Raw genomic sequence first — 57671 nt, 5'->3', positions numbered from 1 at the left:
CGCCCGGGACAACTTCCCATAAGCGCGAACACTCAGAACCTCGTCCTCCACATCCCATTCCGCGGCGCTGAACCCGTCCACCAGCACCACCTGCGGGGCGAAGTTCTTCCGAGGCCGAACCTGCTCGTAGAACTCCTTCGTCAACACCCGGCTCCGATCGGCGTGCGACAACGCCACGTTGTCGAAGTCGTAAAGGAATCGCGGTGGCGCGGGTACCTCCTCCGACGGGCGCGGGGCTTCGGGCAGGTCGAAGAGCTCCCGGCCGGACTCGTCCTGGAACACCACGAGATCCGGGCGCAGGCGGGAGAAGACCTCGCCGAGCCGCGTCAGCCCGCACCACTTCTGGGCGTCCATGACCGACGCCGGACCGAACGCGGCCAGGTACCGCAGAACCATCTCGTCCAGGGACAGAGATCCCGAAGCGGACAGCACCGAGTGCGCGATGGGACCGCTGCGTCCCCACAGGCCGCGCGGAGGGACCTGCATGAGGGGCAGCAGGTTGCGGACGCCGTACGCGAGCGAAGCGGGGGAGCTGTCGGGGAAGTGCGTCTCCAGCTCTGCGCCGAGTTGCTTGGCGGTCAGGGCTTTCTCCGCGAGCAACCGCCTTCCCATGTCAGCGAGGCGCGCAAGGTCCACTCCCTTCAAGGGCTTGCTGTGCATGGTGTTGTTCTGGAGGTCGCGGTCGAGGATGGGCTGGACCAGGGGTCGCAGCCCGGCCGCGTCGGAGGGGGAGACGAGGTGGATGGTGCCGCGCATCAGCACCACCCGGACGAGATCGCCGTTCTCCAGCAGCGTGGAGGCCTGTGACGGCTCGAAGCCGGACAGTCGCGAGGCCAGGCCGAGGTACCACGTGTGCGGGGTCTGGGCCTGCATGCCGACGAGGTGTGACACCGCGTCGAGCACCGAGATGTCCTTGCGCTCCAACAGCATCTGCCGCGCGAGGGTCGCGCGGTTGAGCGCGCGGCGGCTGAGCACGGGGGTCATGCGAGCTTCCCGAAGAACGAGCGGATGTCCTCGACGAGCAGGTCGGGAGCGTCCTGGGTGGCCCAGTGGCCGCCGCGGTCGTACTCGTTCCACGACACGATGTTGGCGTGGTCGCGCTCGGCGAAGCGGCGCAGCGGGGTGAAGTCGTGGGCGAAGCTGGCCAGGCCGGTCGGCGCGGTCGTCGGCGACGTGGGGTGCTCGGCGTGGTGGTCCTCGTAGTAGAACCGCGCCGACGAAGCCGAGGTGTTGGTCAGCCAGTACAGGGTGGCGTTGGTGAGCAGGTGGTCGTCGCTGGTGGCCGCGAGCAGCTGCGAACTCCACGCGAGCTGGCCGACGGGGGAGTCGGCGAGGGCGTGCGCGAGGTTCTGCGGCGCGGTCTGCTGGAGCTTGGCGTAACCGGACATGTTGTCATTGAACTGCGCGAGGAACTGGATGTACTGCAACTCCTGCTCCGACAGGCCGTCGAGGTCGCCGGAGGGGAACGAGAACAGCTGCGTCACGTGCACGCCGATCACGTGCGACGGGTCGATCCGGCCCAGCTCGGGGGCGACGAAGGACCCGGCGTCGTTGCCGTGCGCTCCGTAGCGCGAGTAGCCGAGGCGCCGCATCAGCTCGGCCCACGCCCGCGCGGTGCGGTGCCGGTTCCACCCGCGCTCCCGCGTCGGCCCGGAGAAGCCGAAGCCGGGCAGTGACGGGATCACCAGGTGGAAGTCCGCGCTGAGCGGCTCGATCACGTCGAGGTACTCGAACACGGAGTTCGGCCAGCCGTGGGTGAGGATCAGCGGGGTGGCGTCCGGTCGCGCCGAGCGCACGTGCAGGAAGTGGATGTTCTGGCCGTCGATCTCGGTGGTGAACTGCGGGTGCGCGTTCAGGGCGCTCTCCCACTTCCGCCACGAGTAACCGTCGCGCCAGTAGTCCACGAGGCGCCGCACGTGCTCGCCGGGAACTCCGTACTCCCAGCCGGGTGCGACGGGGCCGCGCTGGATCCCGTCGGTGATCTCCTCGCGGGGCAGTTCCTCCGCCCACCGGACGCGGGCGAGCCGGTCGGCCAGGTCGTCGAGGGCGGTCTGCGGGACGTCGGAGCGGAAGGGCTTGATCTCGGTCATGGGGAGGACTCTAGGAACCCATTAGGAACAGTCGATTCCTAATGGTCTGCCAGACTGGAAAAATGTTGGAAACCTCGGCACGACTGCTCCGGCTGCTCTCCCTGTTGCAGACGCCGCGCGAGTGGACGGGCACGGAGCTGGCCGACCGCCTGGAGGTCAGCACGAGGACCGTGCGCAACGACGTCGAACGGCTGCGCGCGCTGGGCTACCCGGTCAACGCGAACCGGGGTTCGGCGGGCGGTTACCGGCTCGGCGCGGGCGCGGAGCTGCCGCCGCTGCTGCTCGACGACGAGGAAGCCGTCGCGGTCACCATCGGCCTGCACACGGCCGCCGGCGGAACGATCGCGGGCATCGAGGAGACGGCGCTGCGAGCCCTCGCCAAGGTCGAGCGCGTGCTGCCGTCCAGGCTGCGCCGCCGCGTGAGCGCGTTGCAGGACTACACCGTGGCCGTGCCGAGGGACGAGCCCGGACCGCGCGTGGACTCCGAGGTCCTGGTGACCCTGACCGCCGCGTGCCGCGACCGTGAACGCCTGCGTTTCCGCTACCGGAGCCACGGCGGCGAACCCAGCGCCCGCCTGGTCGAGCCGTACCAGCTCGTGAACTGGGGGCGCCGGTGGTACCTCGTCGCGTGGGACGCCGAGCGCGAGGACTGGCGCACGTTCCGGGTCGACCGGCTCACCGAACCCTTCGCGACCGGTGCCCGTTTCACACCACGCGAACTGCCGGAGGACGTCGTCGATCGCGTGCGACGCGGGGTCTCCAGCGCGGCGTGGCGCTACACGGCCAAGGTCATCGTGCACGCCTCGGCGGAGGTCGTCGCGGCCCGCATCCACTCGGCGGTCGGCACGGTGCGCGCGCTCGACGCGGACACCTGCGAGCTGCACACCGGCTCGGAGACGCTGAACGGCCTCGCCGTGCACCTCGGGCTGCTCGATCTGGGGTTCACCGTGACCGAGCCGCCGGAACTGGTGGACCTGGTGCGACGGCTCTCCGACCGCTACGGGCGAGCCGTCGGGCCGTGAGCCCTGGTTGATTCCCCAGTGATTGGGTTCGACGTCACCGATGCCCCGTAGGGTGCGATCGTGGGTTTGTGGTAGACCATGCGTCAAACGACGGCCGTGCGGCATCACCCGGTTCTTTTTTGTAGGGACCCAACAACGCAGCGGCTCCGGCATGCGCCATGCGGGACATAGGTGTACCCGGCGGTAATCAAGCAGGGTGTAGCTCAGGTGCAGGCGGCGCTCCGGACCCCGGACGTCGCCTTCTGCTTGCTCGTACTTGGGAGGCTCAGCCGGTGTTCAGACGTGTCGCCATCGTCAACCGTGGAGAGGCCGCGATGCGGCTCATCCACGCGGTCCGGGATCTTTCGGCCGAGACCGGAACGCCCATCGAGACGGTGGCGCTCTACACCGACGCCGACCGCAACGCGACGTTCGTGCGCGAGGCCGACGTCACCTACTCGCTCGGCCCCGCCTCCGCGCGCCCGTACCTGGACCTCGCGGTCCTGGAGCGCGCGCTGCTGGCCACCGAGGCCGACGCCGCGTGGGTCGGCTGGGGCTTCGTGGCCGAGGACCCCGCCTTCGCCGAGCTGTGCGACCGCATCGGCGTCACCTTCGTCGGCCCGAGCGCGGACGCCATGCGCAAGCTCGGTGACAAGATCGGCGCGAAGCTGATCGCCGAGGAGGTCGGCGTCCCGGTCGCTCCGTGGAGCCGTGGCGAGGTCGCGACCCTCGAGGACGCGCTGCGCGCGGGCGAGGAGATCGGCTACCCGCTGATGCTCAAGGCCACCGCGGGTGGCGGCGGGCGCGGCATCCGCATGGTCGCCTCGGGCGAGGACCTCGCGGAGGCCTACGAGCGCACGAGCCAGGAAGCCCTGCGCGCCTTCGGTTCCGGCATCGTCTTCCTGGAGCGCCTGGTCACCGGCGCGCGGCACGTCGAGGTCCAGGTGATCGCCGACGGCCAGGGCACCGCGTGGGCGCTGGGCGTGCGCGACTGCTCGGTGCAGCGCCGCAACCAGAAGATCATCGAGGAGTCCGCCTCCCCGGTGCTCGGCCCCGAGCAGACCGCCGAGCTGAAGGCCTCCGCCGAGCGCCTCGCCGTCAAGGTCGGCTACCGCGGCGCGTGCACCGTGGAGTTCCTGTACCACCCCGGCGAGAAGCTCTTCGCCTTCCTGGAGGTCAACACCCGCCTCCAGGTCGAGCACCCGATCACCGAGATCACCACCGGCACCGACCTGGTCAAGCTCCAGCTGCACGTCGCGGGCGGCGGCAAGCTCGAAGGCGCACAGCCGCAGGAGCTGGGCCACGCCGTGGAGGCCCGGCTCAACGCCGAGGACCCGGACCGCGACTTCGCGCCCGCGCCCGGCCGCATCGCGCGCCTGGTGCTGCCCGCCGGTCCCGGCATCCGCGTGGACACCGGCGTCAGCGAGGGCGACACCATCCCCGCCGACTTCGACTCGATGATCGCCAAGATCATCGCCTACGGCCGCGACCGCGACGAGGCGCTGGGCAGGCTGCGCCGCGCCATGGCCGAGACCGTCGTGATCATCGAGGGCGGCGCGACCAACAAGAGCTTCGTGCTCGACCTGCTCGACCAGCCCGAGGTGATCGACGCCAGCGCCGACACCGGCTGGATCGACCGCGTCCGCGCGCAGGGCCGCCTGGTCACCCACCGGCACTCCGCGGTGGCGCTGGCCGCCGCCGCGATCGAGGCCTACCAGGACGAGGAGGAGGTCAGCCGCAACCGGCTGCTCTCCACCGCGCACGGTGGCCGCCCGCAGGTGCAGCACGAGAGCGGGCGCCCGCTGGACCTCAAGCTGCGCGGCGTCGGCTACCGGGTGAGCGTGGCCCGCGTCGGCCAGAACCGCTTCCGCGTCGGCATCTCCGGCGGCGGCGACGTGCACCCGGCGGACATCGAGATCAACCGCTTCGACGCGCACAGCGGCCAGATCGTGGTCAACGGCCGCCGTTTCCGGCTGATCTCCGCCACGCACGGGCCGATCCACCTCGTCGAGGTCGACGGTGTGACGCACCGGATCAGCCGCGACGAGGGCGGCGTCGTCCGCTCGCCCGCGCCCGCGCTGGTCGTGGCGACCCCGCTCGCCGTCGGTGACGAGGTCGACGCGGACGCGCCGATCCTCGTGCTGGAGAGCATGAAGATGGAGACGGTGCTGCGCGCGCCGTTCCGCGCCAGGGTCCGCGAGTGCCCCGTGTCCGTCGGCAGCCAGGTCGAGACCGGCGCGCCGCTGATGCGCCTGGAGCCGCTGACCGACGGCGATGAGGAAGAGGAGACCGGCGGCGCCGCCGAAACGGTCGAGATCGACCTGCCGGTGCAGGCGGAGATCCCGGTCGCCGAGCGGGTCGAGCGCGGTCTTCAGGACCTGCGCAGCCTGCTGCTGGGCTTCGACGTGGACCCGCAGGACCGCAAGCGCGTCCTCGCCGACTACGTCGCCGCGCGCTCGGAGCTGGACGGTCGTCCGCTACCGGGTGAGCTGGAGCTGTTCACCGTCTTCGCCGACCTGGTGGAGCTGAGCCGCAACAAGCCCACCGGCGAGCTGGTCGAGCCGGGCAGCCCCGTGCACAGCCCGCGCGAGTACCTGCACAGCTACCTCCAGAGCCTGGACGTCGAGCGCGCCGGGCTGCCCGAGGGCTTCCAGGACAAGCTCAAGCGCGTGCTGGCCCACTACGGTGTCGCCGAGCTGGACCGCACGCCGGAGCTGGAGTCCGCGGTCTTCCGGATCTTCCTCGCGCACCAGCGCATGTCGACCGATGTCGCCATCGTTTCCGAGCTGCTTCGCCAGTGGCTGGCGGGTTCTCCGCCCGCCGAGGCGCTGCGCGAGCGCGTCGGCCTGACCCTGGAGCACCTCGTCCAGGCGACTCAGGTGCGCTTCCCGGCGGTCTCCGACCTGGCCCGTGGCGTGGTGTTCCGCTGGTTCGCCCAGCCGCTGCTGCGCCGCACCCGCGCCAAGGTCTACGCCGCCGTGCGCGACGACCTGCGCTACCTCGACCGCAACCCCGGCGCCGCCGACCGCGCCGAGCGCATCCAGGCGATGGTCGCGAGCGCGGAACCGTTGGTGCGCCTCATCGGTCAGCGCATCGGCCGCGCGGGCTGCGACCACGCACCGCTGCTCGAAGTGGTGACGCGTCGCTACTACGGCAACCGTGGCCTGTCCGAGGTGACCGCGCTCGACAAGGCGGGCTGCCGCTTCGTCACCGCCTCGCACACGACCTCCGAGCGCGTGACTCGCGTCGTCACCACCGCCGTGGACATCGCGGCGCTGCCCGAGGCGATCGGCGCGGTCGGGTCGTTCGCGGCCGAAGCGGCGGAGGGCGGCCTCGTCGCCGACCTCTACCTCACGTGGGAGGACCAGCCCGACACCGACGCGATGGCGGTGCGGCTCGGTGAACTCCTTGCGGCGCAGTCGCTTCCCGTCGGTGTCCGCCGGATCACCGCGACCGTCGCGGGCACCAGCGGCGCGGTCATGCACCACCACTTCACCTTCGGGCGCGACGGCGTCGAGGACCGGCTGATCCGCGGGCTGCACCCGCAGATCGCCCAGCGCCTCCAGCTCCAGCGGCTGCGCGAGTTCGACCTCACCCGCCTGCCCTCGGCGGATGAGGAGATCTACCTCTTCAAGGCGGTCGCCAAGAGCAACCCGGCCGACGAGCGGCTGTTCGCGCTCGGCCAGGTCCGCGACCTGACGCCGCTGCGCGAGGCCGACGGCCGCCTGGTCGCGCTGCCCGCCGTGGAGGACGCGATCAACGCGGGCCTCGACGCGATCCGCAACATCCAGGCGCAGCGCCCGCAGAACAAGCGCTTCGACACCAACCGGATCATGATGTACGTGTGGCCGGCCACCGAGCTGACCACCGACGAGCTGGACACGGTCGTCAAGCGCATCCTGCCGACCACCGCCGGTGCCGGGCTGGAAGAACTCCAGTTCATCGCGCGCAGGCGCAACTCCACCGGTGAGCTGACCGAGCTCGCCGCGCGGGTCACCATCGATCCGGGCAACGGCGCCACGCTGCACGTCGAGAAGCCCTCGACCGAGCCCGTGCTGCCGCTGGACGACTACCGGCAGAAGGTGCTGCGCGCGGCCCGTCGCGGCAACGCCTACCCCTACGAGCTGACCGACATGCTCGGCAGCTTCGTCGAGCACGACCTCAACAACGAGAGCGTGCTCGTGCCGGTGGATCGCCCGCGCGGCAAGAACACCGCGGCGATCGTGGCGGGTGTCGTCACCACGGTCACCGAGCGGCACCCCGAGGGCGTGACCCGGGTGATCCTGCTCGGCGACCCGACCAAGGCGCTCGGCGCGCTGTCGGAGCCGGAGTGCGCGCGGATCATCGCCGCGCTCGACCTCGCCGAGAAGATGCAGGTACCGCTGGAGTGGTTCGCGCTCTCCGCTGGTGCGCGCATCTCGATGTCCTCGGGCACCGAGAACATGGACTGGGTCGCGGCCGCGCTCAAGCGGATCGTCACCTTCACCCAGGACGGCGGCGAGATCAACATCGTGGTCGCGGGCATCACCGTCGGCGCCCAGCCGTACTGGAACGCCGAAGCCACGATGCTCATGCACACCAAGGGAATCCTGGTGATGACGCCGGACTCGGCCATGGTGCTGACCGGCAAGCAGTCGCTGGACTTCTCCGGTGGCGTCTCCGCCGAGGACAACTTCGGCATCGGCGGCTACGACCGGGTGATGGGGCCCAACGGGCAGGCGCAGTACTGGGCGCCGAACCTCGCGGGCGCGCGCGACGTGCTGATGTCGCACTACGACCACACCTACGTCGTGCCGGGCGAGTCGGCTCCGCGCAAGGCCGAGACCAACGACCCGGTCACCCGCGACGTCTCCGACTTCCCGCACGCGGTGGTCGGCAGCGAGTTCGCGACCGTCGGGCAGATCTTCTCCGCCGAGCACAACCCCGACCGCAAGAAGCCGTTCGACATCCGCACGGTGATGCGCGCGCTCTCCGACCAGGACCACCCGGTGCTGGAGCGCTGGGCGGGCATGGCCGACGCCGACACCTCCGCCGTGCAGGACGTGCACATCGGCGGCTGGCCGGTGTGCCTGATCGGCATCGAGTCGCGGGCCGTTCCGCGCCGCGGCTTCCCTCCCACCGACGGCCCCGACACCTACACCGCGGGCACGCTCTTCCCGCAGTCGTCGAAGAAGACCGCTCGCGCGATCAACTCCGCCTCCGGCAACCGGCCGCTGGTGGTGCTGGCGAACCTGTCCGGCTTCGACGGCTCGCCGGAGTCCATGCGCAAGCTCCAGCTGGAGTACGGCGCCGAGATCGGCCGCGCGATCGTCAACTTCGACGGTCCGATCGTGTTCTGCGTGATCTCGCGCTACCACGGCGGTGCGTTCGTCGTGTTCTCCAAGGCGCTCAACCCGAACATGACCGTGCTGGCGCTGGAGGGCTCCTTCGCCTCCGTGCTCGGCGGCGCCCCGGCCGCGGCCGTGGTGTTCTCCGGTGACGTCAACAACCGCACCGCGACCGACCCGCGCGTCACGTCGTTGCAGGAGCGTGTGTCGGCGGCCAGCGGTGCCGAGCGCGCGGCGCTGACGGCTCAGCTGGCGGAGGTCCAGTCGTCGGTGCGCGCGGAGAAGCTCGGCGAGGTGGCCTCGGAGTTCGACAAGGTGCACAGCATCCAGCGCGCGGTCGAGGTCGGCTCCGTCGACGCGATCATCAGCGCGGCCGAGCTGCGGCCCCGGATCATCGAGGCGATCGAGCACGGCATGAAGATCTGATCGTTTGTTGTTAGCGCAGGACCGGTTGTGCCCTTTGGTGCAGCCGGTTCTGTGCTTTTATGGGGTTGTGCTTACATTTCGTGAGATCACTGATGAGAACCGGGACGCGGTGTGCGACGTGCGGGTGCGCCCCGGGCAGGAGAAGTTCGTCGACTCGGTGGAGAAGTCGCTGCGGGACGCTTTCTCGACTCCGGAGGCTGCGCCCTGGTATCGGGCGGTTTATCGCGGGGACGTCCCGGTGGGGTTCGTGATGTTGAGTTGGAACGTGGTGCCGCGGCCGGGGATTCTGGGGCCGTACTTTTTGTGGCGGTTGTTGGTGGGAGAGGAGTATCAGGGGCGCGGGTTTGGGAGGGAGATCGTGCGGATGGTGGTGGAGATGGTGCGGGCTGATGGCGGTCGGGAGTTGCTGACCAGTTATCAGCCTGGGGTTGGGTCGCCTTGGCCGTTTTATCGGGGGCTGGGGTTTGTGGAGACGGGGGAGGTGGAGGAGGGGGAGGTTGTTGTACGGCTTTTTTTGTAGCTCTTTGGTTGCGCGGTGCTGCTGGGTTTTCTGGTTGGGTTGGGTGCGTGGGGGTCGGCTGGGCTTCCAGCTGGTGCCGGTTCCAGCGTGGGGGTCGGCTGGGCTTCCAGCGGGGGTACGGCTGGGCTTCCAGCTTGCGCCGGTTCCAGCGTGGGGGTCGGCTTGACCTGGGGGCCCCTTGCGCGTGCCGTCATGGGCCGGGCGGGCACGGTGAAGGATCACCGGCCCACGCGGGCAAGCGTATGGCACGCGCACCCCAGGTAAAGCCGACCCAGCTTGTTTCGCGGCTCGCTTTAGTCTGGGGTTGCGTTTTCGGGCGGTGGGGCGCCTGGGAATTCATCCATTAGAGCCATGATCCACTATTTAATCGGCGTAAAATAGAAGGTATGGACGAAGCTGACGTAAAAGTAGCCTACGCAGGTATCGCTCAAGCCATCGCGACATTCTCCGGTGTGCTGGTCGACTACCTCGCGGGACTCGATTCTCGTGACCGTGAGTTCGCGGAGAACTTCATCGCCCCGGTCCTCAAGGTGTCGCCCGTCAAAGGCACCCGGCTGATCGACCGAGCCACCGAACTCCTCGAGCATCGGGTGGTCTTCAAGGCAATGGCCGAAGGCCGAATCGACGAAGGCAAGTCACTCATGATCCTCGACCTCCTCCGCACACTGACCGTCGCCCAAGCGTTGATCGTGGAGAAGGTCCTGGTGGCTCATGCGGAGACCAACACCTACTCCGCCACTCGTCAGTACGGGGTGCGCTACATCCACCGCATCGACCCCGAGGCTGCCGAACGCCGTCACAAGGCCAAGCACAAAGCCCGCCTCGTCGAGAAGTTCAACCTCGACGACGGCATGTCCTCACTCCGGTTGACCATGACCGCCCACGACGCTGCCCTGTCCTATGACCGCATCGACCGGATCGCGAAGGCTCTGCCGAAGGATCGCCGGACCTTGGACCAGAAGCGCTCCGACGTGGCGAAGGATCTGTTGCACGGCAGGGAAACCGCCGCCCCGCAGGGCCAAACCATGGTGTACCTGACCATGCCTGTCACCTCAGCCCTCGGCCTGACCGAGGACCCGGGGATGCTCAACGGCTACGGCCCACTCCCCGCACCCCTCGCCCGCGACATCGCAGCAGGCGGCATCTGGAAGCGCATCCTCACCGACCCGAAGACTGGCATGGCCGAGGAAATCAGCAACATCTACCGCCCCACCGACAAACAACGCGAACTCATCGCCGCGAGATACCCGACCTGCACCGCCATCGGATGCAGACAACCCGCACACCGCTGCGACCTCGACCACTGCTGCCCCTACAACGGCACCAACACCACCATCAAGAACCTGCGACCCAAATGCAGGCATCACCACCGCATGAAAACCCACACCAACTGGACCTGCGAAAACCGCGACGACGGCACCCACGCATGGACCACACCCCGAGGCCACACCTACGAGACCGCGCCCGAGCCCATCGCCGAACCCGCACCCTTCTAAATCCATGCTGACGGTAAACATCCTCTGATACCGTCAGGGTGTGGAGTACCCCATCCTGGGCACAGAGCCGCTGCCGGTCGAGTTCGCCAACACGCTCTACGGCGACTTCGACTGCCTCGGCACGCCAGCACTGGCGGCGGGGTGGTTCGCCGAGATGGGGCTGGGAGTGGCCGATGCGGGGCGCGCGCGGGAACTGCGGGACGCCGTTCGTCAGGCGCTCAGCCACGAAGCCGATGCGGGAGCGGTTGACGTGCTCAACGCGTTCGCGGCGGAAGCGCCGAGCGTGTTGCGGTTGGAAGGTGACCGGAAAGCGCGCTGGGTCAGCACGACAGATTCGGTGCTGGGGCGGATCGCCACGTGTGCGATCGAACTGCTCGTCGACGGCGTTGTGCCACGGCGGTGCGGGGCGCCGGACTGCGGGTTGATGTTCGTGGCGCAGCACGCTCGTCGGCGGTTCTGCCACCCCACGTGCAGTGGACGTGTGCGCCAGGCGCGCTACTACCGACGACAGCTGGAGGAGCAGGCATGATCACTTGGCGCAGGGTCGCGGTCGACGACTTTTCGTTGGTGGCGCAATGGCTTTCGACTCCACACGTGCATCGGTGGTGGCACCACGAATTTACCGCCGAGGCCGTGGAGCGGGACTTTGGGGCGTCGGCGCGCGGTGAAGAGCCCGGTGAGGACTGGTTGGTCTTCGTGGACGGGGAGCCCGTGGGGTTGATGCAGCGCTCCCGGATCGCGGACTACGACGAGGACCTCGAAGAATTGTCGGCGGCAGTGGACGTTCCTGACGACGCGGTCACCCTCGACTACTTCATCGGCGACAGGGGACAGGTGGGGCGCGGGCTCGGCTCGCGGATGATCCAGTGGGCCGTGGAGCGCACGTGGGAGGACCACCCGAAGGCGACCGCGATCATCATTCCGGTGGTGGCAGCCAACATCGCCTCGTGGCGCGCGTTGGAGAAGGCGGGCGCGACGCGGATCGCCGAAGCCGACATGGAGCCCGACAACCCCGTCGATGAGCCACTGCACTACGTCTACCGCTTCGACCGGCTCGCCGTGACTGCTTGACGAGAAACCGCGTGCGGGGCCGAAAGCGGGCCGCTACGGTCGGGTCGTGGATGACGGCTACTTCGGTGAGAGCGTGGCGGCGAACTACGACGAGTCGTCGGCGGTGATGTTCGAGCCGGGCACGGTGGAGCCGGCGGTCGACTTCCTGGCCGGGCTCGCGGGCGCGGGACGCGCGCTGGAGCTGGGCATCGGGACCGGACGCATCGCGCTTCCGTTGGCACAGCGCGGAATCGACGTTCACGGCATCGAGCTGTCGCGGGCGATGGTCGAGCGGCTGCGCGCCAAGCCCGGCGGCGACGCGCTCGGCGTGACGGTCGGCGACTTCTCCACGACGAGGGTGGACGGCACCTTCTCGCTCGCCTACCTGGTCTTCAACACGATCATGAACCTGACGACGCAGGACGCGCAGGTCGAGTGCTTCCGCACGGTGGCTGAGCACCTCGAACCGGGCGGGTGCTTCGTGATCGAGGTCGGCGTTCCCGAGTTGCGCAAGCTCCCGCCGGGGCAGAACGTCCTGCCGTTCCACGTCAGCCCGACGCGGTGGGCCTACGACGTGTACGAGTTCGCCACGCAGGCGATGAGCTCGAACTACGTCCAGCAGGGCAAGGAGTTCCGCTCCGTCCCGTTCCGCTACGTGTGGCCCGCCGAGCTGGACCTGATGGCGCGGCTGGCCGGGCTGCGGCTGCGCGAGCGCTGGGCGGACTGGACGCGCGAGCCCTTCACCGACGACAGCGAGGCGCACGTGTCGGTCTGGGAGAAGCTCTAACGCGACGCCAGCACGGCGACGCCGGGCCCGGACAGCTCCGCGAGGGCCGAGGAACGCCCGGCGATGGCCATCAGCAGGGCCTCCCCGGGGCCGCGCACCTCCGGGCCGCAGCCGTGCGAGAACGCCACGTCGGTGGCGATCACACTGAGGCCGCGGGTGCGCTTGGGTGCCCCGATCGGGGGAGCCCGGAACGCGAAGCGGAGCGCGGCGCTCAGCCGATCGTGCGGGATCTCGCGGGGCAGGCCCAGCGGCCGTCGGATGTCCTGCTGGTGGATCAACCCGTCCAGCAGCGGGATCATGCCGCCGAACACCGTGGTCAGGCCGCGCGGCCGGGCGTGGGCGCGGAACAGGGCGAGGAGGTCGGCGTTGGCGTTCTCGGCGACGCACAACGCGTTGGCCCTGTTCAGGCTGAAGCGGCTGCGCGCGAGCAGGGAGAGCGTCCCGCGCCACGAGAGGGCGTCGTAGCTGATCACGTGGGCGGCGAGCTGGCGGACTGTCCAGTCCGCGCACAGTGTTGGCATGTCCCACTGCTCCGGAGCGAGTCCTGCCAGGAGGTCGGTGAAGTCGGCGCGCTCCTGAGCGGCCAGTGCCATCGTGCTCATCCCGGCATTCTCCCCCGTTCCGGCAGCAGCATCACGATCACATGAGTGCGTGACGGGGAACGGGGGTTCGGGCCGACTTCTGCGCGGTTCGCCAGTCTTCAAGACCCACAAACCCCCACCTCAACGGACTCCAACGACCGCAAACCCTCCGCCGCCTCGAAGTAGGAGTCGGTTGACGATGATCGAAACGGGGGTTCGGTGGTCTTGAAGACACCCCAACTCCGGGGCCACCGGCTCAAGAGCGGTAGACGCGAAAGCCGCTACGGGAAGGCGGCGCGGCGGGCGGCTCGGCGGAGGACGGCGAGCACGGCGGGGCCGGCGAGCAGGATGGCGACGAGGTTGGTGAGCGCGCGGCCGGTGTCCCAACCGAAGGTCGACGTGACGAGGGTGAACACGAAGAAGCGGTGCAGGTTCTCCAGCAGCGGGGCGCCGGGGACGAACGACAGGTCGGTCTGGATGCCCGTGGTGAACGGCCAGAACCACATGTTCATCACGAAACCGAAGCTGTACGCGGCAAGGACACCGTAAGCGGCGAGCATCGCGATCTCCGCCTTTCCCTTGACGCGGCGGGGAAGCAGGCCCGCGCCGAGGCCGATCCACGACGAAGCGACCATCTGGAACGGCAGCCACGGGCCGACTCCGGCGGTGAGCAGCGCGGAGGCGAACAGCGAGGTCGAGCCGAGCACGAAACCGAAGCCCGGCCCGAAAACCCGGCCGGCGAGCACGAGCAGGAAGAACACGGTCTCGATGCCCGCGGTGCCCGCGCCGAGCGGGCGGAGCGCGGCGTTGATCGCGGAGAGCACGCCGAGCATGGCCAGGGTCTTGGCGTCGATGCCGCCGGAGGACAGCTCGGCGAGCACGATCGCGATCAGCACGGGCAGGATGACCACGAAGATCAGCGGGGCGTCGGAGGTGTGTGCGATGGCCTCGGGGGCCGGGGTGGTGAACAGCGGCCACAGGAACATCACCAGCCCGGCGGCGGAGGCGATGGCGAGCACGACGGCGGCCCGAGGGGCGATGCGCAACGGGTTCCCTTTCACCGCAACGCCTCCGCGACCGCGTCGACGGTGAGGTAGGGCAGCGGCGAGAGGATCTTGGCGACCTGCGGGGCGAACGCGGGCGACGCGACCACGACGTCGGCGGTGGGGCCGTCGGCGACCACCTCGCCTTCGGCCAGGACGACCACGCGGTCGGAGACGGCGGCGACGAACTCGACGTCGTGGGTGGAGATCACGATCGCTCGGCCCTGAGCCGCCAGTCCGCGCACGAGCGCGCCGAACCGCCGTTTCGCTTGGTAGTCAAGGCCTCTGGTCGGTTCGTCGAGCAGCACGATGCCGGGGGCGGCGACGAGCTGCACGGCGAGCACGAGCGCGAGCCGCTGGCCCTCGGACAGGTCGCGTGGGTGCTTGTCGTCGGCGATCCCGGGCGCCAAACTGTCCAGAAGCGCCCGGCACGCGCCCGGCGAAGCCTCGGACTCGGCGTCGGCCTGCGCGCACTCGGCGGCCACGGTTTCCAGGTACAGCAGGTCGGAAGGTGTTTGCGGGACAAGGCCGACGAGCTTGCGCGCCTTACCGGGAGCGAGCGCCTTCGGGTCTTGGTCGCCGACGCGGACCGTCCCCGCCTGGCGCGGCCCCGAGCCCTGGAGCGCCCACAGCAACGAGGACTTCCCGGAACCGTTGCGCCCCATCAACGCCAGCACTTCGCCGGAATGGAGATCGATGTCGACCTCGCGCACCGCGATGACAGCTCCATAGCGCACGACCACCTTGCGCGCGCTCAGCGAGCAATCACCGCATTTCGTTGCTACAGAAGGACTCTCGGGTAGTCGAGAGCGAAGCGGCGCAGCCTGCCGACGCGCGTCGCGGACGGACAGCGGCAGCGGGTCCCACCCGGCGAGGCGGCCCAGCTCCACGACGGGCGGAGCGACCGGGCATGAGCGGAGGACCTCGGCCGGAGCGCCGCTGAGCACACTTCCGTCGCCGGGGAGGAAGAGCAGGCGGTCGGCGTACTGCACAACGCGTTCCATGCGGTGCTCGGCGACCACGACGGTCACGCCGAGGTCGTGCACGAGGCGGGTGATCGCGGCGAGCACGTCTTCGGCGGCGGTCGGGTCGAGCGCGGAGGTCGGTTCGTCGAGCACGAGCACCTCGGGGTGCGCGGTCAGCACGGAGCCGATCGCGACGCGTTGTTGCTGACCTCCAGAAAGAGTTCTCAGCGGACGGTTGCGGAGTTCGGCGATGCCAAGCAGGTCAAGGGTTTCCTCGACGCGCTTGCGCATCACCTCGCCGCGCACGCCGAGCTGCTCCATCGTGTAAGCCAGCTCTTCCTCGACGGTGTCGGTGACGAATCCGGCGAGCGGGTCCTGGCCGACCACGCCGACGACATCGGCGAACTCGCGCGGGCGGTGGGCGCGGGTGTCCATGCCCGCGACGCTGACCCGGCCGCTGAGCGTGCCGCCGGTGAAGTGCGGGACGAGCCCGTTGATCGCGCCGAGCAGGGTGGACTTGCCCGCCCCGGTCAGCCCGACCACCAGGCACAGCTCTCCCTCCGGCACTTCGACGTCCACATTGGACAGTGTCGGTGCCGTCGCGCCCGCGTAGCTGATCGTCACGTCGGTGAAGGTGATCACGTGGTCTCCGGGTGCGGTGGGGCGAGGACTGCCGGTGCGGCGCCGAGCAGCACGCCGAGCGCGGGCAGCGCGGCGAACTCCGGCCACGTCAACGGGTTCAGCGACGGGTAGAGGTTGGCCGCGTCGACCTGGCTGGTGATGAACAGAACGGCGGCGGTACCGATTCCGCACGCGGCCACGAGCAGCTCCGGCGCTCGCCAGCTGTCGGGCCGGTACACGGTGCGCGGCACACGACGGCCGCCGAGCACGAATCCGGCGATCGCCAGCGCGAGCCCGCCCGCGAGCACGGGCCCGCCGAGGTAGCGCGGAGCCGTGCCGTCCAACAGCCCGTACACGCCGACGCAGATCCCGGCCAACCCGCCGATGACGAGGAAGCCGGTGAGCAGCCGAGGGCCGCGCTGCCGCGTTCCCGTTCTGCCGTAACCGCGCGAATCCATCGCCGCCGCCAGCGCGAGCGAGCGGTCCAGCGCATCGGTGAGCACGGGGATCACGATGGCGCGCAAGGCTTTCATGCCCTTCTGCGCGCCGCCGCGCAACCGTCGGGCTCGCCGCACGCGCAGCACGCTCTCGATGAGCTGCGGGGCGACGGACAGCGCGACGACGACCGCCGCGCCGATCTCGTAGAGCGCGGACGGCACGGCCTTGAGCATGCGCTTGGGGTTGGCCAGCGCGTTCGCCGCCCCGAGGCAGACCACCATCGTCGCCAGCCGAAGCCCGTCGTAGAAGCCACCCAGCAGCTGCTCGGCGGCGACGGGCCCGAACAGCCGGATGCCCGCGGCCCACTCCGGCAACGGGATCTGCGGCAGGGTGAACAGGACGATCTCGCCCTGCCCGCCACCGAAGATGATCCGGAACACCACCCGCGAGAAGACGATCACCGCGCCGAGCAGCACGTACATCCGGAACGCCAGCGCCCACGGCGCGTCGCCCCTGCGGTGCGCGACCACGAACCCGGCCACCGCAAGGATCAGCGCCAGCAGCAACGGGTTCGTGGTCCGGCTCGCCGCCGTGGCCAGCCCGAGCGCCCACAACCACCAGGCACCCGGGTGCAGCGTTCTCGGCACCATGCTCAGCTGGAGTCACCGGCCCTGCGACGCCGAGCCGTGGCGATGATCGCGCCGACGACGACCGCGAGCACCGCGCCGATGCCGACGATCGTGCCCGTCGCGGAGTTCGACTCCGAAGCCGAATTCGTCGGTGTGACGCCGGTCCACGCCGGAGTTTCCGAGGTCGTCGCCGCAGGCGGTGGAGCGACCGTCGATGGCACTTCGGTCGTCGTGGTAGGCGCGATGCTCGACGACGTGACCTCAGGGGCAGGTGGCGGAGCACCCGGACCAGGTTGTGGCTGGGGTTGCGGTTGAGGTTGCGGACGAGGCGGGGGAGGAGGCGGTGGTGGGGCTGGAGGCGGAGACGGTGGTGCCGCGACCGGCCGCTGCGGCTTGACCCGTGGTTGCGGGTTCGTGGTCGCGGTGCGGTTCTTGGAGAACGACCAGCCCTCGTAGCTGCCGAGCGGCGGTTTCCGGTTCATGACACCGAAATCGCTGTACTTCCACGCGCCGCCGTTGGGGGCGTGCCAGTACGACCAGTACGCCGTCGCCGGAGGCGTGTCGATGCACGGCTCGGCCGACGGAGCGGGCTTTCCCTCGATGCGGCAGATGAAGCCCTCGCCCCACCGGTTGGTCCCGGTGATCGAGATGCCCGCGTTGCGCAGCGCCGCGTGCCCGGTGGCCTGCTCGCCCTGCGCGCAGCGGACGATCGTCGAGCCGCCGAGATCTTGAAAGTCGATCACAACTGTCACGCCGTTGCCGTCCGGGCAGTGACCTGGAGTTCCCTTGCCCTGAGCGGAGATCGGCGGAGTCGCGGCGGCCAGCAGGAATCCGGCGACCGCCGCGACGGCTGCCCAACGCCTCACGCCGACCGCCTGCGCGCGACCACCGTCACCAGCAGTCCGGCGGTGACCAGCACGAGCCCGGCCAGCAACGGCAGCGCGGGCTCCGCACCGGTCTGCGCGAGCGGCGTCGCCGGCTGGTCCACGACCGGCGGCGGCGTGGAGGTGGTGGTTTCGGAGGCGGTCGTCGTCTCGGGCGCTGAGGTCGTCGTCGACTCGGAAGCGGACGTGGTGGAAACCGTTGTCGTGGAAGGGTTCACGGTCGTCGCAGGAGGAGCCGCGGTGCGGGTCGGCTTCAGCGCGCCGAGCTTACCGAGCGGCACCTGGGCCAGGCCGAGCAACGCCTGCGCGCTGGCCCGCCGCCACTGGTCGCGCGCCATCTCCGGGATGCCGTTGGCGATCGCTTCCGCGAACGCGGCGTCGTTGTAGGCGATCGCGCCCGCGAAAGCCTTGGCAGCGCCACCGTTCGCGGCGGTGAGCTGGCGCTGTGCCACGTAGTCGGCGGCTTTGCGCGCGGGCTCGGTCCGCCCGGCGGCGGCGAGTGCCTGTGCCGCAAGGCCGGTGCTGTTGGTGTTGGACGCCTCGGTCGGGCCGGAGCCGCCGAAGGAGCCGTCGGCGCGCTGGGTGCGCTGCAACCAGTCGGCCCCCTTGTTCGCCGAAGCCGTTGCGGCAGGGGTGTTCGCGGCCAACAGCGCCTGGATCGCCATCGCCGTGGAGTCCGGGTCGAGCACCGCGTTGGGGAACTCGTCGCAGCTGATCGACGGGGTTCCGCCGAGCGTGGTGGAGAGCCGGAACCCGCCCACCGCGCACTGCTGCTTGATCAGGAAGTCCACCACCTCGCTCGGCACACCGCCGCTGCGTGCGAGGCCGATCACTGCGAGCGACTGGCCGAAGGTGTTGGTGTCACTGGTGATTCCCTTGTCCTGGATCTGCCCGTGGTTGGGCCCTGGACCGGCGATCAGCTCCAACATCTCCTGGCGCAGGTTGATCCCGCCGAAGGACGTCGGGTCGGTGTCGGCCGCGACCGCCGCGGCGAGCAGCTTGCCGGTCTCGTCGGCCAGCCGCACTCCCGGCTGCCCCCACAGGTCGTAGCTGTTGTAGCCGCGCACGTTGTGCGCCACCTTGTCCGCGACCTGGTTCAGCGCCGCACCATCGGTCCTCGTCGCCGAGAGCACGAAGAGCGCGTCGATCGTGAGGCCCCAGTCAGGCCCGTTGAAGCCCGGCAGCGCTCCGTCGCGCAGCTCGCCGACCAGCCAACGCGCGCCCTCTGCTGTGCCAGGGGTCGCCTGAACCGGCTTGGGGAAGCGCGTCGCTGGCTGGGCGGTGAAGCGGGGCTTCGGTGCGGGACGAACCGGCGCGACGCGCGGCGGCGGGTTGTCGGAGGCGCTGCGGTCCTTGGAGAACGACCAGCCCTCATAGCTGCCCAACGGTGGTTTCCGGTTCGTGGCACCTTGTTGGCTGTAGGTCCACGTTCCGCCGTTCGGCGCGTGCCAGTACCCCCAATAGGCCGAAGCGGGCGGCGTGTTCACGCACGGCTCGGTGTCCGGGCCGGGTTTTCCGTTGAGGCGGCAGATGAAAGCCTTGCCCCAGCGCGTGGTCCCGGTGACCTCGAACCCGGCGTTCTCCAGCGCGGTCAATCCGCTGGCCTGCTCTCCCGGCGCGCAGCGGACGAGGGTGTCCCCGCCGAGCTCCTGGAAGTCCACGACGACGGTCACGCCGTTGCCGTCGGGACAGTGCCCCTCGGTGCCTTTCGGCTGCGCGGAGGCGGCGGGCAGGGTGAACCCGCAGATGAGAAGACAACACGTCAGCAGCGCCAGCGCACGGCGCGATAACCCAGACATCCCCAGTGTGCCCTTCCGGAGCGGTTCGCGAAGCTCCGGGCACGGCGCAGGGGCCCACCCGGCTCCGCTCTGCATTCCTCGACAGGTGAAGCCGCTCGTGCTCCGCCAGGCATTCCGGCTCGTGGTGACGGGGGTCACCACCTACGGTTGCGGGACAGCGCCGGGATTCGACCGGCTTCCCCTGGGCAGAGCACGTATGAAGTTGTCCAACGAACTGACGGTACGCGGCGGTACCCGCTCACCACAATCGGACGTCCGGAGGGCGTCTGTACGCGCGCAGGACGCCTCGGCAGCCGTAGAGGTTGACGTGCCACGGACTGTGCCCGAGCAGCGTCCAGTTCTCCTCCAGCTCGGCGAAGAAGTCCGCTCCGCCGCAGACCTCCGGGTTCAGCTCGCCGAGGTAGACGACCGTGTCGCCGGTGTAGGAGCGGAGGGAGTCAACCGCCAGGCCGCCGGACGGGGGCCAGGAGAGCAGCAGGGCGCGCTCGGGGTGCTCGGCCGGATCGGCGGGGTGGTGGGCGACGGGGTGGAACGGCTCGACCTCGTCCAGCCAGGTGTCGGTGGACGCGATGTCGGTGGCCAGCACGTCCACGCCGAGCTGCGAGAGTTGCCAAGCCCAGTATCCGAGCCCGGCCCCCACGTCGAGCACCGGCCGCCCCGCGAGCTGGGCCAGCAGCCAGGTGAGGTCGCCGGGACTCGGCAGCGCCCACGCGAAGCGGCGTTGCAGCACCCACCAACCGAATGGGCCGTGCGGCGGCGGAAGGGCTTCCACGAGCATGCCGGAACCGGGAACGGGTAGGCGACGTTCGTGCAGGGGGAGCGTGAGCGCGAGGTCCCAATACGGGTTGACCGTGTGTTGTGGCGTGGCTTCAAGCGTGCGGATTGGCTTGCCGGACAGGGAGGTTGCGCCCGGACGGCTCCAGTGCTCGCGCGCGGTGTCGAGCAGTTCGCTCGCGTGCGCCGGGATCACCGCCACGGCTGCTCCTCGGCGAAACGCAGGAGATCTGTGGTCTTGAGGCGGTGCTCAGCCTGAAGCGCGTCGTCGACTGGGAGCAGTTCCGCCAACGCTCGGTGAGTTCGGTAGCCGTACCAACGGTTCTTCAGCGAGACGGTCACGTCCCGCGCATCGGACTCCGACAGTTTCCCTTCCGCCACAAGTGAATCCAGGAAGGTGCGGATGTGCACCATCGGCTCGGACATGGGTTGGTACGGCGGCTCGGCGGAGTGCAGCAAAGCGACTTCGTCATCGGAGAACGATGGGTCGCTCACGAACCGTTGGTAGACGGCGCCGTAGCCGCGCATGCCCAGCGGCTCCATTTCGGCGGCTCGGATCGCGCCCATTGACGACAATCCCCATACGCGCCAACCGGATTCCAGTGCTGTGCGCAGCTCCACATGCCCGACCGCCGGGTAGCTGTGGAACGTCCCGTCGACAATGATCAGCGTGCCTGGTTCTTCCGCCGCGACCAGGGCTTCGACATCGCCGCGGCGCACGGGCGGGCGGACTTCGACCTCGGCGGGGAACACCGAGGGGAGCCCGAACGCGGTCGGCCCGACGAAGGCGTACGTGGTCATGCGCGAGCCGCCAGCCGTGGGCCGACGCGGTGCAGGCCATGGGTCAGCGACTCCAAGCCGGGCACGATGACGCGCACCACGGCCAGCGGCCCTGCGGTCAGGACGACCCGATAAGCCTGACGTCGCAACGATTTCATGAGTAGGTCCAAAGCGGACTCAATGCTGGTCACGAGGTGCGTCGGGATCTCCGAGTACCGTACGGCGTCCTTCGCGTCGGTGACCCGCGCACGCAGTGCCGCGACATCACCGTCGCGCGGGGCGTAGCGGCCTCCCGCGAGCAGGTCGTCACGTCCGCCGTGGATACCGGTCAGCCGGGACTGCGCCGCCTCGCACAGCCCGCGCACCGCTGCGATGTCGCGAACCAGGTGCAGCCCGGCCCCGTGCGCGATAGCGATCGGCATGTCGTCCTCGGGCTCCAGGATGAAACCCGCCACGTACGGCAGCCCGAACTCGTTCGGCGTGTACCGCAACACCGCTCGCAGACCCGCCGCTTCGACCTTGGCGATCAGCTCGGCCACCTCCGGCGGCGGGCTGTCCAGCTCCACGAGTCGCGAGCGGTCCGCGATGTGGTTGAACGCGTTGACATCGCGTTCGATGACCTCGGCGAGCCCGTGCACCGTCGCTTCTTCGACGGTGTTGCCCGAGCTGAGACCGTTGGTGCTGGTGCCGAAGATCCGCTGCCCGGGGTTCTCCTGGTACGGCGAGAACACCAGCTCCGCGGGCAGCGCGATCTCCGTGCCGTCGACGATGTCCTCCGCCATGACGCACACGAGCCGTCCGTGCGGGTCGACCTCCTTGCCCAGCAACGGACACAGGTCCACGAAGTCGAACTCAGCGCCCGGTTGGCTCGCGACCTCGTGCGGTGTCGAGTCGAAGACTTCGACCGTGCGCGCGCCGTACTCCGCCCGCGCGAACTCGATCGCTTCCATGAGCGCGCCGACCCTGGCTTCCTCGGGTCGCACGCCCTTGCCCGCGTTCACGCACAACGAACCGGGCGTCGCCGACGGCCTGATGCTCGCGAAGACCGGGATGCCGATGCTGTCCAGCCACGTCGTGTCCGTGACCCTCGTGATCCCCAGCTCCGCCGCGACCACCTCGGCCCGCGCCGCCGTCTCCGCCAACGGCGCCGAGCGCAGGCTCGACGTCAAGCGGTGCATCGATCCCCCAGCGCGGGTGCGGCGCTACTCCGCGTCCATCCCCATGTGCAGCACGAAACCGGCGCGGGTCACGCCCTCTTCTTCGAGCATCGCCCAGAACTTGTCGCTCGTGTCCTGGTCCAACGTGAAATCCTGCTCCGCCATCTGACCGTCCCCCATCGTCACCTCGGTCTGTCCCCGTGACCGTATGCACACCGGACACTTTCCCGCAAGGCAACTAACCCGCTGCTAAATCCGGCAGCTCGTGACGTTTGCGGGCAACCCGAACGCCGCCTTCGCCTCGGGCGCGGGGTCCGGGGTGTCGCGGCCGATCGAGCGGCGCACCTCCGCGTACCCGGCGTCGCTGAACATGCGGCGCAGCATCTCGTCGTTCCCCGCGCCGTCGATGGGAACCTCCACGTCCAGCACCTGGGTTCCCCTGAGCGTGACCACGACCGCGCCACTGCTGCCCGCGTTGCTCGCGAGGCACCCGTCACCCCGCGCGTAGTTCATGCAGCTCGCGAGCACACCGACGCGCACCGTGTCGCCGTCGCGCCGCGTCTCCACCACACGCTCCGCGCAGAACCAACGCCCGCCGCTCTTGGTCGGCCACGTCAGCTTCTTGTTGCTCAGCAAGGCCTCGTGCACCGCCGGGCTCACCGCGCGAACCAGCTGCTCGTCGAGTTCGAGCTTCGGCTTCTGCAACACCAGCACTGTGCCCACGAACAGCACGATCCCCGCGCTCACGGCCAGCGCGACGCGTTTCCGAGTAGTCACAGGTCGCGGATGACTCGGGCGGGGTTGCCCGCGACGAAGGTGCGCGCCGGGACATCGCGCAGCACCACGGAGCCTGCGCCGACGACGGCGTCGGCTCCGATGGTGACACCGGGGCAGACGATCACGCCGCCACCGAGCCACGCGTTGTCGCCGATGGTGATGGGCAACGGTTTCTCCCAGCCCTCGCGGCGCTTGTCGTGGTCCTCCAACGGGTGCAGCGCGGTCAGCAGCTGGGCGCGCGGCCCGATCCGCACGTCGTCGCCGATGGTGATGCGGGCGTCGTCCATGAAGATGGCGTCGTTGTTGACGAAGCTGTTCGCGCCGATGGTTGTGAGGTGGCCGTAGCTGCACAGGAACCGCGTCAGCACGCGGGTTCCGGGGCCGATGCCGCCGAGCAGCTCGGTGAGGATGCCGAAGCGCTCGGCGTCCTCGTCGGCGGTGGTGGCGTTGAAGCGGTCCAGCAGCCGACCGCAGCGGAGCCGGTCCTCGGCGAGGTCGGGCTCGTCGAGGTACCACTCGTTGCGCAGCATGCGTTCCTTGTTGTCGCCCACGCCGTCCGATCATGCCAGCGCCGACGCCAGGACGGTGGCACGGTTTTGGTGGTACTTGAACGCACCAAACGACCCGTTCAGCGCGCTCAATGCACCAAACGACCCGTTCAGCGCGCTCAACGCACCAAACGGGTCGTTCAGGGCTCCCCACCACACGCACCCCAACGACTCGTCCAACCACGTGAACCCACCTCAATGACTCATTCATGTGGTTGAGCGTGCTGAATGAGTCATTGAGGTACTTGAACGCCCTCAATGACTCATTCAGGTACTTCAGCGTCCCCAATGACTCATTCAGGTACCTGCGACGGACCAAACGCGGCATTGGCGTGGGCGGCACGTGGACGCGGGCCTGCCGCACCACGGGACGAGCTGGTTCGACCACGCGCCCGCGATGGCTGAGGCACGCGCTCAGCCGAGATCGGTGATCTTGCGCTCCAGCACTGCGCGCTCGCGTGCGTTGCCGCACAAGGCGATGGCGCGCTCCAGTTCGGAGCGCGCCTCGTCAGTGCGGCCGAGCCGCGCGAGCAGTTCGCCGCGCACGCTGGGCAACAGGTGGGAGTTGGCCAGCGCCTTGGCCGCGACCAGCTCGTCCACGATCGCCAGCGCGGCGGCAGGGCCTTCGGCCATGGCGACCGCGGCGGCGCGGTTGAGGTCGACGACGGGGGACGGCCCGAGCTGGCCGAGCGCCTCGTACAGCACGACGATGCGCCCCCAGTTGGTCTCCTCGACCGAGTCGGAGATCGCGTGGCACTCGGCGATCGCGGCCTGGAGCCCGTAGGCGCCGATGCCGCGACCGATCTGCGACGCGCGGGCGAGCGCGGCTCGTCCGCGCAGGATCGCCGCGCGGTCCCACCGACGCCGGTTCTGGTGTTCCAGCAGCACGAGTTCGCCGTCCGGGCCGGTGCGGGCGGGGAAGCGCGCCGCGGTCAGTTCGAGCAGCGCGAGCAGGCCGAGCACCTCGGGCTCGTCGGGCATGAGCTGGGCGAGCACCCGCGCCAGCCGCTGCGCCTCCCCCGCGAGGTCGAAGCGGATCAGGTCATCGCCCGAACTCGCCGAGGACCCCTCGGTGAAGATCAGGTAGACCACGCTGAGCACCGAGCCCAGCCGCTGGGCGCGCTCGGCGACCGGGGGCACCTCGAACGGCACCCCGGCCTCGCCGAGCGACTTCTTCGCGCGGGTGATCCTCGCCTGCACGGTCGCGGTCGGCACCAGGAAGGCCTTCGCGATCTCGTCGCTGGTCAGACCGCCGACGACGCGCAGCGTCAGCGCCACCCGGGCCTCGCGCGGCAGCACGGGGTGGCACGAGACGAACATCAGCGCGAGCACGTCGTCGTCGATCTGGTCCGGGTCCCACAGCACGTGGTCGGACTCGGCCTCGATCGTGCCGCCGGAGTACGCGCCGCCCTCGCCGAGGTCCTTGGCGAAGGAGGCGTAGCGCTCGTCCAGCGCGGAACGCCGCCGGAAGGCGTCGATCGCGCGACGCCTCCCGACGGCGAGCAGCCACCCGGCGGGGCTGCGCGGCACACCCTCGCGCGGCCACGTCACCAGCGCTTCGGCGAGCGCCTCCTGGGCGAGGTCCTCGGCCAGCGCGAAATCGCCGGTGTAGCGCGCGAGCGCACCGACGATCCGCGCCGACTCGATCCGCCAGACGGCGGCGACGGCGTCCCGGCCCGTTGCCTCAGCCATCGCTGCCCGCTCGGGTCACAGCTGACCGGTCGCCTCGCGCCACTCCCGCTCCTTCTTGATCCACTCGTTGTCCTGCGGCATCTCGTCGATCGAGGTGACCCTGCGGATCTCGGCCTTGCTGCCCTTGCCCGCCAGCGGAGCGCGCCGCGCCCAGGCGACGGCCTCCTCCTGCGAGGCCACGTTCAGGATCCAGAAACCGCCGAACAGCTCCTTGGTCTCACCGTAGGGACCGTCGGTGACCACGGGAACCTCGGAGGAGTAGTCCACGACGACGCCGGGCTGCGTCGGGTCCAGCCCCTCGGCCGCGACCAGCACACCCGCCCTGATCAGCTCGTCGTTGAACCGCCCCATCGACTCGATGATCTCGTCGAAGTCGACGTTCTCGAAGTTCTCGAAGGTCTCGTCGGTGGCCCGCATGATCAGCATGTACTTCACGGTGCGTCTCCCTGGCTCGTCGTCCGGGTCGCTCTCGGACCCGCTCGCACCTAGGTCGAACGGGCGCGGCAGCGGATCGACAAACTCGTCGAACTTTTTTCCGAGAAGGTCGCGGGCAGCCTAAAACACGTGCTCAGGCCTGCGCAGCGACCACGAACACCTCCCCCTCGGACGGTTTGAGCCCTGAACGGCCCGTTCAGGTACTTCAACGCACCAAACGACCCGTTCAGCGCGCTCAACGCACTGAACGGGTCGTTCAGGGAGTTCAGCGCACCAAACGGGGCGTTGGTGCGGGCAGACCTCGGCGCGGTCTCGCGGCGACGGGGCGAAGCAGCGCCTCCCGGCAAGCTGTCGTGCGTCGTTCACTCTCGCTGGCGTGCTAGCCGCTGTCCGGCGAGATCCAGCCACCTTCGTGACGCCGCTCCGGCCGCCGTGAGGAACACGACCTGCTGGTCCACGTCAGGCACGGTCAGCACGTCGGAGTGCAGCTCCAGCGCTCCGGCCTCGGGGTGCAGGACAGTGCGGTCGCAGTGGCCGGGGGAGTGCACCGGATCAGCCGCCCACAGCTCCCGGAACTCCGCGCTCGCCCTGGTCAGCTCGGTGACGACGCCGGAGATCCGCACGTCGCCGGGGTAGCGGCTCGACGCGGCGCGCAGCCGGGCGACGGCCACGCGGGACAGGCCCTCCGACACCTCCATCGGGTGGCCGAGCCCCAGGAACCAGCGACGCGCGATGTTCGGCTCACCGGCGAGGTCGCCGAGCAGAGCGTTGGCGAGCGCGTTCCACGCGATCACGTCGTAGCCCGCGTCTGTGACCACGGCCGCCGAGTCCGGCAAGCGGTTCAGGAACGCGGCGACGGACGGCGTGACCTGGCGCTTCGGGCTCGCAGGCAGGCCAGGGGCGGCGCCGAGCCGGAACAGGTGAGCGCGTTCGGCCGCGCTCAGCCGGAGCGCGTCGGCGAGGGCGGACAGGACGCGCGGCGACGGGTGCGGCCCGCGTGCCTGTTCGAGGCGGGAGTAGTAGTCGACGGACACGTGCGCGAGCTCCGCGACCTCCTCGCGGCGCAGGCCGGGAGTCCGCCGTGGCGCCGTGGGCAGGCCGAAGTCCCTGGGCCGCAGACCTTCCCGGCGAGCGCGCATGAACCTGGCCAGGTCCTGTTTCCCCATAGCTCCTCCTCGCGGTCCTGCCAGGGATCGATTGTCCCTGGAAGTGGGGTCAGCAGGCAGGCACGGTCGCCTCATGAACAAGCGCACAGCACTGGTCACCGGCGCCAACAGGGGCATCGGCAAGGAGATCGCCCGGCAGCTGGCCGACGCGGGCCTCATCGTGCACGTCGGCTCGCGCGACCCGGTGGACGGACAGCGCGCGGTCGACGAACTCGGCGAGAACGCCCGGCTGCTCGTTCTCGACGTCACCAACGTCGCCGACGCCGACTCCGAAGCAGCCGAGCGGATCGGCGCGCTGGACGTGCTGATCAACAACGCCGGGATCATGACCGACACCGCGCCACCGACCGAGTCGGACGTGGAGAGCTTCCGCAGGACCTACGAGGCCAACGTGTTCGGCGTGGTCGCGGTGACCAACGCCTTCCTGCCCGCGCTCCGCCGCTCCGCGAGCCCGCGCATCGTCAACATCTCCAGTGGACTCGCGTCCCTGGCGTGGAGCACCGCACGATTTCCCGCCGACGGGGCGTCCGCCGCGTACCGGACGTCCAAGGCCGCGGTGAACGCGCTGACAGTCCTGTACGCGCAAGCCCTTGCCGGAGAGGGTTTCAAGGTGAACGCCCTGGGACCGGGACCTCGCGCCACGGCGATGAACTCCTTCGTCGGCGGTGACCCGGCGGAGGCCGCGGCGGGGGCGGTCCGCCTCGCGCTGCTGCCGGAGGACGGGCCGACCGGCTCCCTCGTGGCGTGGGACGGCTCCCCGATACCCTGGTAGCGCAGTCCTCAGTGGACACACCTGAGTGAGTGAATGCGGGCGGGGGCTGCGGGGGCGCGTTGATCAAGCGTGAGATCCTTTCGCCTCGTCGTGCCCTGGTTCCCGTGGGCGCCCTTGCGCGGCACCCGCCACCGCAGCGAAGGAGCGCCAGTCCGCGATGACCGCGCGAATCACCGGTACGACCGACGGTCAGCTCTGCCAGCGGCCCACCTCCGAAGCCGTCCCCGTCCCGTCCTCGACCGCGCCGTGGTCGGCGATCATGGACAACGCCTGCCAGAAGGCGGCCGAGGCGCACGCGGAGTGCCAGCGGAGGTTGGCCGACAGCCACGAGGCCTTCCTGCGAATGGCCGACGAGGCGGTCGAGGCCGCTTCGTCCGGAGCGCTGGGCCCGCGACTGCACGTGTACTCCGGCGCCGACCGCGCGGAGGTGCTGGAGGCCCTCGACGCGCGGCAGGAGTCCGACACCGGTCCGGCGCGCCTCGTCCTTGTGGCAGAAGGAGAACACGCCGCGCCGTGGGACGGGGCGCGGCGCTGGTTGATCGACGGCGGCGAGCTGCCCTCCGGCGCGTGCTACCGGGACGAGCCGGTGGGCGGAGAGATCGGTTTCGTCTACACCAACGGTTCCGCGTCCTACGGCGGCATGGGCCACGAGCTGGCGCGCGCGGTGCCGTCACTGGCGGCCGAACCGCTCGGCGAGGGCGCCGGAGTGCTCGCCCGGATCTGGTCGGCGGCCTGGCTCTCGACCGTCCACACCAGACTGAGCAGGGGGCTTCTCGGCCTTCAACCCTCGGCCGCGATCGGCTACTCCTCGGGGGAGACCGCGGCCCTTCTCGCGCTCGGCGCGTGGCCGGACATCGAGGAACTGTGCCGCGACACCTGGGAAAGCGGCCTGTTCACCACGGAGGCCCGCGCTGAGGAGGCGAGCTACCTGGTGAACGCCTCGGCGGAGCTGCTGATGGCGGAGCTGGCCGACGAGGCGGCCGTGCACCTGTTGGCGGTCAACGCCCCTGACGTCTGTCTCATCGGTGGTGAGGCCCGAGCGTGTGCCGAAGTCGTTGCCCGGCTCGGTGTTGAGGCCGTGCCGAGCGACCACGACTTCGCCGCGCACGCGCCCGAGACCCGCGACCGCTGGCACGAGCTGCACCTGCGCCGGACCGCCGAGGTGCCCGGAGTGCGCTTCTACAGCGGCGCAAGCAGGCGTTCCTACCCGCTCACCGCAGAGACCGCCGCGAACGCGGTGACGGCTCAGGCCACCGGCATGATCGACTTGGCCGGAACGGTCGAACAGGCTTGGTACGACGGCGTTCGCGTCTTCGTCGAGCACGGTCCGCGCGGCCTGTGCACGGAGTGGATCAAGCGCGCGCTCGGCGACCGCGACCACGTGGCAGTCGCCTTCGACGCCGAGTCCGGCAGCCTGCGGCAGCTGTGCCTCGCCGTCGCTGAGCTGATCGCCGCCGGAGTGCCGGTCAGCACCGCGCAGCTGTTCGAGGAGCTGCGCAGCTCCGCTCCGCTGGTCGACGCGCCGGCGCTGCGAGGTGTGGTGGCGCGCCAGGTGCAGCGCGCGACGGAGCTGCACGAGGAGGCGATGGCCCAGCTTCGCCAGTCACAGCAGCAGTTCCTGCGCATGCGGGGCGAGATCGTCACCGATCTGGCGAGCCTCGCGCCGAAGCGGAGCCCGGCGCTGCCGGAGGCGGAGGGCTTTGTGGTGCGCACCGAGGTCCACCAGGACAGCTGGTACCTCGACGCCGCAGGGCGGGTGCCCGCCGGGCTGGTGATCGAGGCGGCGGGGGCCGACGAGGTGCTGGCCGACTGGCTCGGCGCGGACCTGCTGGACCGGGACCAACGCGCGTACCGGCTGCTGGGCTGCGACCTGACCTTCCACGGCAGCCTGCCCGCAGTGGGGGAGGAGCCGCGCTACGAGATCCACATCGATCGGCACATCGAGCACGACGGCGTGTGGTTGTTCTCCTTCCGCTACGACTGCCACGTCGGCGACGAGCTGCGGCTGAGCGTCCGGGACGGCCAGGCGGGCTTCTTCACCGAGGCCGAGCTGGCGGAGACCGACGGCGTGCAGTGGGACGCCGCCGACGTGGCGCCCATGGCCGACCTGCCGCTCGACGCGCCGATCCTCCCTTGTGCGCCAAGGAGTTTCTCCGCCGCCGAGGTCCTGGCGTTCGCCGAGGGACGGCCGGCGGACTGCTTCGGTTGGCAGCAGACGAAGTCGCACGTCAGGACGCCTCGGATCGAGGACGGCCGCATGCTGTTGCTGCGAGAGGTGGCCGAGTTCGACCCCAAGGGCGGGCCGTGGGGACGCGGCTACCTGCGCGCCGAGGCTCCGATCGCGCCCGACGACTGGTACTTCGACGACGACCCGTCCATGCCCGGAACCCTGATGTTCCAAGGGTGTGTGCAGGCGATGGCGTTCTACCTGGCCGCCATGGGCTGCACGGTGGCCAAGGACGGCTGGCGCTTCGAGCTGGCCGAAGGCGTTCCCTGCACGGCGCGCTGTCGCGGCCAGGCGACACCGGACAGCGAGCGCATCGGTTACGAGGTGTTCGTCCAGGGCTTCGACGCGGGAACGTCGACGCTGCACGCCGACGTGCTCGCGACCGTCGACGGTGTGAAAGCCTTCCACTGCCAGGGGGTCGCGTTGCGGCTCGTGCCGGACTGGCCGCTCTCGCAGTTCCTCGGCGAGCACGTCGTGCAGGAGAACGGAAAGCCGATCCCGGTGGCCGAGGTCGAGGGTTTCCGGTTCGACCACGCGTCGCTGCTCGCGTGCGCGTGGGGCAGGCCGAGCGAGGCGTTCGGTCCGTCCTATGTGGACTCGGGCGCGTCGTGGATCGCGCGCCTGCCCGGTCCGCCGTACCACTTCATGTCGCGCATCGTCGCGGTGAAGGGGGCGCAGAACGCGTTGGTGGACGGAGAGTTCGAGCCCGGCAGCGGCGTGATCGCCGAGTACGACGTGCCGGACGAGGCGTGGTACTTCGAGCAGAACGGCACCGAGGTGATGCCGTTCGCCGTGCTCGCGGAGATCGCTATGCAACCCTGCGCCTGGCTGGCGTCCTACCTGGGCGGCGCGCTGCCCGCCGGGACGGAGTTGGTGTGGCGCAACCTCGACAGCACGGGCACCGCAACCGGAGAGATCACGCCCGACACGCGGACCGTGCGGACGCACGCCGAGATCACGTCGGTGTCGCGCAGTGGAGACGTGATCATCGAGTCGTTCTCCGTGCGCTGCCTGGCCGACGGTGTGCCGATCTTCGAACTGTCCACTGTGTTCGGTTGCTTCCCCGCCTCGGTTTTCGAGGACCAGCAAGGACTTCCAGTGTCACGCGAGTGGCTCGACGCCTCGTGCGACCACTCGGTGGAGGTGCTGGCGCGCGGGCCGATGCTGTCGATGCTCGACCGCGTCACCGGGTACTGGCCGGAGGCGGGCGCGGAAGGGCTCGGCAGGCTCTGTGCGGAGAAGGACGTCGATGCGGGCGACTGGTTCTTCAAGGCGCACACCTTCCAGGACCCCGTGCTACCCGGCTCGCTCGCCGTGGAAGCGGTGTGCCAGCTGCTCCAGGTCTTCATGGTCGAGCGCGGGCTGACGCAGGGTGTCGCGCACCCGCGCTTCGAGGCGGTCGCGGTGGGCACGGAGACCACGTGGAAGCACCGTGGGCAGGTGACTCCGGCGACCCGGCTCGTCCGCGTCGAGGCGGAGCTCCTGGAGGTCGTCGACGACGAACGCGGGCGCCAGGTGATCGCGCAGGCGTGGCTGTGGAGCGACGAAACCTGTGTTTTCCAAGCGGAACGCATCGGTGTGCGCGTCGTTCCCGGAGACGGACCGCCCGCCGTGGTGGAGTCGGTGCTCGACCCGGCCGTCGACACGTGGATGGGCGACTACCGTCCAACGTGGACGGTCCCGACGCTGCCCATCATGTCCATTGTGGACGTGCTGGCGCAGGCTGCCGTGGACTACAGCGGACTCCGCGTCACGGAGGTGCGCGACGTCCGTCTGCGGCGGTGGCTGCTGACCGCCGAGAAGCTGCGTTCGCGGACCGAGGTCGCCGAGACCGTTGACGGCCTCGTGGTGCGGCTGCTGATCTGGCAGGAATCTTCGGCGGAGTTCGAGGAGGTCGCGACGGCGGTCGTGGTCGTGGGCTCACCGTGCGGCGAGGCCCCGCCCCGCTTCGCCGATCTGCACGACACGGTGCCGCAACTGGAACCCTACGAGTCGGCGGTTCTGTTCCACGGCCCCGCTTTCCAGTACCTGAAGTCCTGGAAGATCGGCGCCACAGGGGCTTCGGCCGTGCTCGACGCCAGGCGCGGGAGTGTTCCGCGCGGCTGCCTGCACCAAGGCTTGCTCGACGCGGCGGTGCAGGCGGTCCCGCACCACGACATGGCCAAGTGGGCGCCGCGCATCGGCTCCGGCCAGGTCGGTTTCGCGTGCCGCGTGGACTCCCTTCGGCTCTTCGCGGACCTGCCGGACTTCGGCGAGATCGAGGTGGAGGCGCGCTTCGCGGGCTTCGAGGACGAGGACGGCTTGGTGCTCGCCACCGACGTCCAGCTCTGCTTCGCGGACCGCGTGCTCGCCGCCTTCCGGTTGAACACGGTGCTCTTCCCGTTGGGGCGCATGGCATCGGTGCCGCTGGCCGAGCGCAGGGACTTCCTCGGGAAGGCGCGCGAGGCCAACGGGATCACGTTGTCCACCGTCGCCGGAGGGATCACCAAGCTCAGCGTCACTGACATCGCCGAGGCCGACTGGCTGCCCGGAACCGTCGGCAAGGCGTGGGACCTGCCCGGCTCCGGCCCCGCGACGGAGCAGGCCGAAGTGGTCGCGGTCAAGGACCACATCGCCAGGGCGGTCGGCGCCCATCCGTCCACTGTGGACGTGAGCGCCGACCTGCGGAGCGCCTCGGTCGGCTCGCGCCTGATCTACGTCCACGTGACGAGGGCGCGGGACAAGGTGCTCGTGCGAACGGTGAACGCGCCGTGACCGCTGCTCAGCCGCGCATGCTCGCGAACATCCCGGGCTCGTAGGCCCCTGCGGGATTGCGCACCATGATGTTCAGCCGGTTGGCCGCGTTGATCAGCGCGATGAGTGCGAGCAGCGCGGCCAGCTGGTCGTCGTCGTAGTGCTCGCGGGCCCGCGCCCAGGTCTCGTCCGACACGCCCTCGTGCGCGTCGGCGAGCCGGGTGCCCTCCTCCGTGAGCGCCAGCGCCGCTCGCTCGGCCTCGGTGAACACCGTCGCCTCGCGCCACGCCGCGACCAGGTGCAGCCGCACCGCGCTCTCCCCGGCGGCCGCGGCCTCCTTGGTGTGCATGTCGATGCAGAACGCGCAGCCGTTGATCTGGCTGGCGCGCAACGACACCAGCTCCTGCGTGGCCTTCGGCAGCGGCGAGTGCTCGATCACCGTGCTGGCGTTGGCGAAGCGCTTGCCGAACTTGACGGCGAGCTCGTTGGCGAACAGGTTGAACCTGGCGTCCATGGCGTCGTCCTCACTCGTGGTGTTGTGTGCTTGATGAACACCAGATGCCGGTGCCCCGGGTTCTGTGACAGGTCGTCGTTGTGACGCACGTCATGTCACAGCCCGGTGGGTTCTGGCGTCTAGTGGGCGACACCGACCGAGGAGGCCACCCGTGAACCCTGCGACCGAGGCGTTCGTCGCCCACCGCAACCTGCTGTTCACCGTCGCCTACGAGATGCTCGGCTCCGCCGCCGACGCCGAGGACGTGCTCCAGGAGACGTGGCTGCGGTGGTCCGGCGTCGACCTCGGCACCGTCGAGAACCAGCGCGCTTACTTGGTCCGCATCACCACTCGCCAGGCGCTCTCGCGGCTCCGCGCGCTCGGCAGGCGCAAGGAGTCCTACGTCGGGTCGTGGCTGCCCGAGCCGCTGCTCACCACCCCCGACGTCGCCGAGGACGTCGAGCTGGCCGACAGCGTTTCCATGGCGATGCTCCTCGTGCTGGAGACGCTCGCGCCCACGGAGCGCGCCGTGTTCGTTCTGCGCGAGGTCTTCGACTTCGGCTACGACGAGATCGCCGAGGCCGTCGGCAAGACCCCCGCCGCCGTCCGCCAGATCGCCCACCGCGCCCGCGCGCACGTCGCGGCTCGCCGCCCGCGTGGGGCCGCCTCTCTTGTCGAGCGGCGCGGTGTGCTCGACGCATTCCAGCGCGCCGTGGAGACCGGTGACGTCCAGGGCCTGCTTGACGTTCTCGCGCCCGATGTCGTGCTCTTGGGTGATGGTGGCGGCGTGAAGCAGGCCGTGCCGCGCCCCATCGTCGGCGCGGACAAGGTGGCTCGGTTGCTCGTGGGCGGGCTCGGTCGGTTGGTTGAGACCGTGGCTCTGGAAGCTGTTCAGGTGAACGGGCACCCTGGTTTGCTCATCCGCCTCGACGGCGAGACCGACACCGTTGTTGCTGTGCGCGTCGAAGATGGTCGTATTGCCGGGCTTTACGCCGTGCGGAATCCGTCGAAGCTGATGTACGTCGGGCAGGAGACGACTTTGCGCCGGTGAGCTGCCGCGCGTCGGTCAGCGCCGTCGTCGGTTCCAGCGTGGGGGTCGGCTGGGCTTCCGGGTCGGGGACGGCTGGGGTTCCAGCTGGGGTACGGCTGGGCTTCCAGCTGGGGGAAGGCTGGAGCTTTTAGCTCTTTCCAGCGGGGTACGGCTGCGCTTCCAGGTCGGGGACGGCTGGACTTCCAGGTGGCACCGGGTGTCAGTAGCGGTGGGGTGCGTGTGGGGCGTGGTGGTTCCAGCGCGGGGGTCGGCTTGACCTGGGGCCCCTTGCGCGTGCCGTAGTGGGCCGGACGGGCACGGGATGAATCCCGGCCACGCTGACAAGCGTATGGCACGCGCACCCCAGGTAAAGCCGACCCAGTTTCGCCGACGGCTGACAGTTCCGTTTCTCCTTAGCCTGCAACGGATTTGACGCTGTTGGAGGAGTTGCTAAAATTCGAGGTAGCCAACGGGAGAGGGGGTGAATCATGTTGGATATAACAGCAGTGAAGTCTCTTTTGGTAGATCATCTCGAAGCACACGACGTCTACACGTTGTCGGAGAAGGAGCATCTCGCGTTCCTGGTCGACTTGGAGACGCTCACCAATCTGGTGACCGCAGCGAAGGTTGATGCTGCTGAGTATGCGGAGGATCGTGGTCTGCACACCGCGCAAGGGTGCCGGAACCTCGCGACACTGTTGCGGTCACACTTGAAGATTTCTCCGGCGGAAGCGAAGCGACGCTCGCTGCTCGTAGAAGACCTGCCCGGCGTCCCTTCCACGAAGGACGCCCTGTACGCGGGAGAAATCAGCGGCGATCACGCCGCCGTCATCACCGATGTCATCAAAAACATCCCCGCCGATGCTGCCGACGAAGCCGAAGACATCCTCCTCACCTACGCACCCGAGCTGACCGCGCGCGAGTTGATGCAAGCAGGCAAACGAGTCCGCTCCCACTTCGATCAAGAAGGCGCCTTCGCGGACGAGCAGAAGGCCGTGGAAGCGCGGTCGTTTCGGATGGGCAAGGACCAACACGGATCACTGTTCTTCAACGGATGCCTGCCCCCGATCGAGGGCGCGATCTTCGAAGAAGCCCTGCACGCGGTGTCGAAACCCCGCCCCAGCAACGGGGAAGAAGATCCTCGGACGGTGGAACAACGCTATGCCGACGGGTTGTGTGAGTTGGTCGCGGTTGCGATGGCAACCCATGATCTTCCGGCCAGTGGTGGTGTTCGACCGCAGATGGTTGTGACCATGCGCTTGGACTATCTGGAGGAGAAGCTTCGGTCGGGGTACACCGACTGGGACGGTGAAGCCACCGCCTCGCTGATTCGACAGCTCGCTTGCGACGCCGAACTCATCCCGGTGGTGTTGAACGGAGAGAGCATCCCCCTCGACTACGGGCGCTCCGCCCGCACCGCACCACCACCCCTACGACGGGCGTTGGCGGTGCGCGACAAGGGATGCGCCTTCCCCGGATGTGATCGGCCACCCGCGTGGACGGAAGCCCACCACGTATTGCACTGGGTAGAGCATCGCGGGCCGACCGACCTCAACAACATGACGTTGTTGTGCTCGCACCACCATCACGTGATCCACCAAGAAGACTGGAAGATCGTCTTCGCGAAGGACGGACGGCCGGACTTTATTCCGCCGACCTGGGTGGATGCGGAGCAGAAACCGATGCGCAACATCAGAGTCGACCCACGACTGACGGCGTAACGCAAGTGCGGAAAGGGGATAGGAGGTGTGTTTGGCATGCGTGAAGACAGGTGGACGGGTGGCAGCGTGCTCGATCACCTTCGCCGCGCGCGAATCAGGGCGAAGTGGCGCGCTGTCCAGGATCGCGTCCACAGTGCTGCGGCGCGGAGTGGGGCTGGAACGCAAGGGGCACAATGGAACGGAGGCTTTACCTGGGGTGCGCGTGCCATACGCTTCCCCGCGAGGGCCGGAATCCCTTCCGTGCCCGTGAGAGGCCCAAGGGCACGCGCGAGGGGCCCCAGGTCAAGCCGAACTCGCGCTGGAACCCAGCTCGGTGATCAGCCCTTGCACGGCCTCAGCCTTCTTCCCGGGTGGCAACAACTCCAACGCCTGCGACCACGCCTGGCGCGCGGACGTTCGATCACCCAGCTCCAGGTGCGCGGTTCCCAGACACCGCAGCGAACCGGCGGCGAGGTGGTCGTAGCCGAGCCGTCGCCACGTGTCGTGCGCCTTGCCGTAGTACTCGACGGCGGAGGACAACGCGCCCGTTCCCTGGGCGATCAGGCCGAGGTCGTCCAAAGTGGACGCTTCGGCGATGGGGTTGTCCAGCTCGCGGTTGCGGGCCAGCGCGCGTTCGCAGAAGGGGCGAGCCTCGTCGTAGCGGCCGAGCTGGGCCATGTGGTAGCCGACGGCGTTCAGGGCCTCGGCCTCGCGGGTCTCGTAGCCGGACGCCCTGTACAGCGCCAGAGCCTCGCTGGCGTGGTGCAGCGCCCGCGCGTGATCGCCGACCTCGTCGGAGGCGACGGCGAGGCTGCGGTGGGTGTGCGCCTTCTCGTTGAGGTCATCGCCCTTCTCGACGATGGCGAGCGCGGCGTGCAGGTGCTCGAAAGCCTCGGGCAGGTGCAGCCGGGCGCAGGCGTCGCCCAGAATCCGGCTGGAACGGGCGATCAACTCGGAATCACCCAGCGCCCGCGTCGCGGCGAGGGCGAGCAGCCAGGTCTCGCGCTGGGCGTCCATCCGGTTGCGCACGTAGTGGTAGGTCTTGAGCACCCACGCGAGCTGCCACACCCTGTCGTGCCAGCCCTCCTGGGCGGCGCGGCGCTGCGCGTCGAGCAGGCAGTGGTGCTCGGCGTCGAACCAGGCGAGGGCGTCGTCGAGAGCGAGCGGGTGGCAGCCGGGCGCGGGCGGAGGCAGCTCGATCGACGGGATGTGCGGGGCCAACGCCGTGTCGCCGGGCAGAGCGGTGTGCAGGTAGAAGTCGACCAGTCGACGCAGCATCTCGGCGCGTTCGGGAGCCGGGATCGTGTGCTCGGCCCACTCCGCGCCGTGCAGGCGGACGAGGTCGTGCATCCGGTAGCGGTCGTCGGCGGAGCGGGTGAGCAGGCTCGCGGTTTCGAGCTCAGCGAGAGCGCGACGCGGCGGGACGGGGCTCAGCGACGAGACGGCGGCCGCGCTGATGTCGCTGCCCGGAGCGAGGGAGAGCAAGCCCGCCAACCTGATCGCGTCGGGGCTCAGCGCGCGGTAGGACCACGACAGTACGGCGCGCGGGCTGGTCTCGGCAGCGTCGGTGTCGAGCGCGTCGAGGCGGGAGGCGTCGTCGCGCAACTCCTCGGCGATCCGGGCCAGCGGCGCGGTCGGGCTGACGCTCGCGCGTGCCGCGACGACGACGAGAGCCAGCGGGAGCCCGGCGCAGTGCTCGACGATCTCGGTGACGGCGACGGGCTCCTGGGCGAGGCGGGCTTCGCCGACGCGATGGGCGAGCAGTGCCCTCGCCTCGCCGTCGCGGAGCACGTCCAGCCGCACCGGCACCGCCCCGTGCGAGGCGACCAAGCCGGTGAGCGGGCGCCTGCTGGTGACGATGACCGAGCAGGTCGTTCCACTCGGCAGCAGCGGAACGACCTGCTCGGTGTCGGCGGCGTTGTCCAACACCACCAACATCTTCCGGCCCGCGAGGACGCTGCGGTAGAGCGCCGAGCGCTCGTCCTCGCTCGCCGGGACCGAGGCGTGGTCGACGCCCAGCGCGGTGAGAAAAGCGCGCTGCGCCTCGGCCGGAGGCATCGGCTCGGCCTTCGGACCGAAGCCGCGCAGGTTCACGTACAGCTGGCCGTCGGGGAAGAGGTCGGTGTGCTGATGACCCCACCACAACACCAGCGCGGTCTTCCCCGTGCCACCGAAAGCCGACACCACCACGGGCGCCTCGCTCGCGGCCGCCGTGAGCCGCGCCAGTTCCCGCGCCCGCCCGGTGAAACCCCGCGGGGCGGCGGGGAGCTGGCGCGGTGTCGGGAGCTCCGCCACCGGCGCCGCGGTCGTACCGCTCGCCGCGGCCACCAGCTCCTCCTGTTCGGCCTGGGAGAGATCGAGCGCCCGCGCGAGCATCCGCACCGAAGCGAGCTGAGGATTGCCGCGTTTGCCCGTTTCGATGCCGCGAATGGTGCTGACCGAGATGCCCGACCTCTCGGCGAGCGCTTCCTGGGTCAGGCCCGCGCGTTTGCGCAGCCGTCGCACGGCGGCGGCCAGCTGTTCACTCACGAGCCCCTTCCTACCAGCCGCACCGCCTCCGCGCGTGCGGTTCCGGGATCACGCGTGAACGCCGCCCCAGTACACGATCGCGGCGTCGCGGTCGCACCAGACGGTGGACCAGGAGCCCTCCTCGACCCGGTTCCCGTAGTGGTTGTACCGGTAGCCGTTGTCGTGGCGCTTGCACGTGATCTCGGCCTTGAAGTACCGGCCGCCGAGGCCGACGCACCGCACTCGCATCCCGACGTTGGGCGCGGAAGCGCCGGTCAGGCGCCATTCGTCGCAGCTGCCCTGCTGAGCTGCTCCGGCGGCGGGAGCGGACATCGCCATGCTCCCGGCCACGGCGGCGAGGACCACGGCCGTGGTCGCCAACTTCGTCTTCATCGCGAATCCCATCTCTGTGAAGCAGTCCACAATGGACTTCACACAGGGTGCTCGGGCGCGGGCCGTCGCCACCAGAGCACGCACCGCTCACATGTGACCGGTGACCTCGGCGAGCAGGCGCCGGGCCGGGAGGACCATCCCGGCGAGCGCGTGCGCGGAGTCGCCGAGCCGCTCGGTCAGCTCCGCGAGCTGGTCCTCGCACCGTTCCCTCGCTCGCTCCCACTGCTCGCCGTCAGGCTCGGCGCGCAGCCCGACCAGATCGGCGACACCCTCCAGAAGGCCCGCCAAGCGTTCGCGCGAACACGGGTCCGGGTAGTCGAACGGGCTGTCGCTGTCAGTCGCCGTGCACACCACCTCGCAGATCTCGTGCACGTGCCGCCAGCTGGAGCGCAGAGTGGTGAGCAGCTCCTGCTCGCGCTGCGAAGGACCATGTCGCGCGAGGCTGCCGTGCCGGGTGTTGAACCTGCCGCTCTTCTGGCTGTAGCGCACGGCGCGCTCTGCCCGGCGTGCCAGCTCCTCGTACTCACTCGCCCGAGACGGCCAGTCCTGCGCCTCGCCCGAAGGCTCCTGCCTGCGCAGCTCCTGCGCCATCGAATCCAGGAACTCCAAGAACCTCGTCGTGACCTCCTTCACCGCGTGGCGCGCCGGCCGCGCGTAGAAGGGCGGGAACACCAGCGCGTTGACAGCGGTGCCGACGATCAGCCCGAGCACGGTCTCGACGAGCCGGTCCGCGAGCAGCAGATGGTTGCTCCCGGTACCCCACGCCAGGATCAGCAGTGCGGTGAGCGCCACCCACTGCCCGCTCTCGCCGTAGACCCGCCACCGCCCGACGAGCAGACCGACCACGACCGCGACACCGATTCCCAAGGTGCGCCAAGGCAACAGCAGTTCCACCAAGGCGGCCAGCAGCACGGCGGAGGTCGTCGACGCGATCTGGTGCAGCGACGTGCGAAAGGTCCCGACGACGGTGTACTCCACGGCGAACAGCGCCGCGTACGGAGCCAGGAAAGCTTGGGGCAGGTGGAGAAGAGTGGTCGCGATCAACCACGCGAGCATCGCCGCGAACCCGGCCTTGAGCGCCTGCACCACCGCCAGCCGCTCGACATCGGGTGTCCGCCAGGCCCTGCCCAGCCACCGGACCGCCTTCGGGGTCACGTGCCGGAGGACACGACTTCGCGGGAGGACATGGCGAAGCGGAGACCGAAGGGGTCGAGCGTCCCGGGAAGCGGCTTGACCAGCTCGCGGGAATCCAGCATGAAGTCGTGCGTGGCGAAGAGACTTGCGAGCACCTTCGCCGTCACGTGCAGGACCAGGTTGCGCCCGGGGCACACCGCGGGGCCGCCGCTGAAGGGCACCAACGCGGGGTCGGCGCGCCCGCCGAGCCAGATCTCCGGCTCGAAGTCGTTGGCGTACGGCAGGACCGTGTCGTCGCGGTGGAAGAACGGCGCCAGGATCAGCACTGTGCCGCCTTCACCGTCGCGCAGCAGCAGGGGAGTGGTCGGCCACAGCCGTAGCGCCTCCAGCACGCTCGCCCGCAGGTGCTCGTGATCGCGCGGCTTGTCCGGGTGGGAGGCCAGCAGCGCGAGGGCTTGGAACGTCGCCATCCCGGCCGCGTCGAAGGCGAAGAGCCAGTGCGCCACCTGGGATTCCGGTGCGACGTGCGCGGAGTCGGGCTGCGCGGCGATCCGTTCAGCGAGGCTGCCGCCACCGCCGCGCGCTAGATGCTCGCGCAAGTCGCTCAGGAAGATCTCGCGGTGGTGCTTGTCGCTCGGCGTGAGGTATGCCCAGTTCCCCTTGGCGCGCAAAGACTTCAGGCGTTCGATGAGCCTCTCGTCGTCCGCCGCCGCGTCGCCGAGCACGATGCGCCGGACGATGCGCCACCACGTCCGGCTGAACGTGTCCCAGTCCAGCTGCTCACCGGTCAGCCGCAGCAGCGCCTCGATCTCGGTGGAGATCTTCGCGGCGAAGACCGGACCCAGTTCGTGCACGGAGCTATGCGTGTCCAGCACGGCCTCGGTGAACCGCCTGCGGTCCTGGCGCTCCTCCGGATCGGAGATCAGCAGGCCGTCGGGCTGGAAGTGGCCCAGCGCATGACGTTTCTCGACATTGGCAGGGGAGAACGGTTCCGGGGAGCCGTCGAGCACGCGGCGCACGTCGGCTCGGGACAGCACGACGTGGACTGAACGTCCGGGTACGCGTAGGCGGAGCGGGCCATTACCGTGCTTGTCCCGCAGACGTTGGAGCAGGCGGACAAGCCGGAGATCGGCGTCCGCCCGCTCCGCCATCCGCACGATCCGTGGTCGGCGCAGGATCGCCCCGCGCGCCACGATCGGCAGCAACGCGGTTGCCGCTACGGCAAGGGTCTCCAGCACGGAAGCACGGGCGTGCGAACTCGTCATGAGCTGGTGTTACCCGCTGGTCCGCGCTTGAACCGGAGCCCGTCCCGCGATCAGGCCGAGCGCGACCATGCCCACGCCCAAGCCCAGGTGCAGCCAGTTGTCGGCGGTGTTGAACGGCACGAAGTTCGCAGAGCTGTCGTGGTCGATCAGCAGTCCGTAGACCCACAGCAGCAGGTAGACGACACCGCCACCGACCAGGAACGCGCGGGCGCCGGAGGCCGTCCTCGCCAACGCCAGACCCGCCACCCCGAAGAGCAGGTGGACGATGTTGTGCAGGATCGACACCTGGAACACACCGAGCAGCATCGCGTCGGAGTGGTGGCCGGAGAACTGGAGGGACTCGTAGTTCGTCGTCGCCCCTGGAACGAAGCCCAGCACGCCGACCAACAGGAACACCACCCCGACGACCAGGGCGAGCAGCTGCACCGGGGAACGCGTGCGGGTGGTGGCGGAATGGGACGTGGTCATATCGCCTCCAGGTGGATGAGCAGTCCTCCCCGGCTACCCCCGCGGATCGCGGCTACACGGCCACCGCGTACCGGATGACCACGACATCGGAGCCCTCGTGGGTCTTGGTACCGAGCAGTCGGAGCCGCGCCGAGAAGCCGCTGTCGAAGGCAGGTGTGCCGCCGCCGACCACACCGGGACCCAGTACCAGGTGGAACTCGTCGACGAGCCCGGCGGCGAACAGGTCGTTCCACAGCGTGCGGCTGCCGAAGACGATGATGTTCTTCCCGGTGCCGCGCTTGAGCTCCGCGACCTCCTCGCGCGCCTTCTCCCTGGGCACCAGCGTCGTCGTGTCCCGGTAGGCGCCGGTCTGCTCCTCGGTGAGCGAGTCGGAGACCACGACCTTCTCGATCTCCGCGTTGATCCGGGAGATCGCCCGCTCCACCTCGGGCGCGCCCTCGTCGGCGGCGACCGGCGGCCAGAAGTCGCGGAACAGCCGGAAGGTGTTCGCGCCCGCCAGCAGGGTGCTCGCGGCCTGGAGGGACTCCAGGTTGTGCGCGTCGAAGCCGGGGTCCAGCGGCATGGTCATGAAGTCGCCGCCCGGCCCCTCGTGACAGCCGTCGACGGAGACCAGGTTGGTGACGATGAGCTTGCGCATGGTGACTCTCCTGAGGTGCGTGTGGACCTGTCACCCTTAGAGAGACGCCGTCGCGCGCGGATTCATCGGTCCGCGCGAAAAATCTCCGGCAGACCCGAACGCACGCCCGGCTCCAGGAAGCTGTTGATCTCTGCGACCCGGCCCCCGCGCAGTGTCAGCGCGGTGATCGCACCCAATCGGAACTCGGTGTCGCCCGGCTGCTTGAGGTAGCAGGCGAACCCCGGCCGGGCGTTCACCGTCACCGGCGACAGGCGCCACGGTGTCGCGAAGACCCGTTCGCGCAGGAACCTCGCCACGTTCTCCCGGCCGTCGAACCACGCGGGCAGCGGCGGCATGGTGAACTTCGCGTCCTCGGTGAGGAGGTCGAGCAGCGCGGGCGTGTCGGCGCGTTCCCACGCGGCGACGAGGGCGTCGACCAGCTCGCGGCGCCCCTGCTCGGTGAGCCCCTCCGGCTGCGGCGAGCCGACCCGCGCCTGGACGCTCGCGCGAGCCCGTTGCAGCGCGCTGTTCACCGAGGCGGGCGTGGTGTCCAGGATCTCGGCCACCTCGGCGGCGGAGAACTCCAGCACCTCGCGCAGGATCAGCACGGCGCGCTGCGTTCCGGGCAGGTACTGGAGCGCGGCGACGAAGGCCAGCTCCACGGACTCTCGGCGGAGGTAGTGCTCGGCGGGGCCGGACTCCTCGACCCACGGCTCCACCCACACCGGCCCCGGCACCGGCTCGCCCAGGTCGTGCACGTCCGTCCTGGCCGGGCCGAAGTCGACCGACAGCACGCGGCGCGGCCTGCGCTCGGCCAGCCGCAGGCAGGCGTTGGTGCAGATCCGGTAGAGCCACGAGCGCAGGGAACTCCGGCCCTCGAAGGACGCGAGCCCACGCCACGCGCCGAGCAGCGCCTCCTGCACGGCGTCCTCGGCGTCCTGCACCGAGCCGAGCATCCGGTAGCAGTGCGCGTACAGCTCGCGCCGGTGCTCCGCGACCAGCGTGTCGAATTCCACGCGGCGAGGGTACCGGTCACGAAGGAGGCCGTTTATCGCATCGAGGCTCGAATTTCATGTGGGGATTAACGGTCTTGGTGTCCTGGGGAATTCTGGAAATACTCCTCCGTGCTGCCGTGTTCTGCGCCGGAGAATGGATGATCTCAGTGGACAATGCCCTTTCCTGCTGTGCGGACCGGCGTCTTGGCGGTCCGTTCACCCTGGGGAGGCAGCTGCTGCGGACGTTGCTCGACAGCGATGGGCCATGGCGGCACCCGAAGGAAAATCTCGTTCTCTCTTTCGTCGACCCGAATCCATCGATTCCTGACGAGGCCGCTCCGCTGGCGCTGAGGACGCCGAGCGTGAATCGGATTCAGCATTTCCCGCAACGCCACCTGTGGTATCTCTGCCACGCCGTCGCCGAGGTCGTGGAACACCACCTGCCGGAAGAGACGCTGATCGAGGTCTGCCACCTGGCGGAAGCGGACGAGACCGATCGCCTGCTCGTCCAGGCGCTGGTCGAGCGGGCGCGGTTCCGGCTCCGCCCGCCTCCCGTGCGCGTGGTGCGCGGGAACCACGTGGAACCGGGTACCGAGGCCCCGCTCGACGAAGCAGCTCTGCTCGACGCGGTGCGGCTGGGCTACTACGAGACCGCCGAGCTGTGCGGGCGCGTGCTGGTCGACGAGGCCGACTGGCCGGAGGACTACGACGCGGACTTCCACGCCCTTCTGCACGCCCATACCGTCACCCTGATCGCCGTCGGCCGCCCGATCGAGTCGGTGTGGTACTCCCGGATCGCCGCCCGGCGGTGGGGCGGACCCGCGCTCCGCGCGAGCGCGCACCACGGGCAGGCCATGTTCCACAGCCACTTCGGCGGTCCGGCCGATCTGGACCTCGACCGCGCGGCACGGTCGTGGGGGAAGGCCATGACCGCTGCCGCCTCGATCGCCGAGCCTGAGCTGCGCGCCCGGCGAACCGCCTTCTACGAGAACTCGCTCGCGTTGGCCCACAGGAAGAACGGCGATCTCGCGACGGCGCTGAGCAGGATCGACGCGGGGCTGGCGGTGCTCGATCGCGGCGGCCAGGAGGCCCTCCAGCACTGGATGGTTCTTCGCGGCAACCGCGCGGCAGTGCTCACACTGCTCGGACGCGCCGACGAGGCGCTCGCCGACCTGGACCACGCGGTCGCCTGCGATCCGGCCAACGCGCAGCCGTTGGTGGACCGGGCGACGGCGTTTCGGGCGGTGGGCCGGACCGAGGAAGCGTTGCGGGACCTGACCCACGCCATCGACCACTGCGTCTGCGGCCCGGAGGCGTACGTGAACCGGGCGTCGCTGCTGCTGGCGGCGGGGGAGTTGGACGCGGCGCTGGAGGACCTGAGGTTGGCGCGCCTGCTCGATGACTCCTGCGACGCGACGCTCGTCCAGTTCGCGGAGGTGCTGATCGACGCCGAGCTGTTCGCGGAGGCGGCTGATCTGCTGCACGAGTGGACGGGACATGATCCTTCGGCGACTGTCTGGGCGTTGCGGGCTCGGCTCGCCGTCGCGGGGGGAGCGGCCGGGCACGCGCTCGCGACCGTCGACGCTGGCCTTGTCCGGCACCCGGCCTCGGACGTGCTGAGGACGGAGCGCGCGGCTGTCCTGCACCTCCTGCGCCGCCCCGCCGAGGCCCTGGCCGAGCTGGACCACGTCTGCGCTGGCGGTGAGGGCGATCCCGTCGTCGAGGCGAACCGGGTCCTGCTGCTCGTGGAGTGCGGCAGGCAGCACGAAGCGCTCGCGCGCGCGAGGCGGCTGCTCCGGCGGGAGGTCTCCGATGAGATCCGGTCGTACGTCCGGGACGTGCTCGCCGGGGTTGGGCACCCGGTACCCACTGCGGAGGCCGCCGACCTAGGGCCTGTCCTGTAAGTGGTTGAGCTGCGTATTCCGGTCACGGTGCCGCTGGGGGTCGGGGTGTCTTCAAGACCACCAAACCCCGCTGTTGATCATCGCCAACCGCCGCAAACCCAGCAGCCTCGTGAGGTTTGCCGTCGTTGAAGACCGCTGGGGCAGGGGTGTGTAGGTCTTGAAGACCGCTGAACCCGGCGACTTGCAGGACAGGCCCTAGACTCCTCCGGCATGGGATGGCGCACGATCGGGCTGATGGTGGAGAACCGCTCGGCGAGCGAGGTTCTTCTTGCGCTGCCGGGGAATCCGAGCCCGACGGGGGAGACCAGGGTCGGCGACGAGGCCCTGAGCATGTCGCTGGACACCGACTACGCGCTGGCCGAGGTCGGCGGGTGGACCGTGGTGTCGGACCCCAAGGTCGCGGTGGCGTGCGACAGCGACGCGTGCGGTTCCCTGTCCGCGTCAGGCGGCCGCGTTCTCACGTTCATCATGGACACCAGCACGACGACGTACGCCTTCTTCTGGTACGTGGACGGCCGTCACGTCCGGACCGCCGCCTACGTCGAGGGCGAGCCCGCGGAGCTGGTGGGGGAACCGCTTGCCGAGGAGGCCGAACTTCCCGAGCGGTGGTCGGAGGACTTCGTCCCCGAGATCGCGCACCGGCTGACCGGCGCGTGGAACGAGAACCTCTTCGAAACCTCCTTCGCACTGCATCGAACGGCCACCTGACACCGGCGTGGCAGGATCGGGCCGTGCAGATCGGGATGCTGGGGCCGTTCGAGGTTCGCGCGGACGACGGTGCTCCGGCCGACGTGCCAGGAGCCCGGCTGCGCGCGCTGCTGGTGGCGCTCGCGCTCGAACCAGGGCGTGTCGTCCCGAAGGCGCGGCTCGTCGACTGGATCTGGGGCGAACAACCACCTGCTGACGCCGCGAACGCCTTGCAGCGCTTGGTTTCCCGCCTGCGCAAGGTGCTCCCGGACGGCGTGGTCGACGGCCAGACGGACGGCTACCGGCTGAACGTGGAGCCCGACGCCGTCGACGCGGTGCGGTTCGAACGACTCGTCGGCCAGGCCCGAAACGACGACGGTGCGCGGGTGCGGCTGCTGCGCGAAGCCCTTGAGCTGTGGCGCGGCGACGCCATGCAGGACGTCGGCCAGCAGGACAGCGACGCCTTCGACGCGGCGGTCACGCGACTCGAAGGGCTCCGGCTGAGCGCTCTGGAGGACCGCTTCGAAGCCGAAGCCGGCGCGGAGGTGGTCGCCGAGCTCACCGACGTGGTGGCCGCGCACCCACTGCGCGAACGGCTCGTCGCCGCGTTGATGCGAGCCCTGGCCGCCGCTGGACGTGACTCCGAAGCGTTGGTGCTCTACCAGAACACGCGCGAAGCCCTGGCCGACGCGCTCGGCGTTGACCCCTCGGCGGAGCTGTCGGCGGTGCACGTCGCGCTGCTGCGCGGCGAACTGGGACGCAAGGCCGAGCCGAGCCGCACCACCAACCTCCGCGCCGAGCTGACCAGCTACATCGGCAAGGACTCCGACGTCGCCGCCGTCAGCGAGCTGGTCGGCGAACACCGGCTGACCACGCTGATCGGGCCTGGCGGCACGGGCAAGACCAGGCTGGCGACGGAGACCGCGCGCACGCTGCTCGGCGATCTCCCGGACGGCGTCTGGATGGTGGAGCTGGCTGCGATCGGCGCGGACGGCGACGTGGCGCAGACGACGCTGGCCGGGCTGGGCCTGCGTGACGCGCTGCTCGGTGAAGCCTCCACCGCGGAGCCGACGGACCGGCTCATCGCGGCGATCCGCGACCGGGAAGTGTTGTTGCTGCTGGACAACTGCGAGCACGTGATCGAGGCGGCGGCGACGCTCGCCCACCGCCTGCTCGGCGAGTGCCGACGCCTGCGCATCCTCGCGACGAGCCGGGAACCGCTCGGCATCACCGGCGAGGCGCTGTGGCACGTCGCCCCGCTGACCCTGCCGGAACGGGACGCGAGCCCAACTGAGATCGAGTCCTCCCCATCAGTGCAGCTCCTGCGCGAGCGTGCGACCGCGGTCCGCAAGGAACTCGGTACCGAGGCGATCACGACGGAGGCGCTGGCGACCATGGCGCGCGTGTGCCGTGCGCTGGACGGGATGCCGCTGGCGATCGAGCTGGCCGCGGCCCGGCTGCGCACGATGAGCCTCGACCAGCTGGCGAACCGGCTCGACGACCGCTTCCGCCTGCTCACCGGGGGCAGTCGCACGGCGCTGCCGCACCACAGGACGCTGCGCGCGGTGATCGACTGGAGCTGGGAGCTGCTCTCCGACGCGGAGCGCGTGGTGCTGCGCAGGCTCTCGGTGTTCTCCGGCGGCGCGAGCCTCGACGCGGCCGAGCACGTCTGCGCGGACCTCGCCGACGACGTGTTCGACCTGCTCACGGCGTTGGTCGAGAAGTCGTTGCTGGTGGTGGCGGGCGACGGCGCGCCGCGCTACCGGATGCTCGGAACGATCAAGGAGTACTCCGCGCAGCGGCTCGCGGAGGCGGGGGAGGTGGAGCTGGCGCGGCAGGCGCACATCGCCTGCTTCACGGAGCTGGCCGAGACCGCCGAGCCGTACCTGCGCCGCGCTGAGCAGCTGGAATGGCTCGCGCGGCTGGAAGCCGACCACGACAACATCAGCGCCGCGCTGCGCGGGGCGATCGCGGCCGGTGACGCGCAGTCCTCGCTCCGCCTGGCCGCCGCGACGGGCTGGTACTGGTGGCTCGGTGGGCGCCGCACCGAGGGCCTGGAGCTGCTCATCGCGGCCACGAACGTGCCGGGCGAGGCGACCGACGAGGTCCGCGCGTTGACCTACGGGCTCGTCATGCATTTCGTCACCTCCGGGCGCGGTGACGAGCACCTGGGTGCGAAATGGATTCACAAGGCGCACCAGTTCAACCAGCGCAGCAAGCACCGCAACCCGCTGCTGGATTTCGTCACCGTGCTGGAGGGCATGCTGCGCGAGCCGGAGTCGGCGGTGGCGGCCTTCGAGTCGTTGCTGGACAGCGAAGATCCGTGGGCGCGCGCCCTCGCCCGGTTCCAGGCGGGCAAGATGCGGATCGCGCTCGGACAGGGAGGGCCGGAGGCCGACGGTCACCTGGAACAGTCGCTCGCGGACTTCCGCGCGCTCGGCGAACGGTTCGGGATTTCCCTCGTCCTGGGGGAAATCGCGGACCAGGCCACCAAGCGCGGGGAGTTCGCGCGGGCGTGCGACCACCACGAGCAGGCGGTCGGGCTGGTCACCGAGGTGGGCGCGGTCGAGGACGTCATCCGGCTGCGGACGCAACAGGCGCTGCTGCACTGGCTCGACGGCGACCGGGACGCCAGCGCTGCCGCGCTCGCCGACGCCGAGCGGTGCGCCGAGGGTGTCACCTGGCCGCACGCGCTGGTCGAGCTGGCGCTGGTCAAGGCGGAGCTGGCGCGGTGGGGCGGTGACGCCGAGGAAGCTCGCAGCCAGCTCGGCCACGCCACGGTGCTCATGGGCGCGGACGCGGAAGCGGCGAACATCCGCGCGTCCGTGCACGACGTGCTCGGCTACCTGGCCGAGGATCTCCGCGAGTCCCGCACCCACCGCGTCGCGGCCTGGCAGGCGGCGACCGAGTCGGGGCACGCGCTGCTCATCGCGCAGACCATCGTCGGGATCGCGGACTTGGCCGCCCGGCGCGGTCAGCACGAGCAGGCGGCGCAGTTGCTCGCGGCCAGCGTCGTGGTGCGCGGAATGCCTGACCGCTCACACCCGGACGCGATCAGGATCGAGCGGGACGCGCGAGAACACCTCGGCGAGCAGCGCTTCGCCGAGGTGTCTCTGGAGGTGTCGCGCGCGAACTGGGCGGAGCTGGTCGAGTCCGCGCTCGGGTCGTGACGTTCAGCCCTTGGCCCGCTGGACGACGATGTCGCCGTTGCGGGTGCGGGCGTGGACCATGACCTTCTCCGTCGCCGAAGCCGGATTTCCGTGCTGCGAAACGAAGTCGTGCGTCGCGCCGCGCTCGCTGGAGACGTCGATCGAGGCCGCGCTGTCCTCGGCGACACCGACTTCGATGGTGCCGGAGCTGTTCACCAGCTTTGTCCGGCCGCGCGTCACCATCCCGATCCGGATGCGCCCGTTGGCCGTTTCGGCCGCGACACCGGCGTCCGCGCGGTCGATGTCGAAGCCGCCGCTGGCGCTGCGGAGGTCGAGGTCGGCCCGTGCGTGGCCGATCCAGGTCTGACCACCCGAACCGGAGAGCACGACCGGGCCCCCGGCCTCGCCGATCCGCATGTCGAACACCGCGCCGTCGACGTCGGTTCTTCCGGCGACGCTGCCGATCGTGACTTCGCCGCCGGTCAGGTTGGCGCGCACCGCTTCGACGTCGTCCAAGTGGACCCGGCCCGAGGCGATGTGCAGCTCGCACGCGCCGAACGAGCCCTCGCCGCGCACCGTCGAGTGCGCCAGGTAGGTGGCCAGCGCGGAGCCCGTCGGCAGGTCGATCGTGATGGCCACCGATCCGCTCTTGGAGCCGGAAACCGTTGTCTTGACTGACAGTGCGCCGTCGGCGAACGCGACCTTGGTCCGGTCGGCGACCTTGACGTCCGAGCGGTTGGCGGCGTCGATCGGCTCGACCCGCACCACGGTGTCGGTCCGGTCGCTGGCGATGACCCGGACCTGCGCTCCGGCGACCTCCACGGTGGCGGAGACGGGGGCGGGGGTGGTGAACGTGCTCATGGGAACTGCCCTTCGAGGAGGTGGAGGGTTTGCTGTCGTTGACGACCGCTGGGGCGGGGGTTCGTGGGTCTTGAAGACTGGCGAACCTGGGGAGGTGGGGTCAGGCGCGCTTGGTGAAGGTGGACCGGGCCCACAGGTAGCCGACGACGGCGATCCCGGCGCACCAGGCGAGCGCGGTGATCAGCACGCCGGTCTGTACCGAACCGGCCAGAAGTCCGCGCAGGGTCTCGATGATCGGCGTGAACGGCTGGTACTCGGCGAACTCGCGCAGCCCGGGGCCCATCTTCTCGGCGGGCACGATGGCGCTGCTGAAGAACGGCAGCATGATCAGCGGCACCGCGGCCATGCCCGCCGTCTCCGGGGTCTTCGCCGCCAGGCCGAGCGCGATGGTGAACCACCCCGCCGCGAGGGCGAGCAGCACGACCACGCCGACGATGCCGAGCCACTCCAGCCAGCCCGCCGCCGGGCTGAACCCGAGCAGGAAGGCCACTCCGACGAGCGCGGCGATGGCGATCAGGTTGGTCAGCAGGCTGGCCACCACGTGACCGGTCAGCACCGCGCCGCGCGAGACGTCCATGACCTTGAAGCGGTTGATGATGCCCTTGGTCATGTCGGAGTTGACCGACGTCGCCGTCGCGCCGAGCCCGTAGCAGACGGCCAGCAGCATCAGGCCCGGCGTCGCGTAGTCGATGTAGTCCACGCCGACGTTGAAGGCGTCGCCCATCATGTAGACGAACATCAACATCACGATGATCGGCATCAGCACGGCGTTGAACACCGAGATCGGGTTCCTGGTGATGTGCTTGAGGTTTCGGCGCAACATCACGGCTGCGTGGGACTTGGTGGAGCTCATTTCGCGGCCTCCGTGGTGTGGCCCGTCAGGGCGAGGAAAACGTCATCGAGGTCGGGGGTGTGCACGGAGAAGCCCTCGGCGCTGACCGAGTTCCTGTCCAGTTCGTCCAGCACGGCGCGCAGCGAGGTCGTCCCGCCGTCGCTGGGAATCCGCAGGCTCAGCGCGTCGTCGTCACGCGTGGCACCGGAGAACAGCCGTGCGGCCGTGTCCAGTTCGGCGCCGGTGGTGAAGCGCAGCCGCACGTGCGTGCCGGGGACCATGCGCTTCAGCTCGTCGGGCGTGCCCTGGGCGACCAGGCGGCCCTGGTCGAGCACGGCGATCCGGTCGGCGAGCTGGTCGGCCTCCTCCAGGTACTGCGTGGTGAGGAAGATCGTCGCGCCGTCGGCGACCAGCTCGCGCACGATCGTCCACATCGTGCGGCGGCTGCGCGGGTCCAGCCCGGTCGTCGGCTCGTCCAGGAAGATGATGCGCGGGTTGCCGACCAGCGTCATCGCCAGGTCGAGCTTGCGGCGCATGCCCCCGGAGTAGGTCGCCGCGGGCTTGCCCGCCGACTCCACCAGGTCGAAGCGCTCCAGCAGCTCCGGGACCACGCGGTCGCTCGCGCCCTTGAGGTCCACCATGAGCTGGAGGTTCTCCTGGCCCGTCAGCAGGTCGTCCACCGCCGCGAACTGGCCGGTGACACCGATGATCGAGCGCACCGACCGCGCTTCGGCCGCGAGGTCGAAGCCGCCGACGCGAGCCGTGCCGCCGTCGGCCTTCATCAACGTGGTCAGCACGTTGACCGTCGTCGTCTTGCCCGCCCCGTTCGGGCCGAGCAGGGAGAAGACGCTGCCCGCACGGACATCGAGATCGATGCCGTCGAGCACCACCTTGTCCCCGTAAGCCTTGCGCAGTCCTGAAACCGCGATCGCTGAACTCGTCATGGCTCCACAGTGGCGACCGTCCCTGACACGGCCCTGACATGGTTTCGGCGGCTCGTGTCAGCGCCGTGTCAGCGCGCTCGGCGACCGTGGAGCCCGACACCCACCACGGAGGGAATGCCCGATGAGCGAGATCCCGCACGGCCTGCCCATGGAGCGCGACGCCGGCCCGTTCGACCCGCCCAGCCGGATCACCGCGCTGCGCGAGACCCGACCCGTCAGCCCCATGGTCTTCCCCGACGGGCACCAGGGCTGGCTCGTCACCGGCTACGAGGCCGTCCGCCGGCTCATGGCGGACACGCGCTTCAGCTCCCGCCAGGACCTCGGCGTGATCCACCTGCCGTACGAGACCCCCGGCATGCCCGTGATCACCGAGCCGTCACCGCAGCCCCCGGGCATGTTCGTGGCCATGGACCCGCCGGACCACACCCGCCTGCGGCGCAAGCTCACCGGCGCGTTCACCGTCAAGCGGATGAAGCAGCTCGAAGAGCACATCACCGACATCGTCGAGCGCCAGCTGGACGAGATGGCGCGCCTGACCCCGCCCGTGGACCTGGTGAAGGAGTTCGCGCTGCCAGTCCCCTCGCTGGTGATCTGCGAGATGCTCGGCGTTCCCTACGCGGACCGCGACGCCTTCCACGCCAACTGCGCGAGCTTCATGAAGAGGGACGTCACCTTCGAGGAGAAGATGGCCTCCTACGGCGCGCTGGCGACCTACCTGACCGAACTGGTCACCAGCAAGCGCGCGGCCCCCGACGAGGACATCCTCTCCGATCTCGCCCGCGATGAGGATCTTGGCATCGACGAGCTGACCGGCATCGCGTTCCTGCTCCTGCTCGCCGGGCACGAGACGACCGCGAACATGTTGGCGCTGGGCACTTTCGCGCTCCTGGAGCACCCTTCGCAGGCCGCCGCGCTGCGCGCTGACGCGTCGTTGGCGCCCGGAGCCGTCGAGGAGCTGCTGCGCTACCTGTCGGTGGCCGACATCTTCTACCGCTACGCCGCCGAAGACCTCGAACTCGGCGGCGAGACCATCCCCGAGGGCTCCACCGTCGTCATCTCGCTGCTGGCCGCCAACCGCGACCCCGAGCGCTTCGACGACCCCGACACCCTGGACATCCGCCGCAACGCCCGTGGCCTGCTCGCCTTCGGGCACGGCATCCACCAGTGCCTCGGTCAGCAGCTCGCCCGCATCGAGATGCGCGCGGGCTTCGAGGCCCTGTTCCGCCGTTTCCCGACCCTGCGCCTAGCCATCCCCGCGCACGAGGTGAAGCTCAAGTCCGACATGAACATCTACGGCGTCCACGAACTCCCCGTCGCCTGGACGCCCTGACCCAGCGCGCTCTGGATGCCACGGCGAGGAACTCTAGGTTGGCTGAGATCACGTTGAAACTCGTTGACAGCACATTTGCGCGTACATAATTTCGAGTGCGAAGTGTCAGTGGGGGATCAACTCAGAATTCGGTGGCAATCTCATGCGTGTGTTGTATCGCGTTGTCTCGGCCGTCGCGGTCGCGGTCGTGGCTGCGGCGGTCTGGTCGTCCCAGGCATCCGCGACCGACGGGATTCCCGGTTTCTACAAAAAGGGCGGCAACGCCTGGTACAACCACGTCTCCAAGGAGAACACCAGGGTCCACGTCACGTACAGGCTGACCAACGGCTTGGAGCGCACGGTGTGCCTGTCCACGGGTGCTCACATCCTGGGCCCGGCGAATGAGATCACCAGCGCCTGGTACGCGGGGAAGCTCTGCTGAACTCCGGTGGGCACAGGGTGAGCACGGCGGGCACCTGGTCGGGGGCGCCGAGGCGGAGCAGGCCGAGTCCGATCCCGGCGAGCCCGTTCATCAGCCCCGGCGTCTCCACTCCGCCGGGCACGCCGCAGGCCCAGCCGTTCGCCGCGAGGTCGTCGAGCACGCCGCCCGCGATCCGATAAGTGCGCTCCAGCACAGCATCATCGGCGAGAACGCGGGCGGAGCGCAGCAGCAGTTCGAGGTTGCCGAGCGAGCCGTGGCACAGCGAATGGTTGAGGTCGAGCCCGTTCGCGGTCGTGGTGGCCACGGCGATGTCCAACTCGGCGCGAACCTCAGGCAGCACGTCGAGCGCGTGAGCCCGGGCGAGGCCGACACCGGGCGCGCCGTGGCACCACGCGGTTATGAACGACACGTCGGCTACGGCGCGCAGATCTGGCCAATTGGCTTCACTGGGCGAAAAAACGGACTGCTCGTAGTCGAAGGCCTGTGAAGCGGCGTGCAGGTAGCGGTCGTCACGGGTGACGCGAAACAGCCGGAGCAGGGCGTGGGCGACACCGGACGCGCCGTGCGAGAAGCCCGCGAGCGGCGCTGGATCTTGTTCGTCACGCCAGGAAAACCCTGCCGCACAAGGTGAAGCCAGCTGATCTCCCACCCGGATCGCGGCGGAGAGCACGCTCGGGCGCACCGAGTGCAGTCCGAGCAGCACGCACAGGAATCCGGCGAGGCCGTTGATGATGTCGAAGCCGGTCGCCTGCTCGGAGAGCTCCAACGCCAGCGCCTCGGCCTCGTCGAGCAGGTCATCGCGCTGCCAGAGCGCTCCGAGGTGGGTCAGCAGGTAGACGGTTCCCGCCTGGCCGTCGAACGCGCCCGCGCCTGGAGGGGCGGACGTGCGAACGGCGTCGAGCACAGCTTCGGCGGTCGCGGTGTGCCGCCGTTCTCCGGTGACGTGGCCGAGATAAGCGAAGAACAGCGCGAGCCCGGCCAGCCCGTCGTACAGCTCACCGGTCAGTTCGCGCAGCGACCACCCGCGCTCCCCGACCAACGACAGCCCCAGCCAGGTGGCCTCGTCGAGCCTCACGTCAGCGAGGTGATCACCGATCCGCGACGCCGCCGCGACGAGTTCGGCGCGACTCGCCGGATGAGCACGTTCCTGGAGTGCGCGCTCCGGCCACTCCGCCCTCCCCTCACCGAGGGCGAGCGCGGCGAAGGAGGCCCGGATGATCCACGTCTGCCGTCGAATCTGACTGGCGTCCAGCGACCGCACCCGCTCGCGCGCCATGTCGAGCACGGCGGCGCCCAGCAAACCGGGGTGCCGGTGGCCGTCCGCGCACCACAGATCGCGCGAGCCCGGCCGCGTCACGAAAACGGGGATGTCACCGCGTTCGAGGTCACGGCGCTCGCAGTGGAAAACGGCGTTCAGCGCGTGGTTCTCGGCGGCGGAGGTCCACAGGTTGTCCAGGAACCGGTCCCTGGCAAGGCCGTCGCGCAGCAGGTCGGGGTGGGTGGTCTCGATCAGCATGGAGCCGTAGGTCTGCGTGGCCCGCAGAACGCAGCGCACCTCGTCGCCGCCGAACCGCGCGAGGGGGCCGTCCTCGGTGAGCAGCTCGGCCCTGTGAACTGTGATCACAGCGCACATGTCCGTGAAGCCGTCCACGACCTGCTCGATGTGGTCGGAGGAATCAGCCGTCGCGTCGCCGAGCCGCGCCACGTTGTCGCCGGCCGGAATCTCCACGCTCTGGTACACCACTCGCATCCGGTCGGTGCCCACGTCCTCGACCGTGGCCACATCGCTCGAACTGCGCCCGCCCGCACCGGAGGAGAGTCCGGAGAAGTCGCCGACCTCGTCGTCCCGCCGTTGCGGCAGCAGGCCGGTGGACAGGACGGAGGCTCGCGCGTCACGCGGCTCGGCGACGCCGGACAGGACCTCGCCGGTGGGGTGGAACAACGCCTCCAGGTCGACGAGCACGGGGTGCTCTCCGTCGGCGATGATGTTCTCGTAGTGGAAGTCGGTGGCGCACAAGCAGTGCAGGAGCGCCAGAAAAGCGCCCTGCCGGTGGAAGAAGCGCTCGACTTCGGCCTGTGACTCGCACGCCCGCGCCGACACGAACTCCACCCAGCCGTGGGTCTCCCTGTCCAGCACGGTGAGAACGCGGAACGGATGCGCCACGCCCCTGGAGTTGCACCACGCCAGGAGTTGCTGGAAGTGCACATCGGTAGCGAGCGAACGTGGCTTGTACACAAGTCGCTGTCCGCCCTCGAAGCGAAGCATCGCGACCGACCGGCCGCGCCGGTGCACATCCCCAGCACCCGAGTCCACGACGGTCAGCGGCCCGGGGTCGATCCCAGCGAAGAACGTCGTGACGAGGTCAGAGCGGTCGGCGGCGAACCGGGACAGGAACTCGATCGCGGCATCGGCCCAGTGCCGTGCGGTGGTCGCGGCATCCCTTGCCAGAACGGGGTATTCGCGCAGCAGCGCCATCGAGGCACTCCGGTCGCGAAGCCCCTCGGTGAACGCGCGGAACCCGTCTTCCGAAGGCAGCCTGCCTTCGAGCCCGGCAATGTGCAGCTCCAGGATCACCGTGCGGGTCAGCCTGGCCAGGAGCTGGCTTCCCAGGTGACGCAACAGCGAGTGCTCCACGGCATCCGGATCGAGCACGTCGCGGAGTTCGTCGAGCCGTGGCCGCACGCGTGCGGCGGCAGCCTCGATGACCGGCTCGACCGCGTACAGCATCAGCGAGGCATCGTCGTGCACGAGTCGTTCGAGCAGCTGTCCGCCGCCGGGGTGGGAGTAGGCGTCGACGAGTTCGGCCGTCCACGACGGACGGTCAGAAAGCCGATCCCGCAATGCTTCTGGTGATTCGGCGAGCAATGCACGAATGTCCACTTCGGACATATCGTCCTCAGCGAGTCGTTCGGCGAAGCGTTTCGGGTCGCCGTCGAACACCGGCTGCGCCGACCACCTGCCGACCCTGCCGTCCAGAACCTGGTCCTCAGCAGGAATGTCAGCGGGAGCGGGCAGTCGCTCGCGCAGCGTGCACGCTCGGTACCAGGTCGGATCGCTGATCATGACCGCTCCCTTCCCAGACGAACTTCCCAGACGAAGCGGTGCCGGTGGGCCGAGACCCACCGGCACCGGTCTACGGCGTTGTCAGCAGAAGCCGCCGATGATGCCGGGCTTGCGCCGCGTGGTCACCGTGCAGCACCAGAGGCTGTCATCGGTGCGCATGCCCGCGAAGCTGTCGGCGCCGCGCAGCGCCGAGGTGGGAACGCGTACATCACCCGCGGGGTTCATCAACCCCAGGGCGACCTCGCCGAGGCTCGCCCGGTAGTCCTCGTCCCTCAACGCGCGGACCGTGTCGACCTGTCCCATGTCCTGCCTCCTTTGTGTCCACAATGGAGTTACCGTCCCGGTGTCCGGAACGTTTGGGGGCGTCACCGTGGCAGCACCACGGCGAGCGGGCGCACTCCGGCCTCGCTCAGCCGTTTCGGCAGCCTGGACGCCCAAGGGGGCTGATGACGTTCGAAGCCGTCGCGGTTCTCGATCACGAACGTCGTGCGCCCAGCGGCACCACGTTCGGCCCACCGCGCGTTGAACGCCGCCAGCACGGTTCGAGTCGCGGCCACGCCCGTCGAGGGCACGGTGACCCGGAAGCCGCTCCGCGTCTCGGGGAGCTGGCGCGCTGCACGTTCGGCAGGAGCCGTGTCACCGCGAGCACGCGGGCCGACCGAACTCCGCACCACGGCGTTGCGCAGCAACCTGGCCATGCCGTCGGTGAACGCGCGGAAGTTCGGCTCTCCGCTGAACAGCGTCACCCTGCCAGCGCCGAACGGCTCATCGGTGAGCACCGCCGTGCCGCCCAGCTCACTGGCACCGACCTCATGCCCGGAAACGAACCAGTCCGGCGAGCCGTGCGGCGGGTACGACGCCACGGCGAACGCGGGATTTGCCGCCCGCAGCACAAGATTGCTGTCGTTGAGGTGCCAAGTGGTCGAAGGCAGACCACTGCCCAGCGGATGGTCGGTGTCCACGAGCACGCGGATCAACGCGCCGGGAACTTCGCCGGTAGGGGAGGACAGCGTGGTCGACGTGATGCCGAGCAACGCGGCGAGCTGAGCGGTGCCGCCCCAGCCGACGTAGCGTCCGCCCGCGTTCACCCACTCCCGCAGCGCAGCGCGACCGGCTTCGCCCAGCAGCTCGTAGGACACCTGAGCGGGCGCGTCGGGAA

At 69.7% G+C, this 57671-nt stretch carries 46 protein-coding genes and 1 riboswitch (2 of these 47 cut by a window edge); of the genes, 16 read left to right on the top strand and 30 right to left on the bottom strand.

Annotated elements, in window-relative coordinates:
* Positions 1-984 carry the 5' portion of a winged helix DNA-binding domain-containing protein gene (locus tag ABD798_RS18350; RefSeq protein ID WP_344876338.1) on the bottom strand. The gene continues 75 nt to the left of window position 1, outside the view, so the window shows 984 of its 1059 coding nt (coding positions 1-984); its start codon is at positions 982-984; its stop codon lies beyond the left edge, outside the window.
* Positions 981-2090: an epoxide hydrolase family protein gene (locus ABD798_RS18345; RefSeq protein WP_344876336.1), complete on the bottom strand. Its 1110-nt coding sequence runs from the start codon at positions 2088-2090 to the stop codon at positions 981-983. The genes ABD798_RS18350 and ABD798_RS18345 overlap by 4 nt, the downstream gene beginning before the upstream one ends.
* A 62-nt stretch (positions 2091-2152) precedes the next feature.
* On the opposite strand from ABD798_RS18345, the gene ABD798_RS18340 reads away from it, so the two are divergent.
* The 7 genes from ABD798_RS18340 to ABD798_RS18310 all read left to right on the top strand — a co-directional run bounded on the left by ABD798_RS18340 (position 2153) and on the right by ABD798_RS18310 (position 12697).
* On the top strand, positions 2153-3112 hold the full coding sequence (locus ABD798_RS18340; RefSeq protein WP_344876334.1) for a helix-turn-helix transcriptional regulator: 960 nt from the start codon (positions 2153-2155) through the stop codon (positions 3110-3112).
* 272 nt (positions 3113-3384) lie between these two features.
* Positions 3385-8844 (top strand): ATP-binding protein, encoded by a 5460-nt coding sequence (locus tag ABD798_RS18335; RefSeq protein WP_344876332.1) that lies wholly within the window; start codon positions 3385-3387, stop codon positions 8842-8844.
* Between the two features lie 37 nt (positions 8845-8881).
* Entirely contained in the window at positions 8882-9364 is a 483-nt protein-coding gene (locus ABD798_RS18330; RefSeq protein WP_344876330.1) for a GNAT family N-acetyltransferase, read from the top strand.
* A 386-nt stretch (positions 9365-9750) separates the two neighbouring features.
* Positions 9751-10860 carry an HNH endonuclease signature motif containing protein gene (locus ABD798_RS18325; protein WP_344876328.1) on the top strand — a complete coding sequence of 370 codons (1110 nt, stop codon included), beginning with the start codon at positions 9751-9753 and terminating at the stop codon, positions 10858-10860.
* A 40-nt stretch (positions 10861-10900) separates the two neighbouring features.
* Positions 10901-11389 carry a CGNR zinc finger domain-containing protein gene (locus ABD798_RS18320; protein ID WP_344876326.1) on the top strand — a complete coding sequence of 163 codons (489 nt, stop codon included), beginning with the start codon at positions 10901-10903 and terminating at the stop codon, positions 11387-11389.
* On the top strand, positions 11386-11931 hold the full coding sequence (locus ABD798_RS18315; RefSeq protein WP_344876325.1) for a GNAT family N-acetyltransferase: 546 nt from the start codon (positions 11386-11388) through the stop codon (positions 11929-11931). Before ABD798_RS18320 ends, ABD798_RS18315 begins: the two co-directional genes overlap by 4 nt.
* A gap of 46 nt (positions 11932-11977) precedes the next feature.
* Complete coding sequence (locus ABD798_RS18310) at positions 11978-12697, top strand: class I SAM-dependent DNA methyltransferase (RefSeq protein ID WP_344876323.1); 720 nt, start codon at positions 11978-11980, stop codon at positions 12695-12697.
* On the opposite strand, the gene ABD798_RS18305 is transcribed toward ABD798_RS18310, so the two are convergent.
* From ABD798_RS18305 to ABD798_RS18240, 14 genes are all read right to left on the bottom strand, one after another.
* The gene (locus ABD798_RS18305) at positions 12694-13299 is read right to left on the bottom strand and encodes a maleylpyruvate isomerase family mycothiol-dependent enzyme (protein WP_344876321.1); all 606 of its coding nucleotides are present in this window, start codon (positions 13297-13299) and stop codon (positions 12694-12696) included. The two genes, ABD798_RS18310 and ABD798_RS18305, sit on opposite strands and share 4 nt — an antisense overlap.
* A gap of 260 nt (positions 13300-13559) precedes the next feature.
* Positions 13560-14264, bottom strand: a complete 705-nt coding sequence (locus ABD798_RS18300; protein WP_344876354.1) for an ECF transporter S component — start codon at positions 14262-14264, stop codon at positions 13560-13562.
* A 71-nt stretch (positions 14265-14335) separates the two neighbouring features.
* Entirely contained in the window at positions 14336-15928 is a 1593-nt protein-coding gene (locus ABD798_RS18295; RefSeq protein ID WP_344876319.1) for an ABC transporter ATP-binding protein, read from the bottom strand.
* Positions 15925-16995, bottom strand: coding sequence for a CbiQ family ECF transporter T component (locus ABD798_RS18290; protein ID WP_344876317.1), 1071 nt, complete (start codon positions 16993-16995; stop codon positions 15925-15927). The genes ABD798_RS18295 and ABD798_RS18290 overlap by 4 nt, the downstream gene beginning before the upstream one ends.
* Positions 16996-16997: 2 nt before the next feature.
* A complete protein-coding gene (locus ABD798_RS18285) occupies positions 16998-17840 on the bottom strand; it encodes an ABC transporter substrate-binding protein (protein WP_344876315.1) in 843 nt (280 codons plus the stop codon).
* A complete protein-coding gene (locus ABD798_RS18280; protein ID WP_344876313.1) occupies positions 17837-19657 on the bottom strand; it encodes a hypothetical protein in 1821 nt (606 codons plus the stop codon). The genes ABD798_RS18285 and ABD798_RS18280 overlap by 4 nt, the downstream gene beginning before the upstream one ends.
* A gap of 87 nt (positions 19658-19744) precedes the next feature.
* A riboswitch (cobalamin riboswitch) is annotated at positions 19745-19862 on the bottom strand.
* Positions 19863-19895: 33 nt separating this feature from the next.
* A complete protein-coding gene (locus ABD798_RS18275) occupies positions 19896-20633 on the bottom strand; it encodes a class I SAM-dependent methyltransferase (protein ID WP_344876311.1) in 738 nt (245 codons plus the stop codon).
* Entirely contained in the window at positions 20624-21232 is a 609-nt protein-coding gene (locus ABD798_RS18270; RefSeq protein WP_344876309.1) for a TfuA-like protein, read from the bottom strand. Before ABD798_RS18270 ends, ABD798_RS18275 begins: the two co-directional genes overlap by 10 nt.
* A complete protein-coding gene (locus ABD798_RS18265) occupies positions 21229-22389 on the bottom strand; it encodes a YcaO-like family protein (protein WP_344876307.1) in 1161 nt (386 codons plus the stop codon). Before ABD798_RS18265 ends, ABD798_RS18270 begins: the two co-directional genes overlap by 4 nt.
* 228 nt (positions 22390-22617) lie before the next feature.
* Complete coding sequence (locus ABD798_RS18260) at positions 22618-23145, bottom strand: hypothetical protein (RefSeq protein ID WP_344876305.1); 528 nt, start codon at positions 23143-23145, stop codon at positions 22618-22620.
* Positions 23142-23696 (bottom strand): sugar O-acetyltransferase, encoded by a 555-nt coding sequence (locus ABD798_RS18255; RefSeq protein ID WP_344876303.1) that lies wholly within the window; start codon positions 23694-23696, stop codon positions 23142-23144. Before ABD798_RS18255 ends, ABD798_RS18260 begins: the two co-directional genes overlap by 4 nt.
* Positions 23697-24107: 411 nt before the next feature.
* On the bottom strand, positions 24108-25385 hold the full coding sequence (locus ABD798_RS18250; RefSeq protein ID WP_344876301.1) for an RNA polymerase sigma factor: 1278 nt from the start codon (positions 25383-25385) through the stop codon (positions 24108-24110).
* A gap of 15 nt (positions 25386-25400) precedes the next feature.
* The gene (locus ABD798_RS18245) at positions 25401-25820 is read right to left on the bottom strand and encodes a YciI family protein (RefSeq protein WP_344876299.1); all 420 of its coding nucleotides are present in this window, start codon (positions 25818-25820) and stop codon (positions 25401-25403) included.
* A gap of 362 nt (positions 25821-26182) precedes the next feature.
* Positions 26183-26986: a helix-turn-helix transcriptional regulator gene (locus ABD798_RS18240; protein WP_344876297.1), complete on the bottom strand. Its 804-nt coding sequence runs from the start codon at positions 26984-26986 to the stop codon at positions 26183-26185.
* 73 nt (positions 26987-27059) lie between these two features.
* Between ABD798_RS18240 and ABD798_RS18235 the strand changes: the two genes are divergently transcribed.
* Both ABD798_RS18235 and ABD798_RS18230 read left to right on the top strand, forming a co-directional pair.
* Positions 27060-27758, top strand: a complete 699-nt coding sequence (locus ABD798_RS18235; RefSeq protein ID WP_344876295.1) for an SDR family NAD(P)-dependent oxidoreductase — start codon at positions 27060-27062, stop codon at positions 27756-27758.
* Positions 27759-27915: 157 nt separating this feature from the next.
* On the top strand, positions 27916-32739 hold the full coding sequence (locus tag ABD798_RS18230) for a hypothetical protein (protein ID WP_344876293.1): 4824 nt from the start codon (positions 27916-27918) through the stop codon (positions 32737-32739).
* A gap of 7 nt (positions 32740-32746) precedes the next feature.
* On the opposite strand, the gene ABD798_RS18225 is transcribed toward ABD798_RS18230, so the two are convergent.
* A complete protein-coding gene (locus ABD798_RS18225) occupies positions 32747-33232 on the bottom strand; it encodes a carboxymuconolactone decarboxylase family protein (protein WP_344876291.1) in 486 nt (161 codons plus the stop codon).
* A gap of 151 nt (positions 33233-33383) precedes the next feature.
* On the opposite strand from ABD798_RS18225, the gene ABD798_RS18220 reads away from it, so the two are divergent.
* Both ABD798_RS18220 and ABD798_RS18215 read left to right on the top strand, forming a co-directional pair.
* Complete coding sequence (locus tag ABD798_RS18220; protein WP_425549236.1) at positions 33384-34262, top strand: RNA polymerase sigma-70 factor; 879 nt, start codon at positions 33384-33386, stop codon at positions 34260-34262.
* Positions 34263-34729: 467 nt separating this feature from the next.
* A complete protein-coding gene (locus tag ABD798_RS18215) occupies positions 34730-35962 on the top strand; it encodes an HNH endonuclease signature motif containing protein (protein WP_344876289.1) in 1233 nt (410 codons plus the stop codon).
* A gap of 282 nt (positions 35963-36244) precedes the next feature.
* Here ABD798_RS18215 and ABD798_RS18210 read toward each other — a convergent pair whose 3' ends face one another.
* The 7 genes from ABD798_RS18210 to ABD798_RS18180 all read right to left on the bottom strand — a co-directional run bounded on the left by ABD798_RS18210 (position 36245) and on the right by ABD798_RS18180 (position 43341).
* Positions 36245-38470, bottom strand: a complete 2226-nt coding sequence (locus ABD798_RS18210) for an ATP-binding protein (RefSeq protein WP_344876287.1) — start codon at positions 38468-38470, stop codon at positions 36245-36247.
* 48 nt (positions 38471-38518) lie between these two features.
* Positions 38519-38842 carry a hypothetical protein gene (locus ABD798_RS18205; RefSeq protein ID WP_344876285.1) on the bottom strand — a complete coding sequence of 108 codons (324 nt, stop codon included), beginning with the start codon at positions 38840-38842 and terminating at the stop codon, positions 38519-38521.
* An 87-nt stretch (positions 38843-38929) separates the two neighbouring features.
* Positions 38930-39997, bottom strand: a complete 1068-nt coding sequence (locus ABD798_RS18200; protein WP_344876283.1) for an FUSC family protein — start codon at positions 39995-39997, stop codon at positions 38930-38932.
* Positions 39994-41241 carry a cytochrome P450 gene (locus ABD798_RS18195; protein WP_344876281.1) on the bottom strand — a complete coding sequence of 416 codons (1248 nt, stop codon included), beginning with the start codon at positions 41239-41241 and terminating at the stop codon, positions 39994-39996. Before ABD798_RS18195 ends, ABD798_RS18200 begins: the two co-directional genes overlap by 4 nt.
* Before the next feature lie 9 nt (positions 41242-41250).
* Positions 41251-41709, bottom strand: coding sequence for a DUF4383 domain-containing protein (locus ABD798_RS18190; RefSeq protein ID WP_344876279.1), 459 nt, complete (start codon positions 41707-41709; stop codon positions 41251-41253).
* A gap of 52 nt (positions 41710-41761) precedes the next feature.
* Positions 41762-42346 carry a dihydrofolate reductase family protein gene (locus tag ABD798_RS18185; protein WP_344876277.1) on the bottom strand — a complete coding sequence of 195 codons (585 nt, stop codon included), beginning with the start codon at positions 42344-42346 and terminating at the stop codon, positions 41762-41764.
* Positions 42347-42408: 62 nt separating this feature from the next.
* On the bottom strand, positions 42409-43341 hold the full coding sequence (locus ABD798_RS18180) for an RNA polymerase subunit sigma-70 (RefSeq protein WP_344876275.1): 933 nt from the start codon (positions 43339-43341) through the stop codon (positions 42409-42411).
* 341 nt (positions 43342-43682) lie between these two features.
* Here ABD798_RS18180 and ABD798_RS18175 point away from each other — a divergent pair, with 341 nt between their 5' ends.
* The 3 genes from ABD798_RS18175 (at position 43683) to ABD798_RS18165 (ending at position 49081) form a co-directional block, all read left to right on the top strand.
* On the top strand, positions 43683-45224 hold the full coding sequence (locus ABD798_RS18175; protein WP_344876273.1) for a tetratricopeptide repeat protein: 1542 nt from the start codon (positions 43683-43685) through the stop codon (positions 45222-45224).
* Between the two features lie 210 nt (positions 45225-45434).
* Positions 45435-45932: a DUF6461 domain-containing protein gene (locus tag ABD798_RS18170; protein ID WP_344876271.1), complete on the top strand. Its 498-nt coding sequence runs from the start codon at positions 45435-45437 to the stop codon at positions 45930-45932.
* 23 nt (positions 45933-45955) lie between these two features.
* Positions 45956-49081 carry an ATP-binding protein gene (locus tag ABD798_RS18165; protein ID WP_344876269.1) on the top strand — a complete coding sequence of 1042 codons (3126 nt, stop codon included), beginning with the start codon at positions 45956-45958 and terminating at the stop codon, positions 49079-49081.
* A 3-nt stretch (positions 49082-49084) separates the two neighbouring features.
* Here the strand turns inward: ABD798_RS18165 and ABD798_RS18160 are convergent, their stop codons facing one another.
* From ABD798_RS18160 to ABD798_RS18150, 3 genes are all read right to left on the bottom strand, one after another.
* Entirely contained in the window at positions 49085-49921 is an 837-nt protein-coding gene (locus tag ABD798_RS18160; protein ID WP_344876267.1) for a DUF4097 family beta strand repeat-containing protein, read from the bottom strand.
* Between the two features lie 100 nt (positions 49922-50021).
* Entirely contained in the window at positions 50022-50774 is a 753-nt protein-coding gene (locus ABD798_RS18155; protein WP_344876265.1) for an ABC transporter permease, read from the bottom strand.
* Positions 50771-51697 carry an ATP-binding cassette domain-containing protein gene (locus ABD798_RS18150; RefSeq protein ID WP_344876263.1) on the bottom strand — a complete coding sequence of 309 codons (927 nt, stop codon included), beginning with the start codon at positions 51695-51697 and terminating at the stop codon, positions 50771-50773. The genes ABD798_RS18155 and ABD798_RS18150 overlap by 4 nt, the downstream gene beginning before the upstream one ends.
* Before the next feature lie 121 nt (positions 51698-51818).
* Here ABD798_RS18150 and ABD798_RS18145 point away from each other — a divergent pair, with 121 nt between their 5' ends.
* Both ABD798_RS18145 and ABD798_RS18140 read left to right on the top strand, forming a co-directional pair.
* Positions 51819-53027: a cytochrome P450 gene (locus ABD798_RS18145; protein WP_344876261.1), complete on the top strand. Its 1209-nt coding sequence runs from the start codon at positions 51819-51821 to the stop codon at positions 53025-53027.
* 142 nt (positions 53028-53169) lie between these two features.
* Positions 53170-53448: a DUF6355 family natural product biosynthesis protein gene (locus ABD798_RS18140; protein ID WP_344876259.1), complete on the top strand. Its 279-nt coding sequence runs from the start codon at positions 53170-53172 to the stop codon at positions 53446-53448.
* Here the strand turns inward: ABD798_RS18140 and ABD798_RS18135 are convergent.
* From ABD798_RS18135 to ABD798_RS18125, 3 genes are all read right to left on the bottom strand, one after another.
* A complete protein-coding gene (locus tag ABD798_RS18135) occupies positions 53414-56512 on the bottom strand; it encodes a type 2 lanthipeptide synthetase LanM family protein (RefSeq protein ID WP_344876257.1) in 3099 nt (1032 codons plus the stop codon). The genes ABD798_RS18140 and ABD798_RS18135 overlap by 35 nt on opposite strands.
* Before the next feature lie 81 nt (positions 56513-56593).
* The gene (locus tag ABD798_RS18130) at positions 56594-56815 is read right to left on the bottom strand and encodes a hypothetical protein (protein ID WP_344876255.1); all 222 of its coding nucleotides are present in this window, start codon (positions 56813-56815) and stop codon (positions 56594-56596) included.
* 62 nt (positions 56816-56877) lie between these two features.
* A protein-coding gene (locus ABD798_RS18125; RefSeq protein WP_344876253.1) for a M14 family zinc carboxypeptidase crosses the window boundary here: on the bottom strand, positions 56878-57671 show its 3' end. Its footprint extends 1672 nt past the window's final position; 794 of the gene's 2466 nt are visible here — the last part of the coding sequence; its start codon lies off the right edge, out of view; its stop codon occupies positions 56878-56880.

The organism is Allokutzneria multivorans (assembly GCF_039537405.1).
Taxonomy (GTDB): Bacteria; Actinomycetota; Actinomycetes; order Mycobacteriales; family Pseudonocardiaceae; genus Allokutzneria; species Allokutzneria multivorans.
This window is presented reverse-complemented; position numbering and strand designations above follow the sequence as displayed.

Bases quoted from the DNA above. Each gene is read 5' to 3' on its own strand.
- ABD798_RS18270 (WP_344876309.1), bottom strand. From the start codon at position 21,232: ATGACCACGTACGCCTTCGTCGGGCCGACCGCGTTCGGGCTCCCCTCG.
- ABD798_RS18240 (WP_344876297.1), bottom strand. From the start codon at position 26,986: ATGGGGAAACAGGACCTGGCCAGGTTCATGCGCGCTCGCCGGGAAGGT.
- ABD798_RS18315 (WP_344876325.1), top strand. From the start codon at position 11,386: ATGATCACTTGGCGCAGGGTCGCGGTCGACGACTTTTCGTTGGTGGCG.
- ABD798_RS18135 (WP_344876257.1), bottom strand. From the start codon at position 56,512: ATGATCAGCGATCCGACCTGGTACCGAGCGTGCACGCTGCGCGAGCGA.
- ABD798_RS18340 (WP_344876334.1), top strand. From the start codon at position 2,153: ATGTTGGAAACCTCGGCACGACTGCTCCGGCTGCTCTCCCTGTTGCAG.
- ABD798_RS18170 (WP_344876271.1), top strand. From the start codon at position 45,435: ATGGGATGGCGCACGATCGGGCTGATGGTGGAGAACCGCTCGGCGAGC.
- ABD798_RS18325 (WP_344876328.1), top strand. From the start codon at position 9,751: ATGGACGAAGCTGACGTAAAAGTAGCCTACGCAGGTATCGCTCAAGCC.
- ABD798_RS18185 (WP_344876277.1), bottom strand. From the start codon at position 42,346: ATGCGCAAGCTCATCGTCACCAACCTGGTCTCCGTCGACGGCTGTCAC.
- ABD798_RS18230 (WP_344876293.1), top strand. From the start codon at position 27,916: ATGACCGCGCGAATCACCGGTACGACCGACGGTCAGCTCTGCCAGCGG.
- ABD798_RS18150 (WP_344876263.1), bottom strand. From the start codon at position 51,697: ATGACGAGTTCAGCGATCGCGGTTTCAGGACTGCGCAAGGCTTACGGG.
- ABD798_RS18290 (WP_344876317.1), bottom strand. From the start codon at position 16,995: ATGGTGCCGAGAACGCTGCACCCGGGTGCCTGGTGGTTGTGGGCGCTC.
- ABD798_RS18250 (WP_344876301.1), bottom strand. From the start codon at position 25,385: ATGGCTGAGGCAACGGGCCGGGACGCCGTCGCCGCCGTCTGGCGGATC.
- ABD798_RS18215 (WP_344876289.1), top strand. From the start codon at position 34,730: ATGTTGGATATAACAGCAGTGAAGTCTCTTTTGGTAGATCATCTCGAA.
- ABD798_RS18280 (WP_344876313.1), bottom strand. From the start codon at position 19,657: ATGTCTGGGTTATCGCGCCGTGCGCTGGCGCTGCTGACGTGTTGTCTT.
- ABD798_RS18145 (WP_344876261.1), top strand. From the start codon at position 51,819: ATGAGCGAGATCCCGCACGGCCTGCCCATGGAGCGCGACGCCGGCCCG.
- ABD798_RS18195 (WP_344876281.1), bottom strand. From the start codon at position 41,241: ATGACGAGTTCGCACGCCCGTGCTTCCGTGCTGGAGACCCTTGCCGTA.
- ABD798_RS18190 (WP_344876279.1), bottom strand. From the start codon at position 41,709: ATGACCACGTCCCATTCCGCCACCACCCGCACGCGTTCCCCGGTGCAG.
- ABD798_RS18305 (WP_344876321.1), bottom strand. From the start codon at position 13,299: ATGAGCACGATGGCACTGGCCGCTCAGGAGCGCGCCGACTTCACCGAC.
- ABD798_RS18140 (WP_344876259.1), top strand. From the start codon at position 53,170: ATGCGTGTGTTGTATCGCGTTGTCTCGGCCGTCGCGGTCGCGGTCGTG.
- ABD798_RS18130 (WP_344876255.1), bottom strand. From the start codon at position 56,815: ATGGGACAGGTCGACACGGTCCGCGCGTTGAGGGACGAGGACTACCGG.
- ABD798_RS18300 (WP_344876354.1), bottom strand. From the start codon at position 14,264: ATGTTCCTGTGGCCGCTGTTCACCACCCCGGCCCCCGAGGCCATCGCA.
- ABD798_RS18225 (WP_344876291.1), bottom strand. From the start codon at position 33,232: ATGGACGCCAGGTTCAACCTGTTCGCCAACGAGCTCGCCGTCAAGTTC.
- ABD798_RS18235 (WP_344876295.1), top strand. From the start codon at position 27,060: ATGAACAAGCGCACAGCACTGGTCACCGGCGCCAACAGGGGCATCGGC.
- ABD798_RS18160 (WP_344876267.1), bottom strand. From the start codon at position 49,921: ATGAGCACGTTCACCACCCCCGCCCCCGTCTCCGCCACCGTGGAGGTC.
- ABD798_RS18265 (WP_344876307.1), bottom strand. From the start codon at position 22,389: ATGCACCGCTTGACGTCGAGCCTGCGCTCGGCGCCGTTGGCGGAGACG.
- ABD798_RS18345 (WP_344876336.1), bottom strand. From the start codon at position 2,090: ATGACCGAGATCAAGCCCTTCCGCTCCGACGTCCCGCAGACCGCCCTC.
- ABD798_RS18155 (WP_344876265.1), bottom strand. From the start codon at position 50,774: ATGAGCTCCACCAAGTCCCACGCAGCCGTGATGTTGCGCCGAAACCTC.
- ABD798_RS18205 (WP_344876285.1), bottom strand. From the start codon at position 38,842: ATGAAGACGAAGTTGGCGACCACGGCCGTGGTCCTCGCCGCCGTGGCC.